The organism is Lysobacter yangpyeongensis (assembly GCF_042655745.1).
In the GTDB taxonomy this organism is placed as follows: domain Bacteria; phylum Pseudomonadota; class Gammaproteobacteria; order Xanthomonadales; family Xanthomonadaceae; genus Agrilutibacter; species Agrilutibacter yangpyeongensis.
This window is the reverse complement of record NZ_JBHSNM010000001.1, coordinates 1,144,678-1,200,253: the sequence shown is the minus strand read 5'-3', so window position 1 is coordinate 1,200,253 and position 55,576 is coordinate 1,144,678. Positions and strand designations below refer to the sequence as shown.

Annotated in this window: 56 protein-coding genes, 4 tRNA genes and 1 pseudogene (2 of these 61 running past the window's edge); 45 read left to right on the top strand and 16 right to left on the bottom strand. The window is 66.9% G+C overall.

The window, feature by feature from the left end:
• Positions 1-2,404: the 3' portion of a pilus assembly protein gene (locus ACFPN1_RS05090; protein WP_386753523.1), read on the top strand. It extends 854 nt beyond the left edge of the window; 2,404 of the gene's 3,258 nt are visible here — the last part of the coding sequence; the start codon falls outside the window, past its left edge; it ends in the stop codon at positions 2,402-2,404.
• Position 2,405: 1 nt separating this feature from the next.
• The gene (locus ACFPN1_RS05085) at positions 2,406-2,843 is read left to right on the top strand and encodes a type IV pilin protein (RefSeq protein WP_386753521.1); all 438 of its coding nucleotides are present in this window, start codon (positions 2,406-2,408) and stop codon (positions 2,841-2,843) included.
• A gap of 62 nt (positions 2,844-2,905) precedes the next feature.
• On the opposite strand, the gene ACFPN1_RS05080 is transcribed toward ACFPN1_RS05085, so the two are convergent.
• Both ACFPN1_RS05080 and ACFPN1_RS05075 read right to left on the bottom strand, forming a co-directional pair.
• The gene (locus ACFPN1_RS05080) at positions 2,906-3,364 is read right to left on the bottom strand and encodes a peptidoglycan-associated outer membrane lipoprotein precursor (protein WP_386753519.1); all 459 of its coding nucleotides are present in this window, start codon (positions 3,362-3,364) and stop codon (positions 2,906-2,908) included.
• 130 nt (positions 3,365-3,494) lie between these two features.
• On the bottom strand, positions 3,495-3,938 hold the full coding sequence (locus tag ACFPN1_RS05075) for a hypothetical protein (RefSeq protein ID WP_386753517.1): 444 nt from the start codon (positions 3,936-3,938) through the stop codon (positions 3,495-3,497).
• Positions 3,939-4,035: 97 nt separating this feature from the next.
• Between ACFPN1_RS05075 and tcdA the strand changes: the two genes are divergently transcribed.
• Positions 4,036-4,842 carry a tRNA cyclic N6-threonylcarbamoyladenosine(37) synthase TcdA gene (gene tcdA, locus ACFPN1_RS05070; protein ID WP_386753515.1) on the top strand — a complete coding sequence of 269 codons (807 nt, stop codon included), beginning with the start codon at positions 4,036-4,038 and terminating at the stop codon, positions 4,840-4,842.
• A 3-nt stretch (positions 4,843-4,845) separates the two neighbouring features.
• On the opposite strand, the gene ACFPN1_RS05065 is transcribed toward tcdA, so the two are convergent.
• Positions 4,846-5,625: a TatD family hydrolase gene (locus tag ACFPN1_RS05065; RefSeq protein ID WP_386753513.1), complete on the bottom strand. Its 780-nt coding sequence runs from the start codon at positions 5,623-5,625 to the stop codon at positions 4,846-4,848.
• A 4-nt stretch (positions 5,626-5,629) separates the two neighbouring features.
• Entirely contained in the window at positions 5,630-5,857 is a 228-nt protein-coding gene (locus ACFPN1_RS05060) for a DUF6116 family protein (protein WP_386753511.1), read from the bottom strand.
• A gap of 166 nt (positions 5,858-6,023) precedes the next feature.
• Here ACFPN1_RS05060 and ACFPN1_RS05055 point away from each other — a divergent pair, with 166 nt between their 5' ends.
• The 5 genes from ACFPN1_RS05055 (at position 6,024) to ACFPN1_RS05035 (ending at position 11,810) form a co-directional block, all read left to right on the top strand.
• On the top strand, positions 6,024-6,833 hold the full coding sequence (locus tag ACFPN1_RS05055; protein WP_386753509.1) for a glycine zipper 2TM domain-containing protein: 810 nt from the start codon (positions 6,024-6,026) through the stop codon (positions 6,831-6,833).
• Positions 6,834-7,054: 221 nt separating this feature from the next.
• Positions 7,055-8,218 carry an acyl-CoA dehydrogenase family protein gene (locus tag ACFPN1_RS05050; protein ID WP_386753507.1) on the top strand — a complete coding sequence of 388 codons (1,164 nt, stop codon included), beginning with the start codon at positions 7,055-7,057 and terminating at the stop codon, positions 8,216-8,218.
• 66 nt (positions 8,219-8,284) lie between these two features.
• Positions 8,285-8,836, top strand: a complete 552-nt coding sequence (locus ACFPN1_RS05045; protein WP_386753505.1) for a GNAT family N-acetyltransferase — start codon at positions 8,285-8,287, stop codon at positions 8,834-8,836.
• The gene (locus tag ACFPN1_RS05040; RefSeq protein ID WP_386753503.1) at positions 8,803-9,474 is read left to right on the top strand and encodes a glutathione S-transferase family protein; all 672 of its coding nucleotides are present in this window, start codon (positions 8,803-8,805) and stop codon (positions 9,472-9,474) included. The genes ACFPN1_RS05045 and ACFPN1_RS05040 overlap by 34 nt, the downstream gene beginning before the upstream one ends.
• 65 nt (positions 9,475-9,539) lie before the next feature.
• Complete coding sequence (locus ACFPN1_RS05035; RefSeq protein ID WP_386753501.1) at positions 9,540-11,810, top strand: thiamine pyrophosphate-dependent enzyme; 2,271 nt, start codon at positions 9,540-9,542, stop codon at positions 11,808-11,810.
• A 20-nt stretch (positions 11,811-11,830) separates the two neighbouring features.
• On the opposite strand, the gene ygfZ is transcribed toward ACFPN1_RS05035, so the two are convergent.
• Positions 11,831-12,703: a CAF17-like 4Fe-4S cluster assembly/insertion protein YgfZ gene (gene ygfZ, locus ACFPN1_RS05030; protein ID WP_386753500.1), complete on the bottom strand. Its 873-nt coding sequence runs from the start codon at positions 12,701-12,703 to the stop codon at positions 11,831-11,833.
• Between the two features lie 29 nt (positions 12,704-12,732).
• Between ygfZ and ACFPN1_RS05025 the strand changes: the two genes are divergently transcribed.
• The 25 genes from ACFPN1_RS05025 (at position 12,733) to ACFPN1_RS04905 (ending at position 34,194) form a co-directional block, all read left to right on the top strand.
• Positions 12,733-12,921 (top strand): DUF1674 domain-containing protein, encoded by a 189-nt coding sequence (locus ACFPN1_RS05025; protein WP_386753498.1) that lies wholly within the window; start codon positions 12,733-12,735, stop codon positions 12,919-12,921.
• 73 nt (positions 12,922-12,994) lie between these two features.
• Positions 12,995-13,402 (top strand): succinate dehydrogenase, cytochrome b556 subunit, encoded by a 408-nt coding sequence (sdhC, locus tag ACFPN1_RS05020; RefSeq protein ID WP_386753496.1) that lies wholly within the window; start codon positions 12,995-12,997, stop codon positions 13,400-13,402.
• Positions 13,399-13,794, top strand: coding sequence for a succinate dehydrogenase, hydrophobic membrane anchor protein (sdhD, locus tag ACFPN1_RS05015; protein WP_386753494.1), 396 nt, complete (start codon positions 13,399-13,401; stop codon positions 13,792-13,794). Before sdhC ends, sdhD begins: the two co-directional genes overlap by 4 nt.
• A gap of 55 nt (positions 13,795-13,849) precedes the next feature.
• Entirely contained in the window at positions 13,850-15,604 is a 1,755-nt protein-coding gene (sdhA, locus tag ACFPN1_RS05010) for a succinate dehydrogenase flavoprotein subunit (RefSeq protein ID WP_386754045.1), read from the top strand.
• A gap of 15 nt (positions 15,605-15,619) precedes the next feature.
• Complete coding sequence (locus tag ACFPN1_RS05005; protein WP_386753492.1) at positions 15,620-16,402, top strand: succinate dehydrogenase iron-sulfur subunit; 783 nt, start codon at positions 15,620-15,622, stop codon at positions 16,400-16,402.
• Positions 16,402-17,442, top strand: a complete 1,041-nt coding sequence (locus ACFPN1_RS05000; RefSeq protein ID WP_386753491.1) for an SRPBCC family protein — start codon at positions 16,402-16,404, stop codon at positions 17,440-17,442. The genes ACFPN1_RS05005 and ACFPN1_RS05000 overlap by 1 nt, the downstream gene beginning before the upstream one ends.
• A 32-nt stretch (positions 17,443-17,474) precedes the next feature.
• Complete coding sequence (locus ACFPN1_RS04995; RefSeq protein ID WP_386753488.1) at positions 17,475-17,861, top strand: MAPEG family protein; 387 nt, start codon at positions 17,475-17,477, stop codon at positions 17,859-17,861.
• Positions 17,858-18,112, top strand: coding sequence for an FAD assembly factor SdhE (locus tag ACFPN1_RS04990; protein ID WP_386753486.1), 255 nt, complete (start codon positions 17,858-17,860; stop codon positions 18,110-18,112). Before ACFPN1_RS04995 ends, ACFPN1_RS04990 begins: the two co-directional genes overlap by 4 nt.
• A 25-nt stretch (positions 18,113-18,137) precedes the next feature.
• Positions 18,138-18,515: a hypothetical protein gene (locus ACFPN1_RS04985; RefSeq protein ID WP_386753484.1), complete on the top strand. Its 378-nt coding sequence runs from the start codon at positions 18,138-18,140 to the stop codon at positions 18,513-18,515.
• A gap of 35 nt (positions 18,516-18,550) precedes the next feature.
• A complete protein-coding gene (locus tag ACFPN1_RS04980) occupies positions 18,551-19,795 on the top strand; it encodes a lipoprotein-releasing ABC transporter permease subunit (protein WP_386753482.1) in 1,245 nt (414 codons plus the stop codon).
• On the top strand, positions 19,788-20,495 hold the full coding sequence (gene lolD, locus ACFPN1_RS04975; RefSeq protein WP_386753480.1) for a lipoprotein-releasing ABC transporter ATP-binding protein LolD: 708 nt from the start codon (positions 19,788-19,790) through the stop codon (positions 20,493-20,495). Before ACFPN1_RS04980 ends, lolD begins: the two co-directional genes overlap by 8 nt.
• A gap of 5 nt (positions 20,496-20,500) precedes the next feature.
• Positions 20,501-22,879, top strand: a complete 2,379-nt coding sequence (locus ACFPN1_RS04970) for a DNA internalization-related competence protein ComEC/Rec2 (RefSeq protein WP_386753478.1) — start codon at positions 20,501-20,503, stop codon at positions 22,877-22,879.
• Between the two features lie 132 nt (positions 22,880-23,011).
• Positions 23,012-23,674: a MotA/TolQ/ExbB proton channel family protein gene (locus tag ACFPN1_RS04965; protein WP_386753476.1), complete on the top strand. Its 663-nt coding sequence runs from the start codon at positions 23,012-23,014 to the stop codon at positions 23,672-23,674.
• Between the two features lie 20 nt (positions 23,675-23,694).
• Positions 23,695-24,132 (top strand): ExbD/TolR family protein, encoded by a 438-nt coding sequence (locus tag ACFPN1_RS04960; protein WP_386753474.1) that lies wholly within the window; start codon positions 23,695-23,697, stop codon positions 24,130-24,132.
• The gene (msbA, locus tag ACFPN1_RS04955; RefSeq protein WP_386753472.1) at positions 24,129-25,877 is read left to right on the top strand and encodes a lipid A export permease/ATP-binding protein MsbA; all 1,749 of its coding nucleotides are present in this window, start codon (positions 24,129-24,131) and stop codon (positions 25,875-25,877) included. Before ACFPN1_RS04960 ends, msbA begins: the two co-directional genes overlap by 4 nt.
• Positions 25,874-26,887 carry a tetraacyldisaccharide 4'-kinase gene (gene lpxK / locus ACFPN1_RS04950; RefSeq protein ID WP_386754044.1) on the top strand — a complete coding sequence of 338 codons (1,014 nt, stop codon included), beginning with the start codon at positions 25,874-25,876 and terminating at the stop codon, positions 26,885-26,887. The genes msbA and lpxK overlap by 4 nt, the downstream gene beginning before the upstream one ends.
• 31 nt (positions 26,888-26,918) lie before the next feature.
• Positions 26,919-27,689 carry a 3-deoxy-manno-octulosonate cytidylyltransferase gene (gene kdsB / locus ACFPN1_RS04945; RefSeq protein ID WP_386753470.1) on the top strand — a complete coding sequence of 257 codons (771 nt, stop codon included), beginning with the start codon at positions 26,919-26,921 and terminating at the stop codon, positions 27,687-27,689.
• On the top strand, positions 27,682-28,185 hold the full coding sequence (locus tag ACFPN1_RS04940; protein ID WP_386753468.1) for a low molecular weight protein-tyrosine-phosphatase: 504 nt from the start codon (positions 27,682-27,684) through the stop codon (positions 28,183-28,185). Before kdsB ends, ACFPN1_RS04940 begins: the two co-directional genes overlap by 8 nt.
• A gap of 49 nt (positions 28,186-28,234) precedes the next feature.
• Positions 28,235-30,058: an excinuclease ABC subunit UvrC gene (uvrC, locus tag ACFPN1_RS04935; RefSeq protein ID WP_386753466.1), complete on the top strand. Its 1,824-nt coding sequence runs from the start codon at positions 28,235-28,237 to the stop codon at positions 30,056-30,058.
• Between the two features lie 66 nt (positions 30,059-30,124).
• Entirely contained in the window at positions 30,125-30,718 is a 594-nt protein-coding gene (gene pgsA / locus ACFPN1_RS04930; protein WP_386753464.1) for a CDP-diacylglycerol--glycerol-3-phosphate 3-phosphatidyltransferase, read from the top strand.
• A 91-nt stretch (positions 30,719-30,809) separates the two neighbouring features.
• Positions 30,810-30,885, top strand: a tRNA-Gly gene (locus ACFPN1_RS04925).
• 113 nt (positions 30,886-30,998) lie between these two features.
• Positions 30,999-31,072 (top strand) — tRNA-Cys (locus tag ACFPN1_RS04920).
• 60 nt (positions 31,073-31,132) lie between these two features.
• Positions 31,133-31,219: transfer RNA gene (locus ACFPN1_RS04915), tRNA-Leu, on the top strand.
• A gap of 56 nt (positions 31,220-31,275) precedes the next feature.
• Positions 31,276-32,556: a nucleotide sugar dehydrogenase gene (locus ACFPN1_RS04910; protein ID WP_386753462.1), complete on the top strand. Its 1,281-nt coding sequence runs from the start codon at positions 31,276-31,278 to the stop codon at positions 32,554-32,556.
• Positions 32,557-32,571: 15 nt separating this feature from the next.
• Entirely contained in the window at positions 32,572-34,194 is a 1,623-nt protein-coding gene (locus ACFPN1_RS04905; RefSeq protein ID WP_386753460.1) for an FMN-binding glutamate synthase family protein, read from the top strand.
• A 6-nt stretch (positions 34,195-34,200) separates the two neighbouring features.
• Here the strand turns inward: ACFPN1_RS04905 and arsC are convergent, their stop codons facing one another.
• The 5 genes from arsC to ACFPN1_RS04880 form a co-directional block, all read right to left on the bottom strand.
• Entirely contained in the window at positions 34,201-34,554 is a 354-nt protein-coding gene (arsC, locus tag ACFPN1_RS04900; RefSeq protein WP_386753458.1) for an arsenate reductase (glutaredoxin), read from the bottom strand.
• Positions 34,555-34,648: 94 nt separating this feature from the next.
• Positions 34,649-34,723 (bottom strand) — tRNA-Val (locus tag ACFPN1_RS04895).
• Between the two features lie 126 nt (positions 34,724-34,849).
• Entirely contained in the window at positions 34,850-35,698 is an 849-nt protein-coding gene (locus tag ACFPN1_RS04890) for a hypothetical protein (RefSeq protein WP_386753456.1), read from the bottom strand.
• Positions 35,699-35,819: 121 nt separating this feature from the next.
• Positions 35,820-36,446, bottom strand: a complete 627-nt coding sequence (locus ACFPN1_RS04885) for a TetR/AcrR family transcriptional regulator (RefSeq protein WP_386753454.1) — start codon at positions 36,444-36,446, stop codon at positions 35,820-35,822.
• A 22-nt stretch (positions 36,447-36,468) separates the two neighbouring features.
• A complete protein-coding gene (locus ACFPN1_RS04880; protein WP_386753452.1) occupies positions 36,469-36,726 on the bottom strand; it encodes an acyl-CoA-binding protein in 258 nt (85 codons plus the stop codon).
• A gap of 159 nt (positions 36,727-36,885) precedes the next feature.
• Between ACFPN1_RS04880 and ACFPN1_RS04875 the strand changes: the two genes are divergently transcribed.
• Positions 36,886-38,877 (top strand): SDR family oxidoreductase, encoded by a 1,992-nt coding sequence (locus tag ACFPN1_RS04875; protein WP_386753450.1) that lies wholly within the window; start codon positions 36,886-36,888, stop codon positions 38,875-38,877.
• A 321-nt stretch (positions 38,878-39,198) separates the two neighbouring features.
• On the opposite strand, the gene ACFPN1_RS04870 is transcribed toward ACFPN1_RS04875, so the two are convergent.
• The 3 genes from ACFPN1_RS04870 to ACFPN1_RS04860 form a co-directional block, all read right to left on the bottom strand.
• Entirely contained in the window at positions 39,199-40,137 is a 939-nt protein-coding gene (locus tag ACFPN1_RS04870) for a restriction endonuclease (protein ID WP_386753448.1), read from the bottom strand.
• A gap of 175 nt (positions 40,138-40,312) precedes the next feature.
• A complete protein-coding gene (locus ACFPN1_RS04865; protein ID WP_386753446.1) occupies positions 40,313-40,852 on the bottom strand; it encodes a phasin family protein in 540 nt (179 codons plus the stop codon).
• 88 nt (positions 40,853-40,940) lie between these two features.
• Entirely contained in the window at positions 40,941-42,203 is a 1,263-nt protein-coding gene (locus ACFPN1_RS04860) for a patatin-like phospholipase family protein (protein ID WP_386753444.1), read from the bottom strand.
• Positions 42,204-42,316: 113 nt separating this feature from the next.
• Between ACFPN1_RS04860 and ACFPN1_RS04855 the strand changes: the two genes are divergently transcribed.
• Entirely contained in the window at positions 42,317-43,042 is a 726-nt protein-coding gene (locus ACFPN1_RS04855; protein ID WP_386753443.1) for a DUF8198 family protein, read from the top strand.
• A gap of 47 nt (positions 43,043-43,089) precedes the next feature.
• Here the strand turns inward: ACFPN1_RS04855 and ACFPN1_RS04850 are convergent, their stop codons facing one another.
• Positions 43,090-44,874 carry a M14 family zinc carboxypeptidase gene (locus ACFPN1_RS04850; protein WP_386753441.1) on the bottom strand — a complete coding sequence of 595 codons (1,785 nt, stop codon included), beginning with the start codon at positions 44,872-44,874 and terminating at the stop codon, positions 43,090-43,092.
• A gap of 161 nt (positions 44,875-45,035) precedes the next feature.
• Here ACFPN1_RS04850 and ACFPN1_RS04845 point away from each other — a divergent pair, with 161 nt between their 5' ends.
• The 3 genes from ACFPN1_RS04845 to ACFPN1_RS04835 all read left to right on the top strand — a co-directional run bounded on the left by ACFPN1_RS04845 (position 45,036) and on the right by ACFPN1_RS04835 (position 47,960).
• The gene (locus ACFPN1_RS04845) at positions 45,036-45,668 is read left to right on the top strand and encodes a glutathione S-transferase family protein (RefSeq protein WP_386753440.1); all 633 of its coding nucleotides are present in this window, start codon (positions 45,036-45,038) and stop codon (positions 45,666-45,668) included.
• A gap of 102 nt (positions 45,669-45,770) precedes the next feature.
• The gene (locus ACFPN1_RS04840; protein WP_386753438.1) at positions 45,771-47,330 is read left to right on the top strand and encodes a POT-type proton-dependent oligopeptide transporter; all 1,560 of its coding nucleotides are present in this window, start codon (positions 45,771-45,773) and stop codon (positions 47,328-47,330) included.
• Positions 47,331-47,357: 27 nt separating this feature from the next.
• Positions 47,358-47,960, top strand: coding sequence for a rhomboid family intramembrane serine protease (locus ACFPN1_RS04835; RefSeq protein ID WP_386753436.1), 603 nt, complete (start codon positions 47,358-47,360; stop codon positions 47,958-47,960).
• A gap of 19 nt (positions 47,961-47,979) precedes the next feature.
• Here the strand turns inward: ACFPN1_RS04835 and ACFPN1_RS04830 are convergent, their stop codons facing one another.
• Positions 47,980-48,177 carry a hypothetical protein gene (locus tag ACFPN1_RS04830; RefSeq protein WP_386753435.1) on the bottom strand — a complete coding sequence of 66 codons (198 nt, stop codon included), beginning with the start codon at positions 48,175-48,177 and terminating at the stop codon, positions 47,980-47,982.
• Between the two features lie 336 nt (positions 48,178-48,513).
• Here ACFPN1_RS04830 and ACFPN1_RS04825 point away from each other — a divergent pair, with 336 nt between their 5' ends.
• From ACFPN1_RS04825 to cfa, 5 genes are all read left to right on the top strand, one after another.
• Positions 48,514-49,290 (top strand): hypothetical protein, encoded by a 777-nt coding sequence (locus tag ACFPN1_RS04825; protein ID WP_386753434.1) that lies wholly within the window; start codon positions 48,514-48,516, stop codon positions 49,288-49,290.
• Between the two features lie 51 nt (positions 49,291-49,341).
• The gene (locus ACFPN1_RS04820; RefSeq protein WP_386753433.1) at positions 49,342-49,620 is read left to right on the top strand and encodes a GNAT family N-acetyltransferase; all 279 of its coding nucleotides are present in this window, start codon (positions 49,342-49,344) and stop codon (positions 49,618-49,620) included.
• A 60-nt stretch (positions 49,621-49,680) separates the two neighbouring features.
• Entirely contained in the window at positions 49,681-50,394 is a 714-nt protein-coding gene (rluF, locus tag ACFPN1_RS04815) for a 23S rRNA pseudouridine(2604) synthase RluF (protein ID WP_386753432.1), read from the top strand.
• 109 nt (positions 50,395-50,503) lie between these two features.
• A complete protein-coding gene (locus ACFPN1_RS04810) occupies positions 50,504-51,346 on the top strand; it encodes a DUF3298 and DUF4163 domain-containing protein (protein ID WP_386753431.1) in 843 nt (280 codons plus the stop codon).
• A 30-nt stretch (positions 51,347-51,376) separates the two neighbouring features.
• Positions 51,377-52,522, top strand: a complete 1,146-nt coding sequence (gene cfa / locus ACFPN1_RS04805; protein ID WP_386753430.1) for a cyclopropane fatty acyl phospholipid synthase — start codon at positions 51,377-51,379, stop codon at positions 52,520-52,522.
• Between the two features lie 131 nt (positions 52,523-52,653).
• On the opposite strand, the gene ACFPN1_RS04800 is transcribed toward cfa, so the two are convergent.
• Positions 52,654-54,138, bottom strand: coding sequence for an amino acid permease (locus ACFPN1_RS04800; protein WP_386753429.1), 1,485 nt, complete (start codon positions 54,136-54,138; stop codon positions 52,654-52,656).
• Positions 54,139-54,359: 221 nt separating this feature from the next.
• Between ACFPN1_RS04800 and ACFPN1_RS04795 the strand changes: the two are divergent.
• Positions 54,360-55,010 (top strand): annotated as a pseudogene (locus ACFPN1_RS04795) (UdgX family uracil-DNA binding protein); the annotation flags it as partial.
• Positions 55,011-55,195: 185 nt separating this feature from the next.
• Positions 55,196-55,576, top strand: partial view of a glycerophosphodiester phosphodiesterase family protein gene (locus ACFPN1_RS04790; RefSeq protein ID WP_386753428.1) — the 5' end (the start) only. Its footprint extends 789 nt past the window's final position; the window shows 381 of its 1,170 coding nt (coding positions 1-381); the start codon lies at positions 55,196-55,198; its stop codon lies beyond the right edge, outside the window.

Below are 55,576 nucleotides of genomic sequence, written 5' to 3'. Positions count from 1 at the left end.
GCACCGCGCGCTGCAGCGCGCAGGCGAGTACTTCTCGCAATCCGGAGCCAGTGGTCCCTGGGGGCCGGAAACCGGTGCCAACCAGATCAGTTGCCGCCAGAACTTCACCATCCTGACCACCGACGGATTCTGGAACGACAAGGCCGGCTACGCCGCCATCGGCGATGCCGACGGCACCGCGGGCCCGACCATTGAGCAACGCGACGCCGACGGAAATCTCAAGCAGAGCTACACCTACGAGGTGAAGAATCCGTATCGCGACAACTTCGTCGAGACGGGTTCTCGCTCCCGCCCCGATACCCTGGCCGACGTGGCGATGCACTACTGGAAGAACGACCTGCGCGCCAAGACGCAGTTCGAAGCCGGATTGGAGAACAACGTTCCCAAGTCCTTTGCCGACCCGGCGTTCTGGCAACACATGGTCACCTTCGGCGTTTCCATCGGCCTGAAGGGCACGCTCGATCCCAAGACCGACCTTTCCTCCATTACCAATGGCACCAAGCACTGGCCCGATCCGATCAACGGCGGCGAGAACGCTGATCGCATCGACGATCTGTGGCACGCGGGCGTGAATGGTCACGGTGGATTTCTGGTCGCGAGCAACACCAAGGAATTCACCGAAGGACTGCTGCAGGCTTTCGCCTCCGTTGCCGAGCGTCTGGGGTCCGCGTCGAACGTGACGGCGAACAGCACCTCGTTCATCACCAACACGCGCGTTTACCAGGCCAGTTATGTGTCCGGCAAATGGAGCGGCGAACTCGCCGCCTACGACGCGTCGGAGGCCGGCGTTTCCGATACGGCGACCTGGAAGGCTTCGCAGCTGATTCCCTCCAGCGGGCGTACCTTCCTGACCTGGAACGGCTCGGGTGGCGCGACGTTCCCGACTGCGACGCAATCGAGCCTGCTCGACCAGTCCAGCCGGGCGATTGCCCCGGTGAGCGCCGCCGACAACGTCGCCTATATCAAGGGCAGTCGCGATCGCGAGCGTCAGAACGGCGGCGAACTGCGCGACCGCGAGACGGTGCTGGGTGACATCGTCAATTCGTCGCCGATGTACGTGAAGGACACGGAAACGATCTTCGTCGGTGCCAACGACGGCATGATGCATGCCTTCAACGCGCTGACCGGCATCGAGCGGTTCGCCTACGTGCCCGGCGGCATCGATTTCACGAAGCTGGCGACCCTGAGCAGCCCGCAGTACTCGCACGAGTACTTCGTGGATGGGCCCATCGTGGTGTCGCCGCGTTCGGTCACGCCCGGCAAGAACTACCTGGTGGGCACGCTGGGACGTGGTGGCAAGGGGGTCTACGCCCTCGATGTCAGCAATCCGGATTCGTTCTCCACGGGCGACGTGCTATGGGAGCGAACCAGCGGCGGCAACATGGGCTACGTCCTGGGCGAGCCGATGATCACCACGCTGAACGGTGGAACCAAGGTCGCGATCTTCGGCAACGGCATCAACAGCACCAATGGCAAGGCCGTCCTGTACGTGGTCAATCTGCTGAGCGGTGCGGTGATGCAGGAAATCGACACCGGGAGCGCAGGCGACAACGGCCTCTCGTCGCCGCGCGGCTGGGATGAGGACGGAAATGGGACCGTCGACTACGTATTCGCCGGCGACCTCAAGGGCAATGTCTGGAAGTTCGATTTCACCAACAGCGCCGGCACGGGCAAGGTGGCGTTCAACGGCAGCCCGTTGTTCCGCACGCCATCCGGCCAGCCGATCACGGCCGACCTGGCGTTGGCCCGCGATCCGCTGACTGGAAAACGCTGGGTGTTCGTCGGCACCGGCAGCCTGCTCACCACGGCAGACCTCACCGACACCACCATCCAGTCGATGTACGGACTCATCGACGACAGCACCGACACGATTTCGAAGTCCGACCTCGAGCATCGGACGATCGCGGTCGTCGATACCGCCACTGGCAACCGCGCATTTGAAGCGCCGGCGCTGCTGCCTTCGGATAAACGTGGCTGGTACATCGATCTTTCCAAGCCCGTCGAAGGCGAGCGTGTCATCAATCGACCGCTGGTGGATGGTTCGGCGCTCTTCTTCGCCAGCATCATTCCGCCCACCAGCAACGCGTGCGATGCGGGTGGCAAGGGTTATCTCAACGCGCTGGATGCGTTCACGGGCACGAGCCTCAAAAACCCGTTCTTCGACGCCAATGGCGATGGCGTGTTCAACAACCAGGACACGCTCACCGACAGCGCTGGCAACAAGATCGCTGTCGGCTCCCTGGATCCGGGCATCGGCATGCTCACCAAGCCGATCATCATCCGCGGCCCGGGCAGCGCCATCGCCGTCGTCGGTGGTTCGCTGGGCGGCAAGGCGGATCCGCCGATCAACCCGCCGGGGACGGCGCCGCAGCGCGTTTCCTGGCGCGAAATCCTGAGGGACTGACATGGGCGCACTGCAACGATCGCGGCTCATGGAGCGTCGTCGGCGCGGCAGCTCCGTCAGCGCGGGATTCACGCTGATGGAGCTGATGATCACGGTGGCGGTGGTTGCAATCCTGGCGGCCATTGCGCTGCCCAGCTACGAGTTCGCCATGGTCAGGTCGCGTCGGACCGCCGCTCAGGGTTGCCTGACGGAGCAGGCGCAGTTCATGGAGCGCTTCTACACGACCAACATGACGTACACCGGCGCACCCGCACCGAGCTGCAGCAGCGACCTCAACCCTCACTACGCGATCGGATTCGTCGGCACCCCGAACGGCACGGGCTACGTCCTGCAGATCGTTCCTCAGGGACGCCAGGCAGTCGCCGAGACGAAGTGCGGGACTATGACGATCGACCAGACCGGATTGAAAACCGGCGCGACCACCGACTGCTGGAAATAAACGGGACTCCAGACGCGGGAAGGGCCCGCATGGCGGGCCCTTTTTATTGCTGAAGGCAGGCTTCAGCGCAGTGTGGCGCGGCCGTTGGCTACCCGGACATAGGAGCCTTCGCGGACGCCATTGAGGTCATTCTGCGTGACGGTAACCACACGACCATCATCCATGCGCACGTACACGTTGTAGCGCGCACCGCGCACATTGCGCTCGATCGCGCTGCCGGCGACGGCACCTGCGACCGCGCCGGCCGCGGTAGCGGTATTGCGGCGGCCCTTGCTCTTGTCGTCGGCAATCTCCCGACCGGCCGCGGCCCCTACGATGCCGCCCAGGACGGCGCCGGTTACACCGCTCGTTGGCTGGCCGACCTGTTCGATGCGCGTCACCGTGCCGCAGTCGTAGCAGCTGGCTTGGCCATAGCCGCCGCCGTAATAACCGCTGTCGCTGTAGCCGGGCGACGAAGCGCAACCTGCGAGCGCAAGCGAGGCCGCAGCGGCACAGATCAGAAGGGGGTTGCGGGTAGTCATGCGACGCTCCTTGGGGACAGTGGTCTGCCTCGACCAGGTGTCGCCAAACTAGGCGCGCTCGCGTGAACCGGCAATCAACTCGGGAGCCGAGCCGCTGCCGCGTTCAGCGCGCAGCGGGACACATGATGTGTCAGCGGAAATCCTGGTGGCAGGCCTTGCAGCCGGCACCGATGTCCTTGTTCAAGCGCGCCACGCCTTCGCAATTCAGCGGTGGCGAGGCCAATGCGGCGTCGAGCGTGCCTCGCAGGTTGCTGGCCGCCTGGGTGAAGCGCTGGTCGTCCGCCAGTCCGGGGAATGCGCGCTCGAGGTCGTCGGCCGTGGTACGCAGTGCCTTGAAGTGGGGCAGGGTATCGGTCGCCGCGCAGCGGTTCTGTTCGACGGCCTTGGCCAGCTGCCGCACGTGCCAGCCCTGCACATGCATGAGGCTTTCCGGGAAGTGGTCCTTGCGTGCATCCCAGGCGCGCAGCGCCATCACGATGGCGACGGCGCCGACGACCAGCCCGAGCAGGAACAGGAACAGATACCTGGAGCCATTGCCCCTACGGGCGACGGTGCCGGGATTCGGATCGCTCATGCTCAGTCCTCGCGTCAGGCCACCGGGGTGGCGAATTGCCGCGCACCATAGCAAGGCTGCGGCAGGCTTCGCCACCGGCGCCGCTTACAATGGCGGCATGACTTCGCAAGTACTGGATTCCCGCTGGCTCGAGCGGTTCGGCGGCATCGACCGTCTCTACGGCAAGGGTGCGCTGCAACAGTTCGCGCAGGCGCGGATCGCCGTGATCGGCATGGGCGGCGTGGGCTCATGGGCCGTCGAAGCGCTGGCGCGCAGCGGCATCGGCCACCTGTGCCTCATCGACGCCGACGATCTGTGCGTATCCAACACCAACCGGCAATTGCCGGCATTGCAGGGGCAGTACGGTCGCAACAAGGTCGAAGCGATGGCCGAGCGTTGCCGGGCCATCAATCCGGCCATCGAGGTCGAGGCCATCCCGAGCTTCCTGACGGCAGGCAACGTCGAGGCGCTGCTCGATCGCGGCTTCGATCTCGTACTGGACGCGTGCGACAGCTTCCGCAGCAAGGTCGAGCTCATTGCCTGGTGCCGCCGCCGCAAGCTGCCGCTGATCGTGTGCGGATCTGCCGGTGGCCGCACCGATCCGACGCTGGTGCGGGTGCGCGACCTGTCGCGTACCGAGCACGACGCCATGCTTGCGCTGGTACGCAAGAAGTTGCGCAGCGAATTCAACTTCCCGAAGAACCGCGATCGCTATTTCGGCATTTCGGCGATCTATTCGCTGGAGAACGTGCAATACCCGCAGCCGGACGGAAGCGTGTGCGGCATCCGGCCCCAGGTCAGCGGCGATGCCGCGCTCAAGCTGGATTGCGGAGCCGGACTCGGCGCCGCGACGCACATTACCGGCACGTTCGCCTTCGCCGCCGCGGGGCGTGCGTTGGAGTTGCTGCTGAAACCCAGGAAGTAGGCGTTACTGCGACTGCGACGGGAGGCGGAACAGCCGCTCCGCGTTGGCCGTCGTCGCTGCCGCCACCTCGGCGGGAGCGACGCCGCGCAGTTCCGCGATCGTCGACAGCACGGTCGTCAGACGCGCCGGCTCGTTGCGTTCGCCGCGGATGCCGGCGTCGGGCTGATCCGGAGCATCCGTTTCCAGAAGGAGATGCTCCAAAGGCATCTGGCTGGCAAGCCGCCGCAGCCGGTTTGCACGATCGTAGGTGACAGGCCCGCCCAGGCCGATCATGAAGCCCAGATCCCACAGCTGCCTGGCCTGTTCCTCGCTACCCGAGTAGCTGTGCACCACGCCGCGAAGCTTGCCGACCTTGCGGATCATGGCAATCACCGCGTCGACCGCGCGACGGGCATGCACGATGACGGGCAGTTCGAAATCACGCGCCAGTCGTAGCTGCGCATCGAAATACTCTGCCTGTCGGTCGCGGTCGAGACCTTCGACGAAGTAGTCCAGCCCGCATTCGCCCACGGCCACGGGATGCTCGCGTTCGATCCAGTCGCGCAACTGGCACAGGTGTTCCTCGCGATGCGCCTCCAGGTACATGGGATGGAGGCCGTATGCGGGGTGAAGGCCGGCATTCTTCGTCGCGCAAATGTGGCGCAACTTTGGCCAGCCTGCGGCATCCACGGCGGGAATGATCTGACGGACGACGCCTTCGCCGCGCGCACGTGCAGTTACTGCATCGCGATCCGCATCGAACTCGGAAGCGTCGAGATGGCAGTGGGTGTCGACCAGCACCATCGGCTCAGCGACGAGGCTCGCCCTCGATCGCATCGCGGCCGACCGGTGCCTTGCGTCTCCTGAGATTCGCAAGCAGCAGACTGCCGAGGCCGAGCAGTATTTCGTCCGCCAGCGGAATGAAATCGGGCACGGCCAGGTCGATCAGGAACAGCGCCGCCGTAACTACGAACAGTCGCGGGTAGCTGAGCCTTCCCAGGAAGCCGAGGATGGGAGCCAGTAGGGGATTTGCCATGGCAGAACCCGATAACGTGGATATGTGCACGCTATCACGCTGTGAACAACGGGTTCACGCCCGTTAGGTTTTCGTTGTCGCGGCTACGCGCTTGTTCAGGTTCGCGGTGCTGGAATGCGGCCGTCCAAACCAACCCGCGGGCAACTCCCGCTGCAGGAGGCTCCAAATGAACAAGAACATGCTCGCCGTCGCGCTGGCGTCGCTGCTGGTGGGTGGCGTCGCAGTTGCGGCATACAACAGCTTCCGCAGCCACGACACGGTAGCGAACGATTTCGCTACGGCGAATCCCGCTGCCGAGGCCACCGGCGAAGACGTCGCCGCCGACAATGCGATCGAAGGCAGCAAGCTCGAATACGCCGACGTCGTCAACGTGAAGGAACTGACGGAGAAGAAGCCGCAGTACGCCACCGTGATCGGGTCCGAGCCCGTCAAGGAGACCAGCACCACCTCGACGCCGCGCGAAGTGTGCGAGGACGTCGTGGTGCAGGAGCGCGCCCCGGAACGCGACGGCAACGTCGGCGGCACCGTGGCCGGTGCGATCATCGGCGGCCTCGTCGGCAACCAGATCGGCAGCGGTAATGGCCGCAAGGCCGCGACCGTGGCGGGTGCCGCAGCGGGTGGCTACATCGGCAACCGGGTCGACAAGAATCATGTCGGCGGCAAGGTGGTCAATCGCACCGAGCGACAGTGCCATACCGTCTCGGATACCAGCACCTCGAGCAAGACCGTTGCCTGGAACGTCACCTACCGCAACCCGGACGGCACGACCGGCACCATGCGTACCGGCAGCAAGCCGGGCAGCCAGATCCGTCTGGGCAGCGAGAACGAGGTGGTCGGCTACGACGTGACCTACCGCTACGAAGGTCAGGAACACACCATCCGCATGGACGAGAAGCCGGGCGACAGGCTGCCTGTCGTCGACGGCGAAGTGGTCACCCAGACCGCCTCGGCCACTGCGGACAAGACGCAGGGTTGATACCCGACCAGCAGCTCGCCGCGAGGCAAACCGAACGGGGCCGGATTTCCGGCCCCGTTCCTTTTGGGCGTTCCAGCCGCACACCCGGAGCGTTTGAACATTCCGCAGGGGCCGTCGTCGCTTTGCGTCCAACGGCGGCCGATCGTCGGCCATTCCACGGGTGCCGCCCCGCAATAGCGGCCGATACAATGGGGATCTTTATTCGCGCCCGAGCACCCCCGATGGCCCTGAATCCCTACGATCTGTTCGACGTCCGCTCCCTCCTCAGCGAAGAAGAAAGGGCTGTCCAGGACACTGTCGCGCGCTTCACCAACGAGCGCGTGCTGCCGCTCATCGGCGACGCCTTCGACCAAGGGCGCTTTCCGAAGGAACTCGTCCCGGAAATCGCCGAGCTGGGCCTGCTGGGTTCGTCGCTACCGGAGAAGTACGGTTGCGCCGGCCTCAACGGCGTCAGCTACGGCCTGATCTGCCAGGAGCTGGAGCGCGGCGACAGCGGCATCCGCAGCTTCGTCAGCGTGCAGTCCTCGCTGTGCATGTACCCCATCTACGCCTACGGTAGCGAAGAGCAGCGCGAACGCTGGCTGCCGGGCATGGCCCGCGGCGAAATCATCGGCTGCTTCGGCCTGACCGAACCGCATGGCGGTTCCGATCCGGCCAACATGAAGACGAACGCGCGCAAGGACGGCGGCGACTGGATCCTCAACGGCTCCAAGATGTGGATCACCAACGGCAACCTCGCCGACATCGCGATCGTCTGGGCGCAGACCGACGAAGGCATCCAGGGCTTCGTGGTCGAGAAGGGCATGGCCGGCTTCGCGGCGCAGGAGATCAAGCACAAGATGTCGCTGCGCGCTTCGGTCACCAGCGCGCTGTACTTCGACAATGTGCGCGTCCCCGAAGCGAACCGTCTGCCCAACGTGAAGGGCCTCAAGGGTCCCCTGGGCTGCCTTACGCAGGCCCGCTACGGCATCACCTGGGGGCCGATCGGTGCCGCCATCGCCTGTCTGGATGAGGCGCTGAACTACTCCAAGGAGCGCATCCTGTTCGACCGTCCGGTGGCGGCCACGCAGAGCGCCCAGATCAAGATGGCCGAAATGGCCCGCCGCATCACCCTGGCCCAGCTCCTGGTGCTGCAGCTGGGCCGTCTCAAGGACGCGGGCCAGATGCAGCCGCAGCAGGTATCGCTGGCGAAGTGGAACAACTGCCGCATGGCCATCGACATCGCGCGCGAATGCCGCGACCTGCTGGGCGGCGCCGGCATCACCACCGAGCATGCGGCGATTCGTCACGCATTGAACCTCGAATCCGTGATCACGTACGAAGGTACCGAGACGGTCCACCAGCTCGTGATCGGTCGTGAACTGACCGGCATCAGCGCGTTCTGATGTTTTCCTTGCTTGCGCCTGCGACAGCAGGCGCAAGCGATGTCGCTCCGTCCGGAGGATCCGCTCTTGGCCGCTCCCGCTGTCCAGCTCGAAACCCCGCGACTGATCCTCCGCCTGCCGCGGATCGGGGATTTCGAGCGTTATGCGGAAATGCTCGCGGACGAAAGCTCGCATCACATCGGCGGCCCGTTGCAGCGCCATGAGGCGTGGCGCCGCTTCCTGCAGATGCCGGGCGCGTGGATGCTGCAGGGGTTCGCGATGTTTTCCGTGATCGAGAAGGCGAGCGGTCGCTGGATGGGACAGGCCGGTCCCTGGCAACCCGACGGCTGGCCCGGTACCGAGATCGGCTATTCGTTCCACATGGATGCGCGCGGCATGGGTTACGCGACCGAAGCGTGCATCGCTGCGATGGATTACGCCTTCGATGTGCTGGGCTGGAGCGAGGTGATCCATTCCATCGCACCGACCAATACGGCCTCGCAGGCAGTGGCGCGGCGCCTGGGCTCGCGCAACCGCGGACCGGGCCGGTTGCCTCCGCCTCTCGACGTGCATCCCATCGAGATCTGGGGGCAGTCGCGCGAGGAATGGCGCGCCCGGCGCAAGGAGATCGCGGCGTGATCACCGTCTATGGATTCTCGCCATCGGGCAACTGCCACAAGGTGCGCCTGTTGCTGGAGCAGCTGGGCCGCGATTACCGCTGGATCGAGAAGCGCAGCGACGACGGGTCCACGCGCACGCCGGAAATGCTGGCCCGGAATCCCAACGGCAAGGTGCCTTTCATCGAACTCGATGACGGACGCGTGCTCACCGAGTCGAACGCGATCCTGCACTGGCTGGCCGAAGGCACGCCGTTCCTGCCGGTGGATCCGTGGCAGAAAGCCCAGGCGCTGAGCTGGATGTTCTTCGAGCAGTACAGCCACGAGCCGTACATCGCGGTCGCGCGCTTCATCTGCGGCTGGACACCGATCGATTCGCCCCGCCGCGCCGACCTGCCGAGATTGCGCGAGCGCGGCCACCAGGCGCTCGCCGTAATGGAACGGCACCTTTCTTCGCAGCAGTGGTTCACGGGCGACTTCTACGGAATCGCCGATATCGCGCTGCATGCCTACACCTGCGTCGCCGGTCACGGCGGGATCGATCTGGCTGCCTACCCGGCGATCCGCGGATGGCTGGAGCGCGTCGAAGCGACGCCCGGCTTCGTGCCGATGCCCGCGCCCGACGCCGACGCACAGGCGTTGATCGACCAGTCCACCTGAGGCGCTGCTGCCGCCTTCGTCAATCTCAAACGGCGGACACGTTCCGCCCCATACGAAATCAGTCCATGTTCGCGACCATTCCCAATCCCATTCCCGCACGCATGAAGGGCCTCAACCGGGCCGAGATCTGCGACGTCAACTTCAGCGACTTCGTGAAGGCCTGGAATGGACAAAGCGATGCGAAGCCGGCCGCCCATGAGTCGATCCTCGAAGGCAGTGCGCTCGACGCGCAGGGCTTCCGCGACCTGTTCGAGTCGCAGCTGATCAGCCGACACCTCGATCTGATGGCGCGCGTCCTGCGCGTGCAGAACAAGGTCTTCTACACCATCGGTTCCAGTGGCCACGAAGGCAATGCGATGGTCGCGCGCCTCACCCGCCATACCGATCCCGCATTCCTGCACTACCGCTCCGGCGGCTTCATGGCCGAGCGTTTCCGCAAGTTGCCGGGCATGGATCCGATCATGGATTCGGCGCTGTCCTTCGCTGCGAGCAAGGACGATCCGGCCTCGGGCGGGCGCCACAAGGTGTGGGGCAGCAAGCCGTTGTGGGTGCTGCCGCAAACGTCGACGATCGCCTCGCACCTGCCGAAGGCGCTGGGCACTGCCGTCGCCATCGAAACCGGCAAGCGCCTCGGTCATGCGTTGCCGATTCCCGACGACAGTATCGCGATCTGCTCGTTCGGCGACGCCTCCTCCAATCACGCCACCGCGCAGACCGCCTTCAACGCGGCGGCGTGGACCGCGTACCAGAAGCTGCCGGCGCCGGTGCTTTTTGTTTGCGAAGACAACGGCATCGGCATTTCGGTGAAGACGCCATCGGGCTGGATCGCCAACCGCTTCCGCAACATGGATGGCCTCGACTACTTCTTCGCCGACGGCCTCGACCTGGCATCGGGCTACGGCGACGTGCAGAAGGCAGTCGAGCATTGCCGTCGCACGCGTCGCCCGACCTTCCTGCACCTGAAGACCAACCGCATCATGGGTCATGCGGGCACCGACTTCGAAATCGAGTGGCGTTCGGTCGAAGAGCTGTGTGCGGTGGAAGCGGCCGATCCGTTGCTGCGTTCGGCTGCCATTGCGCTCGAATCGGGCCTGATGTCGAAGGACGAGGTGCTCGATCTGTACGAAGCCACGCGCAGGAAGTGCTTCGCCGCGGCCGAAGAGGCCGACCGCCGCTCCAAGCTGGACAGGCTGGAGGACGTGATCGCGCCGCTTGCGCCGTACACGCCGGCGAAGGTGAAGCAGGAAGCCGAACGCGCGGACTATGCGCAGCGCCGTCTCGACGTCTTCGGTGGCGAAGCCAAGCTGCCCGAAAACCAGGCGCCTCGCCATCTCGCCATCCAGATCAACAACGCGCTGCACGACATCTTCGCCAAGTATCCCGACACGCTGCTGTTCGGTGAGGACGTGGCGCAGAAGGGCGGCGTGTACACGGTGACCAAGGGCTTGCAGAAGGCCTTCGGCCCGCGTCGTGTGTTCAACACGCTGCTGGACGAAACGATGATCCTGGGCATGGCCCAGGGCTTCGCCAACATGGGCATGCTGCCCATCCCCGAGATCCAGTACCTCGCGTACTTCCACAACGCGTGCGACCAGATCCGCGGCGAAGCGGCGTCGCTGCAGTTCTTCAGCAACAACCAGTACGCCAATCCGATGGTGGTGCGCATCGCGGGCCTCGGTTACCAGCGCGGTTTCGGCGGCCATTTCCACAACGACAATTCGATCACCGCGTTGCGCGACATTCCGGGCCTGGTCGTAGGCTGCCCGTCGCGCGGCGACGACGCGGCGACGATGCTGCGCACGCTGACGGCGCTGGCGAAGGTCGACGGCCGCGTCAGCGTGTTCCTCGAGCCGATCGCGCTGTACATGACCAAGGATCTGTACGAAGCCGGCGACGGCCAGTGGCTGACCATGTACCCCAAGCCCGAGGAAGCAATGCCGCTGGGCGAGGGCCGCGTTTACGGCGAAGGCAACGACGACCTGGTGATCTTCACCTACGGCAATGGCGTGCCGATGAGTCTGCGTGCGGCGCGCGCGATCGAGGCGAAGCACGGCTGGAAAGTGCGCGTGATCGACCTGCGCTGGCTGGTGCCGCTCAACGAGGCGTACATCGTCGAACAGGCGAAGTCGGCCAGGCGGATCGTCATCGTCGACGAAGGCCGCCACAGCGCGGGCGTAGGCGAGGGCGTGATCACGGCCATTGCCGAGGGCGGTTATGGCGCGCGTCCGTTCCAGCGCGTGGTCGGCGCGGATACCTACACGCCACTGGCCGGTGCCGCGTTCCTGGTGATCCCGGGGGACGAGGACATCGTCGCGGCGGCCGATCGCCTGGCCTGAAGCCCGTCGCCTGGCGCGTACTAGCGCGCCAGGCCTTCCATCAACGGCAGCTCGTGCACTTCGATGTCGCGCACGTGCAGTGGCGCGGCCGCGCGATCGAGCGGTACGACGGCGAGTCCGAGATGGCGCCCGTCGTGGTCGGCGCTGGCCACCAGATGCCCCAGCGGTTCGCCTGCCGCCTTGAGGTCTTCGCCCGGATGCAGTGCGGCGTTGGCTTCGACGAGCGCGACGCCGCGTTTCACCTTGCCGAGGAAATGCGTGCGCGCCACGATTTCCTGGCCGGGGTAACAGCCCTTCTTGACGCTGAAGGCATTGAGGCGATCCAGCGACAGCTGTTGTGGCGTCCAATGATCGGATTGCGTGCCCGGCAAGCGGGCCAGGCCATGTCTCAGGTCGAAGGCGGTCCAGCGCGCCATCCACATCGGGTCGTGGGATGCCGTGGATGCCGGCAGGATGCGCAAGGTGCGCGGCCCCTCGTCGGCGCTGAAGTCGAGCTCGATCCCCGTTTCCGGTTCTCCCGCGACTGCGTTGCCGCGCGCCAGCGCAGGCACGACGAAGGCGCCTTCCACCCGCAGGTCGTCGCGCGCGGCGATCGTCACCTTGCTGCGGAAGACGAAGCGCTGCAGTGCCGCGGCCAGCGTCACCGGCTCGGCGTCCGGCACCAGCAGCCACAGGTTCTCCTCGTCGAACTTGAGCAGTGCGAACAACGCGACCACGCGTCCCTTGGGCGTCAGCCAGCCGCTCCATTGCCAGCGTCCCGGCGCCAAGACCTTGAGATCGTTCATGAATTGCGCCTGCGCGAACGTCGCCGCGTCGCGTCCCCAGAGGGCGATCACGCGGTGGTCGGGGAGGCTGAAGGCCGAGGCGGAACCGGCCTGCGGGTTGTCATGCATGGGGGCGGGAATTAAGATTTTGCGCCGTGATGATAGGCCAATCCCCCCAGGAAGCCCCGCACGAGCGTGTCACGGACGCAGTGACCGAGGCAGGTCGCAAGCCCGCGCCGGCCGAATCGACCGACAGGCAGCCCCCAAGGGAATGGGGCGGACGCGAAGGCCCGGAACCGACCCGCTACGGCGACTGGGAAAAGAACGGCCGCTGCATCGACTTCTAGCTCGCGCTTCACGCTCTACGCTCTTTCCATCCGCCACGCGGCCCAGCCGCCCAGCCGAGACACCCGCACGCCCATGGCTGCTCCCGACCGCGTTCGCGAACGTCCCTTGTCGCCCCATCTGCAGGTGTATCGCTGGCAGGTACAGATGGTGACCTCGATCCTGCACCGGGGGACGGGCATCGTCCTCGCCCTGGGCGGCCTGCTCATGGTCTGCGCCTTCCTGTCCCTGGCGGCAGGGCCGGAGCAGTGGGCGCACTTCAGCGCATTCGCGCGTTCGCCGCTCGGCTTCATCATCCTCTTCGGATGGAGCTGGTCGCTGGCCTACCACCTGATCAACGGCATCCGCCATCTGGTGCAGGACGCGGGTTATGGCTACGCGATCGAATCGTTCGTTCGCAGCAGCTGGATTTCCGTGTTCGGCAGCCTGCTGCTGACCATGCTGATCTGGGTGCTGGCGATGATGCAGCGGGGTGGCGCATGAGCCTGTCCAACAATCGCCTGCGCACGCCGCTGAAGAATGCACGCGGTCTCGGTTCCGCCAAGGACGGTACGCACCATTTCGTCCTGCAGCGCATCACCGCCGTCGCGCTGGTGTTCCTGTCGATCTACGTCGTCTGGCTGATCCTTTCGCTGGTGGGCGACGACTACGCCACGGTTCGCGCTGCCGTGGCCAACCCGTGCAATGCCGTGCTGCTGATCGCATTCGTGATCGCCAGCTTCTGGCACGCCAAGCTTGGCCTGCAGGTCATCATCGAGGACTACGTGCATACGCCGTGGTCGGCGACGGTGCTGCACCTGGCCAACATCTTCATCTGCGTCCTCGCGGCACTCGCCAGCGTGCTCGCCATCATCCGCATCGCGCTGGGAGCGTAACAACGTGACGGCAGCTTCTACCAAGAGTTACCAGATCCAGGAACACAAGTTCGACATGGTGGTGGTCGGCGCCGGCGGCGCGGGCCTGCGTGCGACCTTCGGCCTCGCCCAGAAGGGCCTGAAGACCGCGTGCATCACCAAGGTCTTCCCGACGCGTTCGCACACCGTGGCGGCGCAGGGCGGCGTCGCCGCGGCGCTCGCCAACATGGGTGAGGACGACTGGCGTTACCACTTCTTCGACACCGTGAAGGGTTCGGACTGGCTGGGCGACCAGGACGCGATCGAGTACATGTGCAAGGAAGCGATTCCGGCCATCATCGAACTCGAGCATTACGGCGTGCCGTTCTCGCGCACCGACGACGGCAAGATCTACCAGCGTCCGTTCGGCGGCATGACCACGCGTTTCGGTGAAGGCCCGCCGGCGCAGCGCACCTGCGCCGCGGCCGACCGCACCGGCCACGCGATCCTGCACACGCTGTACCAGCAGTCGCTGGCGCACGACGCGCAGTTCTTCATCGAATACTTCGCGCTCGACCTGATCATGGACCAGCACGGCGCCTGCCGCGGCGTGCTCGCCCTCGACATGTCCGAAGGCACGCTGCATCTGTTCCGTGCGCAGGGCACGGTGCTCGCCACCGGCGGTTACGGCCGCGCGTATTTCAGCGCGACCTCGGCGCACACCTGCACCGGCGACGGCGGCGGCATGGCGCTGCGCGCCGGACTGGGCATGCAGGACATGGAATTCGTGCAGTTCCACCCGACGGGCATCTACGGCGCGGGCTGCCTGATCACCGAAGGCGTGCGCGGCGAAGGCGGCATCCTCCGCAACAGCAACGGCGAGCGCTTCATGGAGCGCTACGCGCCGAGCGTGAAGGACCTCGCCCCGCGCGACATGGTCAGCCGCTCGATGACCATCGAGATCCGCGAAGGCCGCGGCGTCGGCGAGCACAAGGACCACATCCTGCTCGACCTGACCCACCTGGGCCCCGAAGTGATCCACGAGAAGCTGCCGGGCATCGCCGAATCGGCGCGCATCTTCGCCGGCGTGGACGTGGAGAAGGAACCGATCCCGGTGATCCCGACCGTGCACTACAACATGGGTGGCATCCCGACCAACTACCACGGCGAAGTGGTGCAGCTGCGCGACGGCAATCCGGACGCGGTCGTGCCGGGCCTGTACGCGATCGGCGAAGCCGCCTGCGTGTCGGTGCACGGCGCCAACCGCCTGGGTTCGAACTCGCTGCTCGACCTGGTCGTGTTCGGCCGCGCCGTCGCCAACCGCGCCGCCGAGACCATCACCCCGAACGGCGCCCACGCCAAGCTCGAAGCCGACGCCTGCGACAAGTCGCTCGCCCGCCTGGACAAGCTGCGCAACGCCAACGGCGGCACCCCGACCGCGGTCATCCGCGACAAGATGCAGCGCACGATGCAGGCCGACGCCGCCGTGTTCCGCACCGGCGAGACGCTGGCCGAGGGCGTGGCGAAGATGCGCGAGATCCACGCCTCGTTCGCGGACGTCAAGGTCAGCGACCGTTCGCTGATCTGGAATTCGGACCTGATCGAGACGTTCGAGCTGTCGAACCTGCTCGACCAGGCGCTGGTGACCATCGTCTCGGCCGAAAACCGCAAGGAGTCGCGCGGCGCCCACGCCCGCGAGGACTTCCCGGAACGCGACGACGCCAACTGGCAGAAGCACACGCTGTGCTCGGTCGACGAAGCCGGCAACACCAAGATCGATTACCGCCCGGTGCACATGTACACGCTGACGGACGACGTCGCCGTGGTGCCGCCGAAAAAGCGTGTCTACTGATCCGGAGCGAGCAACGTGGCCGAATTCACTCTCCCCAAAAACTCGCAGATCCAGAAGGGCCGTCACTGGGCCTCGCCCGGCGCCAAGCAGCCGCGCGTGTTCAAGGTCTATCGCTGGAATCCGGACGACGGCATGAATCCCCGCGTCGACACCTACGAAGTCGACCTGGCGACCTGCGGCCCGATGGTTCTGGATGCGCTGATCAAGATCAAGAACGAGATCGATCCGACGCTGACCTTCCGTCGTTCCTGCCGCGAAGGCATCTGCGGTTCGTGCGCGATGAACATCGACGGCACCAACACGCTGGCCTGCACCAAAGCGATCAGCGATTGCAGCGGCAAGGGCGAACTGCCGATCTACCCGCTGCCGCACATGCCGGTGGTGAAGGACCTCGTGCCGGACCTGACCCACTTCTACGCGCAGTACGCGTCGATCAAGCCGTGGCTGCGCACGCAGAGTTCGGCGCCGTCGCGCGAGCGCCTGCAGTCGCCAGGCGACCGCAAGAAGCTGGACGGCCTGTACGAATGCATCCTGTGCGCCTGCTGCTCGACCAGTTGCCCGAGCTACTGGTGGAACGGCGAGCGCTACCTCGGACCGGCGATCCTGCTGCAGGCCTACCGCTGGATCGTCGACTCGCGCGACGAAGACACCGGTGCGCGCCTGGACGACCTGGAAGATCCGTTCAAGCTGTATCGCTGCCACACGATCATGAACTGCGCGCGGACCTGCCCGAAGGGCCTGAACCCGGCGCTGGCGATCGCTGAAATCAAGAAACTGATGCTGGCGCGCCGCGTCTGATGAGTGTCGCGGCGCCGGGCAGGGACTCCGGTTTCGGCACAGCGCTGAAAAAGCGCTACGTCTTCGCCATCGGTGCCGTTTACGGGCTGCTGATGCGGCTCGCCTTCGGACTTCCGCTGTTCGCTGCCGGCGGACGCTCCAACGCGGCCAGCGAAGCGATGATGTGGTCGTTCGTCTGCCTGGTGCCGTTTCTCATCGGGTCCCTGACGGTCCACTTTTCCGGCGGACGCCGGCGAACGCTGGGATATGCCCTGGTGGCGCCATGGCTGCCGGTCCTTGCCTTCGTGGGCGGAACGGCGCTGCTGATGATCGAGGGCAGCATCTGCATTGCGATGGCGCTGCCGCTGTTCCTGGTTGTCAGTTCGCTCGGCGGCGTCGTGATGTGGGCGGTGCTGAAGCTGTATCGGCCCTCGGCTTCGGCCATGAGCCTGTTGTTGGTGTTGCCACTGCTGCTGGGACTTTGGGAGCGCGAACAGCCGCTTCAGGATCGCGTGCAATCCACCGATGCCTCGGTGCAGATCGACGCCGCTCCCGAGGTCATCTGGAAGCTGATCAACGACGCACAGGCGATCCGGCCTTCCGAAATGAGCCAAGGCCTCGCTTATCGCATCGGCGTGCCATATCCAGAGTCGGCCCGCACCGTGGCAACGCCGCAGGGCCGCGTGCGCAAGCTGCGCTGGGACAAGGGCGTGCGCTTCGACGAGCCGATCGAAGCCTGGCAGGAAAACCGCTACATCCGTTGGCGCTATTCCTTCCTCCCCGGTGCGATCCCGCCGGAAGCACTCGACGAACATGTGGTGATCGGTGGCAAGTACTTCGACCTTGTCGATACGTCCTATCGTCTGACGCCGGTTGGTTCCGCGACGCGCCTGGATATTCGCGTCACCTATCGCGTCAGCACCAACTTCAACTGGTATGCGAACGCGTGGGGCAGGCTGCTCGTGGACGATGCTGCGCGTACCATCCTGCAGTTCTACAAGCGTCGCGCCGAAGCGGACGGCGTCGCTCGGGGGCAGGGCATCGCAACGGTGGACTTATGACTTCGAATGCGATCTTCCTTCCGGCAGTGGCAATGGCGCTGCTGACCTTCGTGGTCTGGTGGCGCATGTACTTCCTGCGCATCGGCGAGATGAAGCGCGAGCGGATCCATCCCCAATCGGTCGCTACTTCGTCGCAAATCGCCTCGAAGCTGTCCGACACGCGTGCCGCGGACAACTTCCGCAACCTGTTCGAGCTGCCCGTCCTGTTCTACCTGGCGCTGGTGGTCGCGCACCAGGCGGGACTGGTGTCGCCGGTGGTCGTGGCGCTGGCTTGGATCTTCGTCGCCCTGCGTGTCGCCCACAGCTGGATCCAGTGCACCTACAACAAGGTCATGCATCGCTTCTATGTTTACGTGACGGGCGGCATGGTCCTGTGGGTGTTGTGGGCGGTGCTCGGTTACGGACTGCTGCCCGGATGAGCCAGGACGACGAAGCCGAACTGCGTCGCCTGCGCTGGAAATGCCGGCGTGGAATGCGGGAACTCGACCAGTTGCTGAGCCGTTACCTGGATCGCGAATGGCGGCAATCTTCCGGGGGCCAGCGCGGCGTTTTCCTACGCCTGCTGGAAACCGAGGACGATAGGCTGTGGCACTGGTTCATGGGCCACGAAACTGCCGACGATGCCGAAATCCAGACCCTGGTCGATCGCATCCGCACCTTGCCGCCTTGAGTGGGGCGCGTCCGGCGTACTCGCCGTGACGTTGCTTCTTCTGGGGCTTCTCGCTGCGATCGCCGCAATCGCCTCGGAATTGCCATGGTTCGCAGCCTGCCCGCTGGCCGTTGCGGCGTTGGCGCACGCCGGATTCCTTGCCTTGCGCGAATGGCGAGGCCGCACGCGCACCGTCGTCATCCCGCACAACGATGCTGCCGCTACCGTCGATGGCGAGGCCGTCGATGCACTGGAATTGCGGTGGCGTGGTTCCCTGGCCTTCCTGTGCTGGCGCGACGACGGGGGACGGCGGCATTACCTGCTGGGTTGGCCCGACAACCTGCGACCTGAGGCCCGGCGTGAACTGCGGCTGGCCGTGGCGGCGCGCGCTCCGGTGCGCGCGCCACGTTCGATGGCACCATAGCGGCCTCGCGGCCGCGCTCCCCGAACCGATCCGGCATGTTCAAACCCGTCCCCGTCGCCATCGGCCTGCGCTACCTGCGCGCCAAACGCCGCAATGGCTTCATCTCCTTCATTTCGTTCGCATCGATTGTCGGCATCGCGCTTGGCGTCGCGATCCTCATCACCACGATGTCGGTGATGGGCGGCTTCCAGCGCGAAATCCGCGACCGCATGCTGCAGATGACCGCGCACGCCACGGTCAGCGGCTACGGCGAGCCCGTGCAGGACTGGCCGCACGCGGTCGCCGTCGCCCTGGTCGACAAGCGCATCGCCGGTGCCGCGCCCTATGTCGAGAAGGAAGCGCTGATTTCGGGCACCCGCAACCAGCCGGCGCTGATTCGCGGTGTTCTGCCGGCGGAAGAAGGCAAGGTTTCGGTGCTGCCGGAAAAGGTGGTCGAAGGCAGGCTCGACCAGCTCACGCCGGGCAGCTTCAACATCGTGCTCGGCCGCGAACTCGCCCTGTGGCTGGGCGTCGGCGTCGGCGACAGCGTGATCGTGACCATGTCCGACTTCCGCAGCACGCCGATGGGCGCCATCGCGACACAGAAGCGCTTCCAGGTCAGCGGCATCTTCGAAGCGGGCTACAACGATTTCGACAAGGGCCTGGCCGTCGTCAACATGAAGGACCTGCAGCGGGTCCTGCGCATGGGCGATGGCGTCACCGGCGTGCGCCTGAAGCTGCACGACATGGACAAGGCATTCGAAGTTGCACGCGATCTGGCGCTCGAACTCAACGGTCCGTACAGCGTCAGCGACTGGAGCCGGGAGAACGCGAACCTGTTCCGCGCGCTGAAGATGGAAAAAACCATCATGGCTATCCTGCTCGCCTTCATCATCGGCATGGGCGCCTTCAACCTGGTCAACTCGCAGGTGATGCTGGTGACCGACAAGCAGGCGGACATCGCCATCCTGCGCACGTTGGGGCTGACCCCGCGCGGGGTCATGCAGGTATTCATGGTGCAGGGCACCCTGATCGGCGTGATAGGCACCACCATCGGCGTCATCGGCGGCATCCTGCTGACGCTCAACCTGGAGCACGTCCTGCACGGCATCGAATACCTCTTCGGCGTCCAGCTGCTCCCCGAAGACGTCTACTACATCACCGGGTTGCCGACCGATCTGCGCGCCAGCGAAGTGATCCTCACCGCGCTTACCGCGCTTGTCATGGCGTTCCTCGCGACGGTGTATCCCGCCTGGCGCGCAGCGCGCACCGCTCCGGCCGAGGCCCTGCGCTATGAATGAGTCCATCGCCTCCGCGGTCATCCACGCCGAACAGCTCGGCAAGACGTATTCCGAGGGCAAGCTGCGGACCCCTGTCTTCGACGGCCTGTCGCTGTCGGTAGCCAGGGGCGAGACCGTGGCGATCCTCGGCGCGTCCGGCGCCGGCAAGAGCACGCTGCTGCACCTGCTGGGCGGGCTCGATACGCCCACCGCGGGCGAGGTCTACGTCGCCGGGCAGAAGATGAGCGCGCTGTCCGACGCCGCGCGTGGCGCCTTGCGCAACAAGTCGCTGGGGTTCGTCTACCAGTTCCACCACCTGCTGCCCGAGTTCACCGCACTGGAGAACGTGATGCTTCCCGTGCTGCTCAACGGCACCGGCGTGGAGGACGCATCGCAACGGGCGAAGGCATTGCTCGAATCCGTCGGGCTGGGCCATCGCCTGGAGCACAAGCCCGGTGAACTGTCCGGTGGCGAACGCCAGCGCGCGGCGGTCGCGCGTGCGCTGGTGAATCGTCCGGCCTGCGTGCTCGGCGATGAGCCCACCGGCAACCTCGATGAGAAGACCGCGGCGACCGTCTTCGAACTGATGCTGGCGCTCAATCGCGAACACCACACCAGCCTGGTGCTGGTAACCCATGCCCGCGCGCTGGCCCGGCGCATGGACCGCGTGCTCGAGCTGCACGAAGGCAAGCTGCGCGAGCTGGCGCGCGACGAGGTGTAGCGCGCATGAGCAACGTGGCAAGGACGCCACCTTCCGTTCCGGTCATTGGAGTCTCCGTCGCGCTGGCGTTGCTGGCGGGTGTGGTGGCCTGCCTGTGGCTGCCCTGGCTGGCGCCGTGGTGGCTGTCGCTGCTGCTCCTGCTTGTGGGGTTGGCAGGCTGGATGTCGCGGACAGAGTGGGTGCCGCGGCGATCCATTCCAATGCTTGCGTGGTCGCGCATTTCCGGCGCGTTTCTGCTCGGGTTCGGGCTGGCCGGCCTGCATGGCGTGTACGCGCTGTCCGTGCAGCTGCCCCAACGCCTGGAGAAACAGGAAGCCGTCGTCCAGGGCTGCATCATCGACTTGCCGGTGCACGAACCAAGGCGCAGCCGCTTCATGTTCCGCGTGGACGACGGCGCGACATTGCCTGAACTGCGCGGTCGCACCCTCAGGCTGGCCTGGTACGACGACGAACACCGCGGCGACGTCCGCAGACCGCGCTTCGATTTGCACGCCGGCGAACGCTGGTCGCTGCCGGTGCGCGTGCGTGCGCCAAGAGGATTGCGCAATCCGGGCGGTGCCGATGCGGAAAAGTTCGCGATGGCCCAGCGCCTGGCGGCCACCGGCTACGTGTACGCCCCGGAAATGGCGCGTCGACTGGCGCCGGCACAGGGCATCGAGGCGTGGCGCGAACGCATGTCGTCGTCGATCGCGGCACAGGTGCGGGCACCGTCGGCCCGATTCGTGCAGGCGCTGGCTCTCGGCGATACCCGTGCGCTCGGCGATGACGATTGGGAAGTGCTACGCGCGAACGGCCTCACCCACCTGATCGCGATTTCGGGGTTCCACGTCGGCCTGGTGGCGGGCTTCTTCGCCCTGCTCGCACGCGGCGCGTGGTGGTTGCTGCCTATGCTCGCGCGGCGATGGCCAGCGCCGACCGCGGCCGCGGCCGCGTCGGTGGCAGGTGCGTCGCTCTATGCGGCCGTCGCGGGATTCGCCTTGCCCACGCTGCGCACGGTCTTGATGATCGCGGTGGTCGCCGCGGCACGAACCTGGCGCCGCCCGGCGCACGCGTCGCAATCGCTCGCCCAGGCCGCCATCGTCGTCATCCTGGTCGATCCCTTGTCGGTGATCGGGGCCGGCTTCTGGCTGAGCTTCTTCGGCGTGGCGTGGTTGCTTTGGTGCCTGCCCGGCCGCGAGAACAATCCCGTGCGCTCGTTCCTCTCGGCACAGGGAGTGGCGACCCTCGGCCTGCTGCCGCCGAGCGTGGCGCTGTTCGGGCAGGCGTCGCTCGCCGGTCCGCTGGCCAATCTGGTGGCCGTGCCATGGTGGAGTCTCGTGGTCGTGCCACTGGCGCTGCTGGGTTTGCTGCTCGAGGCACTGCATCCCGGTGCAGGTGGCTGGGCCTGGCGCTGGGCCGTGGGGTGTTTCGACCTGACCTGGCCGCTGTTCGAGCATCTGGCGCACAGCGGACTTGCCCTGGTGTGGCTGCCCGAAGCGCGCTGGTTCGCGTTGCCGCTGGCGCTGTGCGGCGCGTTCTGGTTGCTGCTTCCACGCGGCACGCCGGGCAAGGCGTTGGCGGCGCTGCTGTGGCTGCCCCTGCTGCTGCCTGATCGCGACATTCCGAAGCACGGCGAGGCCGAACTGCTCGTCGTCGATGTGGGGCAGGGGCTTTCCGTGCTGGTGCGAACCCACGGGCGCACGCTTCTCTACGACATGGGCCCGGCGGTGCGCGACGGTTTCGATGCCGGCGATCGTGCCGTCGCCCCGGCGCTGCACGCGCTGGGCGTGCGGCGCGTGGATCGGGCCGTGGTGAGCCATGGCGACAACGATCACGCAGGCGGGTTCGAGGCTGTGCACGCGGAATTTCCCATTGCCGTCACCTACGCCCCGGACGGGGTCGACCTGCCGTTCGCGACCACGCCCTGCCTGGCCGGACAACGCTGGGTGTGGGACGGCGTCGAGTTCGTGTTCCTGCACCCGCCGCGCTACTTTCCCTACCTCGCCAACGAATCCAGCTGCGTGCTGCGCATCCGCGGGGCGCACGGTTCGGCGCTGCTCACCGGCGATATCGGCGAAGTCATCGAGCGCGACCTCGTACGGCTCGATGCCGCCGCGCTTCGCACCGACGTCGTGCTGGTCGCGCATCACGGCAGTTCCGGTTCCTCCGATCCGGGCTTCGTCGAGGCCACGCATGCCCGCATCGCGCTGGTGTCGTCGGGACACGGCAACCGCTTCGGCCATCCGAAGCCGGAAGTCATGCAGCGCTGGCGCCACGCCGGTGCCCGGACCTTCGATACTTCAACCGGTGGGGCTCTCAGTGTGGGCCTGCGCGCCGGCGGTCTCGAGGTCGAAATGCGACGCGCCGCACAACCGCGCTGGTGGGATGCGGCCGGACGGCCCTGACGCGCCCGGAATGCCTTGATCAGCCCGGCCATTGCCCCGAAATATCGCCACCGTCCGGTCCGCTCCGTATGCTAGCGGCCTGATTGTCCCGGACGATTGTCCCCCCAGTGGCCGAAGGCCGGAGGTTTGCGAGTGCTGGAACTGGTCAAGGCCGGCGGTTGGCCGATGATTCCGCTGATCCTGCTGTCGGTGCTGGCGCTGACGATCATCGTCGAGCGTGCCTGGACGTTGCGTCGCCGTGCGGTGCTGCCGCCCGGCCTGGGCAAGGAAGTGCGGACCTGGGCGGCGGGGGGCAAACTCGATCCGGCCCACATCGAATCGTTGCGCGCGACCTCGCCGCTGGGCGCGCTGCTCGCCGCGGCGCTGGACGTCCGCAACCGCCCACGCGACCAGATCCGCGAACGCATCGAGGACGTGGGCCGCCATCTCGTGCACCGCATGGAGCGTTACCTCAACACGCTCGGCACGATTTCCGCCGCCGGTCCGCTGCTGGGCCTGTTCGGCACGGTAGTCGGCATGATCCAGATGTTCCTGGGCATCCTCGACCACGGCATCGGTGATGTGAACCAGCTGGCCGGCGGCATCGGCAAGGCGCTGGTGTGCACCGCGACCGGCATGATCGTCGCGATTCCGGCGCTGATCGCGCACCGCTGGTTCCGCGGTCGCATCGCCGAATACATCGTCGACATGGAGCACGAGGCGATCCAGTTGCTCGACACCATCGAGCCGCGCCAGGCTGCCGCGCGGATGGCCCCGGGCACCCACGGCATCACCCCGCCGGTGGGCACGCCCTGAGTGGCGCGACGAGCATTCCGATGAGAATCCGCGACCACCGCAAGGACGACGAGCCGGAGATCAACCTGATCCCGTTGATCGACGTCATCCTCACGCTGATCATCTTCTTCGTGGTCACCACCACCTTCGACGCCCGCTCGGTGTTGAAGCTGCAGCTGCCCAAGGCCACCGGCGAGGCCGCGACCGACACCACGCGCGCACTGAGCGTGCTGGTGAACGCCGATGGCCGTTATTTCGTCGACGACCGCGAGGTCCTGCGCGACGACGTCGAATCGCTGAAGGCCACGCTCGCCGAAGTGGCCGGGACGGACCGCAACCGCAAGGTGCTGCTGCGCGCCGACGCACGTACGCCGCACCAGGCGGTGGTGACCGCGTACGACGCGCTGGGCCAGCTCGGCTTCCGCCAGGTCATGATCGCGACGGCGCCCGAAACGCGCGCACAAGGAAAGCCGCAGTGACCTCAGCCATTTCGCCGTGGGCCACCTACCGGCGATTGTTGGGATTGGCCCGCCCATACCGGGTCGTCCTTTTCATCGCCTTCGTCGGCCTGATGCTCGAAGGCGCGGCGGCAGGCGCCTTCGGCCTGCTCACCAAGCCGATGGTCGACGAGACTTTCGTCGCCAGGAACCAGGAATTCAGCCTGCTGCTGCCGCTGGCGATCGTCGGCATCTTCGTCGTGCGCGGCGTCGCCGGCTATGTCACCGACCTGTACATGGCGAAGGCAGGCCGCGGCATCGCACGCGACATGCGCGTGAACGCACTGGGCAAGTACCTGCGGCTCCCCGGCCTGCGCTTCGACAGCGAGCCGGTTCCGTCGATGCTGATGCGGCTGGGTTCGGACAGTGATCAGGTCGCGCAGGCCGCGATCGATTCGGCGAAGGTGATGCTGCAGCAGTCGCTGCAGGTCATCTACATGCTGGCGGTGATGCTGTATGCCAGCTGGCGCGTCACCCTGGCCGTGCTGCTGCTCGGGCCGGTGATTGCCTGGATGATGGACAAGGTGGGCCGCCGCTACCGTCGCTTCGGGCACCGCGTGCAGGAAAGTGGTGCGCAGCTGATGCTTTCCGCCGACCAGGCGCTGTCCAACCAGCAGGAAGTGAAGGTCTATGGCGCGCAGCAGGCGGAATTGAAGCGTTATTCCGACCAGGCGAACCACCACCTCAAGCTCAGCCTCAAGATCGAAGCCACCCGCAGCATTTCCTCGGCGGTGGTGCAGCTCACCGGTGCGGTCGGCCTGGCACTGCTGCTGTTCTTCGCCGGGCGCGAGGCATCGGCCGGACGCCTGAGCGCCGGCGGTTTCGTCCAGCTGATGATTTCGATGCTGGCGATCATCCCCGCGCTGAAGCAGCTCACCAACGTGCAGGGGCTGCTCCAGCGCGGCATTGCATCGGCCGAGCGTCTGTTCTCGGTGCTCGACGCGCCCGACGAGCCGGATGCGGGAACGCTCCCCATCGAACGCGCCACCGGCTTGCTCGAATTCCAGCAGGTGCAGGCCCGCTACCCCGGCCAGCCGCGCCCCGCACTGACGGATGTCAGCTTCACCGCGCGGCCGGGCACGGTCACGGCGATCGTGGGCCGCTCCGGTAGCGGCAAGTCGTCGCTGATCAAGCTGATCCCGCGTTTCTACGAACCCGAGTCGGGCAGCATCCTGCTCGACGGCCATCCGCTGCATGAGTACCGCCTCGCCGACCTGCGCCGCCAGGTGGCCATGGTCGGGCAGCAAGTGATGCTGTTCGGCGGCACCATTGCCGAGAACGTCGCCTACGGCGAACTGCAAGTCGCGAGCGGCGAAGCCGTCGATCGCGCGGTGCGCGGTGCCAACGCGCTGGAGTTTGTCGAACAGCTGCCCGAAGGCATGGCGACGCATATCGGGGCCAAGGGCGGCAAGCTTTCCGGTGGCCAGCGCCAGCGTGTCGCCATCGCTCGCGCGATGTTGAAGGACGCGCCGATCCTGATCCTCGACGAGGCCACCGCGGCCCTCGATACGGAATCCGAGCGCCTGGTGCAGGAAGCGCTGAATCATCTGATGCCAAACCGGACCACGCTGGTGATCGCGCACCGCCTTTCGACGATCGAGCATGCCGACCAGGTGCTGGTGATGGACCAGGGCCGCATCGTCGAGCGCGGCACGCACACCGAACTGCTGGCGCAGGGCGGCCTCTACGCGCATCTGCACCGCATGCAGTTCCGCGAAGGCGAATAGCCATGGCCAACCGTCAGCGGCCCGCGTACTGGTACAGCGAAACGCGCGTGCCCATGGGGGCGCGCATGCTGTCGGCGGTGTACGCGGGCATCACCGGGTTGCGTCGCCGCTTCTACGAAAAAGGCGTGCTGCGCAGCCATCGCAGCGAAGTGCCGGTGATCGTCGTCGGCAACATCAGCGTCGGCGGCACCGGCAAGACGCCGCTCACCATTGCCGTTGTCCGCCGCCTGCAACAGGAAGGTTTCCGGCCGGGCATCGCCAGCCGTGGCTACGGCCGCGAGGATCCTTCGCAACCGCGCTGGGTCGACGGCGAAAGCAATCCGGCGAAAGTGGGCGACGAGCCCGCACTGATCGCACGCCATACCAACGCGAAGCTGCGCGTGGACCGCGACCGCGTGGCGGCCGCCAGGGCGCTGGTGAAGGCGGGCTGCGACGTAGTGGTCTGCGACGACGGCCTGCAGCATTACCGCCTGGATCGCGACATCGAGATCGAAGTCATCGACGGACGGCTGCGCTACGGCAATACCCGGCGCCTGCCGGCCGGGCCGTTGCGCGAACCGATCGGACGGGCGCAGCGCTGCGATTTCCGCATCGTGAACCTGGGCAGCAATTCGGCGCAGTCCAACGTCGGTGCGGGCTTCGGCGAGTGGCCGATGAAACTGCTCGCCCGGAACGCGGTGCCCCTCACCGGCGGCCGTTCGCGGCCGCTGGCGTCCTTCGGCGAACAGCGCGTACACGCCGTGGCCGGCATCGGCGATCCCGAACGCTTCTTTTCCATGCTGCGCGGTTACGGCATCGCCGTGGTGCCGCATGCGTTCGACGACCATCACCGTTACACCGAGGCGGACTTCGAGTTCGGCAGCCGCCTGCCGGTGCTGATGACGGAGAAGGACGCGGTGAAATGCGCCGACATCGCGCGCGACGACTGGTTCAGTGTGCCGGTCGACGCGGAATTGCCCGAAGCATTCTGGGTCGCGTTGCTCGACCGGCTGCGCGCCGCGCGTGACTGAATTGCCCGGGCCCGACCGCAGAAGATCCGCCATGACCGAATCCGATTTCGTCGTCGCCATTCCCGCCCGCTACGCCGCTTCGCGCCTGCCGGGCAAGCCGCTGCGTCTGCTTGCCGGCGAACCGCTGGTGCTGCACGTCGCGCGCCGCGCGCTGGCGGCGGGTGCGCGCGAGGTCTGGGTGGCGGCGGATGATCCGCGCATCGCCGATGCGCTGCGCGGTAGCGGGGTGCGCGTCGCGATGACCTCGACCGGGCACGTTTCCGGCACCGACCGCCTGGCCGAGTGCGCGCGCGTCGCCTGCTGGAGCGAAGACACCATCGTCGTGAACCTGCAGGGCGACGAACCCTTCGCACCGGCCGAAGGCATCCGCGCCGTCGCGGCGCTGCTGCGCGACAGTGGCGCGGAAATGGCGACGCTCGCCGCGCCGGTGACGGAGGTCGGAACGCTGTTCGATCCAAACACCGTGAAGCTCGTCCAGGCCGCCAGCGGCGACGCGCTGTACTTCAGCCGTGCGCCCTTGCCCTGGCCGCGCGACGCGTTCGCACGCGACCGCACCACGCTGCCCGACGGCGGCCATTGGCTGCGCCATATTGGCATCTATGCCTACCGTGCCGGCTTCCTGCGGCGCTTTGCCGCGATGCCACCGGGTCGGTTGGAGCAGGTCGAATCGCTGGAGCAGCTGCGGGTGCTCGAGGCCGGCTACCGCATCGCCGTTGCGGTGACTCCGGCGCCGTTTCCGCCGGGCATCGACACGCCCGAGGATCTGGCCCGCGCCGAAGCGCACCTCGCCGGCCATGGCTGAGGACGCGCCTGCCAGGCTGCTGGTCGTCTGTCTGGGCAACATCTGCCGTTCGCCGATGGCCGAGGGCGTGTTGCGCGCCCGCATCGCTGCCTCGCCGCTGGCAGGGCGGGTGACCGTGGATTCGGCGGGCACCGGCGCGTGGCACGTGGGCCGGCCACCGGATCCGCGTGCGATTGCTACCGCCGCGCGACACGGCGTCGACATATCGGCACTGCGCGCCCGACAGCTGTCGCGCGACGACTTTGCGCGGCACGACTGGCTGCTGTGCGCGGATCGCGACAACCTTCGGGACGTGAGCGCCCGTGGTCCATCGGACGCGCATTCACGTTGCGCGCTGCTGCTCGACTGGGCCGGCGCGAAGGACGTCGCCGAGATCCCCGATCCGTATACCGGCGGACCGACGGAATTCGACGCGGTCTGGGCCCTGCTCGAGCGCGCCGCGAACGGCGTCGTCGCCCGCCTGCAGACAACCCTCCGCGAACGCGCCGGCGCTTGAGCTCCCGCATAATCGGCCTTACTTCAGCGAGCCGATGCCAGCAGATCCGATGACATCCAAACCGCCGGCCTTCGACGGCAAGGCCTTCGTGAAGGGGCTCAACACGGCGCCCGGCGTGTACCGCATGATCGCCGCCGACGACGCAGTGCTGTACGTCGGCAAGGCCAGCGCGCTGAAGAACCGCGTCGCCAGCTACTTCAACGCGTCGCCGAAATCGCCGCGCATCGCCACGATGCTGGCCCAGGTCGCGCGCATGGAAGTGACCGTCACGCGCACCGAGGCCGAGGCGCTTCTGCTGGAAAACCAGCTGATCAAGTCGCTCAAGCCGCGCTACAACGTGCAGCTGCGCGACGACAAGAGTTATCCCTACGTCCTGCTGACGACCGAGAACTGGCCGCGCATCGGCCTGCACCGCGGCCCGCGCGCGGTGCACGGGCGTTATTTCGGTCCCTATGCCAGCGTCGGCGCGGTGCGCGAAACGCTCAACCTGATGCACAAGCTGTTCCGCCTGCGCAGTTGCGAGGACAGCGTGTTCCGCAACCGTTCGCGTCCGTGCCTGCAACACCAGATCGGCCGTTGCAGCGCGCCCTGCGTGGGTCTGGTGCCGGGCGAAGAGTACGCAGAGAGCGTGCGCCGCGCGTGCCTGTTCCTCGACGGACGCAGCGACGAATTGAGCAACGAGCTGGGCAAGGCCATGGAGGCGGCGAGCGAGCGCCTCGAGTTCGAGGAAGCCGCGCGCCTGCGCGACCTGATGCAGTCGATCCGCAGCCTGCAGGCGCGCCAGTACGTCGATGGTCGCGCGGCCGAGCTCGACGTGCTCGCCGTCGCCATGCAGGACGCTGCCGCCTGCGTGCTGCTGCTCGCGTTCCGCGACGGCCGCAACCTCGGCACGCGCGCCTTCTTCCCGAAGACCGGCGGCAGCACCGATCCCGCGGAAGTGCTAGCGGCCTTCGTGTCGCAGTACTACGCCGAGCAGGCACCGCCGCGCGAAATCGTGCTGGACCGCGATATTCCCGATCGCGAACTCATCGAGGAAGCGCTCTCGCTCACCGCCGATCGCAAGGTCCAGATCAAGGCCAGCGTGCGCGGCGAGCGCGCCGGCTACGTCGACCTGGCGCGGCGCAACGCCGAGCTGTCGCTGGCCAGCGAGCGCACCAGCCATGCCGCGCAGCGCGCACGCGCGGAAGGGTTGCGCGACCTGCTGGGCCTGCCGGCCTTGCCGGCGCGCATCGAATGCTTCGACATCAGTCACACGATGGGCGAGGCGACGGTGGCCTCGTGCGTCGTTTTCGACAGCGAAGGCCCGGTGCGCGGCCAATACCGCCGTTACAACATCGCCGGCATCGAGCCGGGCGACGACTACGCCGCCATGCACCAGGCCATCGAACGCCGCTTCCGCCGCGCCGTGGAAGAGCAGGGCGTGATGCCGGACGTGCTGCTGATCGACGGCGGCGCGGGGCAGGTGGCGCAGGCGAGGGCGGCGCTGGACGATCTCGGCGTGGAAGGCGTCGCGCTGGTCGGCGTCGCCAAGGGCCCCGCGCGTCGGCCAGGCGACGAGGAACTGCTGCTGCCGGACGGCCGCATCGTGCATCCCGGGGCCGAATCGCCAGCCCTGCAGCTGGTGCAGCAGGTGCGTGACGAAGCGCATCGTTTCGCCATCACCGGCCACCGGGGGCGGCGCCAGAAGGCGCGCAGCACGAGTCGCCTCGAGGACATTCCCGGCATCGGCCCGCGCCGGCGCGCGGCGCTGCTCAAGCATTTCGGCGGCCTTGGCGGGCTGCGCGCGGCCGGCGTCGAGGAAATCGCGCGGGTCGAGGGCGTGAATGCGGCGCTGGCCGAGCGCATTTACGCCGCGCTGCATGGCGTCGCGTGACCCGGGCGCCGTCATTGCCGCACGAATGCCCATAAACTCCCCCCAGGCCCGAACCCGTACGTCCTGATGAAGTTGACCGTACCGACCATCCTGACCCTGCTGCGGATCCTGCTGATTCCGGTACTGGTCCTGGTGTTCTATCTCCCCTACAACTGGACGAATTTCGCGGCCGCGTTCGTGTTCATCCTCGCCTCCGTGACCGACTGGCTGGACGGCTGGATCGCGCGCGCCTACAACCAGTCGTCGGCCTTCGGCGCGTTCCTGGATCCGGTGGCGGACAAGCTGATGGTCGCGGTCGCGCTGCTCCTGATCGTGCAGAAGCATCCGACGCCGTGGATGGCGTTGTGGGCGGCGGTGATCGTCGGGCGTGAGATCGCCGTCTCCGCGCTGCGCGAGTGGATGGCCGAGCTGGGCCAGCGCGCCCGGGTCAAGGTCGCCACGATCGGCAAGATCAAGACCATCGTGCAGATGGTGGCGTTGACCTTCCTGCTCTATTTCGAGCCGCTGCGCTTCGAACTGCCCGGACGCACCCTGGTGGTGCCGGTGTTCACCATCGGCGACTGGATGCTGGCCGTCGCGGCACTGCTGACCTTGTGGTCCGGGCTCGCCTACCTGCGTGCCGCCTGGCCGACCTTGCGCGAGGACGCCCGCAATTCCTGACGTGTCCCCGGGGTGCGAACCATCGGAACGCCACAAAGCGGCGTTCAGGTGTTGACACTGCCGTTTCCATGCCTAAAATGGCGCTTCCTCTGCGGGAATAGCTCAGTTGGTAGAGCACGACCTTGCCAAGGTCGGGGTCGCGAGTTCGAGTCTCGTTTCCCGCTCCAGTTTCTACGAAGCCCCGTTCGCGGGGCTTCGTCTTTTCCGGTCCGGCAATACCGCGGTTTGCGAAACACCTGCGGTGTGCCAGAATCCGAAGCGTCGTTTCAAAGCGTCATCCGGCCGGGTGGCAGAGTGGTTATGCAGCGGACTGCAAATCCGCGTACGCCGGTTCAATTCCGACCTCGGCCTCCAGTTTCACGCGCAAAAGCCCGGCACTGCCGGGCTTTTTCGTACAGGTAAGCTTGTCTCCATGCCTGGGTGGCGAAACCGGTATACGCAGCGGACTTAAAATCCGCCGGGGGCAACCCCATGCGGGTTCGAGTCCCGCCCCAGGCACCACCGCACCGTGGCCGCGTCGTCGCTTCGGCTTGGCCGCATGAACCAGGGCAGGTCGAATGCTGGACATCCGCGATGCGCGCATTGCCGTTATCGGGCTGGGCTATGTGGGGCTTCCTCTCGCGATCGAATTCGGCAAGCGCTACGAGACGCTCGGCTACGACATCGACGCGCGGCGCGTGGCCAGCCTGCGCGAAGGACGGGACGAAAACCACGAAAGCAGCCGCGACGAGATCGCTTCGGCGGAGCGCCTCCGTTTCAGTGCCGACGCCGCCGACCTTGCCGCGTGCAATGTCTACGTGGTCACCGTGCCTACGCCGGTGGACCTGCACAAGCGTCCCGATTTCACGCCGCTCATCGAGGCCAGCCGGCTGATCGGTACCGTCCTGCGCCACGGCGACACGGTGATCTACGAATCCACCGTATATCCGGGCGCGACCGAGGAAATCTGCGTGCCGCAGCTGGAGTCAGCGTCGGGGCTGCGCTTCAACGTCGATTTTTTCGTCGGCTACAGTCCCGAGCGCATCAATCCGGGCGATCGCCGGCGCCGCCTCGTCGACATCCCCAAGGTAACTTCCGGGTCCACGCCGGAAGTCGCGGATTTCGTCGATGCGCTCTATCGCAGCATCATCCCTGCCGGAACACACAAGACGTCGAGCCTGCGTGTGGCCGAAGCGGCCAAGGTCATCGAGAACACCCAGCGTGACGCCAACATCGCCTTCATCAACGAGTTCGCGCTGATCTGCCAGCGGATCGGATTGGACACCACCGAAGTCCTGGAGGCGGCGGGCACGAAATGGAATTTCCTGCCCTTCCGTCCCGGCCTTGTGGGCGGCCACTGCATCGGCGTCGATCCGTACTACCTGATCCAGAAGGCACAGGAGGCGGGCTACTATCCGGACATCCTGCTCGCCTGCCGCAGGATCAACGATGCGATGGGCGGCCACGTGGCCAATGAAGTGATCAAGTTGATGATCCAGCGCGACATTGCTGTAGCGGGGGCGCGCATCCTGATCCTGGGCATGGCCTTCAAGGAGAATTGCTCCGACCTGCGCAATACGCGTGTCGTGGAACTGGCCCGGCGGTTCGGGGAATACCGTGCGCATGTCGACATCCATGATCCGTGGGTCGATCCCGCGGTGGCCAGGCACGAGTACGGCGTCGACCTGCTGTCATCCGAGCCGGAGACCGGCCGGTACGATGCGATCGTGCTCGCGGTCGCGCACCATGAGTACCGTAAGCTGGGTGCAGACGGCGCGCGCCGCTATGGACGCCCCGGCGCGCTGCTGTACGACATCAAGAGCCTTTACCCGCGGGAGCAGGTCGACGCCAGGCTCTGACCGAGGAGGGACGCCATGCGCTACGCCGTCTACATAGCCTGCCTGCTGCTCACTGCACTGACGCTGGCGCTGGCAGTGCTGTATTCCGGGGCGTGGTGGATCGGCGTGGCGATCTTCGGCGCGCTGTCCCTGCTAGGAACCGTCGACCTGCTGCAGAAGCGCAGCACCCTGCGGCGCAACTATCCGCTGCTTGCGCATTTCCGCTACGGTCTGGAATCCATCGGGCCGGAAATGCGCCAGTACTTCATCGAATCCGACACCGCGGAAACGCCGTTTTCGCGCCAGCAGCGCGCGCTGGTGTACCAGCGCTCCAAGTCGGTCATGGACACGCGACCGTTCGGCACGCTGCAGGACGTCTACGGCGTCGACTACGAATGGATCAATCATTCGCTGGTCCCGACGCATCCGGGTTCGTTCGATTTCCGCTTCCTGATCGGCGAGAACAGCGCCGAGCCGTATTCGGCCAGCGTGTTCAACATTTCGGCGATGAGCTTCGGTTCCCTGTCGGCGAATGCGATCCGCGCCCTCAACCGCGGCGCGAAGCTGGGCAACTTCTACCACGACACCGGCGAAGGCTCGATTTCGCCCTATCACCGCGAGAACGGCGGCGACCTGGTGTGGGAGATCGGCTCGGGTTATTTCGGATGTCGCGACTCGAAGGGGAATTTCGATCTCGACCGCTTCATCGCCGCCGCGCGCGATCCGCAGGTCAGGATGATCGAGATCAAGCTGTCGCAGGGCGCGAAGCCCGGACACGGCGGCGTGCTGCCGGCCGCGAAGGTCAGCGCCGAGATCTCGGTGACGCGGGGCGTGCCCATGGGCATCGACTGCGTGTCGCCGTCCCAGCACAGCGCCTTCGACACGCCGGTGGGCCTGCTGCAGTTCGTCGCCCGCCTGCGCGAAGCCAGCGGCGGCAAGCCGACGGGATTCAAGCTGGCGATCGGGCATCCGTGGGAATGGTTCGGCATCGCCAAGGCGATGCGCGAGACGGGCCTGCTGCCCGACTTCATCGTCGTCGACGGTGCCGAGGGCGGCACGGGCGCCGCGCCCGCGGAATTCATCGACCACGTCGGCGTGCCCATGCACGAAGCGCTGATGCTCGTGCACAACACCCTGGTCGGGCTCAACCTGCGCGGCAGCATCCGCATCGGCGCAGCGGGGCGCATCACCAGCGCGTTCGACATCGCGCGCACCATGGCCCTGGGGGCCGACTGGTGCAATGCCGCGCGCGGGTTCATGTTCGCACTCGGCTGTATCCAGTCGCTCAGTTGCCACACCGACCGCTGCCCCACCGGCGTTGCGACGCAGGATCCCACGCGCTGGCATCACCTCGACGTGCCGGACAAGGCGACGCGCGTGTTCCATTTCCACCAGAACACGCTGAAGGCGCTGCGGGACCTGCTCGCGGCCGCCGGCCTGGAACACCCGGGCCAGCTCGGGCCGGAACACATCCTGCGGCGCGTATCACCGATCGAAGTGCGCTCCCTGGCCGCGCTGTACCACTTCCTCGAGCCCGGCGAGCTGCTGCTGCGCGTGCCCGATCACGCCGTCTTCAAGGCGTTCTGGGCGGAAGCGCGCAGCGACAGCTTCGCTCCGCCCGACCGGGTGCGGCGGATGCGCATCAGCAAATCGCTGTAAGCCTGCTCAGAGCAGGGCGAGGACCTGTTCGGGCGGGCGGCCGATCACCGCGCGGCCGTTGTGCACGAAGATCGGGCGCTCGATCAGGCGCGGATGCGACGCCATCGCCGCGATCAGCGCGTCCTCGGACAGCGAGGGATCGGCGAGTCCGAGGGCGGCGTATTCGTCTTCGCCGGTGCGCAGCAGGCTGCGGGCGGGGATCCCGAGCAACCGCAGCAATGCCCGCAGCTCGTCGGCGGTCGGCGGCGTGTCGAGATAGGCGACGACGTGCGGCTCGATGCCGCGTTCGTGCAGCAGTTCCAGTGCGCCGCGCGACTTGGAGCAACGCGGGTTGTGGTACAGGCGGGTGTCGTCGTGCATCGCGGGCTCCTGGCTGGACCGGCCTCCAGACGCAGAAAAGCCGGCTTGCGCCGGCTTTTCATGCATCCTGCCCTGAAGCCGGCAGTGATCGAAGTGGTGGGCGGTGCAGGGTTCGAACCTGCGACCCTTGCCGTGTGAAGGCAATGCTCTACCGCTGAGCTAACCGCCCGTGGCGGCGCTCGAAAGCGACGCTGGGCCGCGCATTTTAGGGGCATCGCCGTCCGGGATCAACCGGGCCGGCGCCGGAAATCGCAATTGCCGGATCCGTTGGCCGCGACGACCGCGCCGGACGGACTTATTCGATCTGTTCCCGCGCGTAGGCGGCATCCAGTGCCTCCATCGCATCGAGGGGCTTGGCCTTGGCGGCCTTCTCGTAGGCGGCCGCGGCCTCGTCTTCCTTCCTGTCGCCGTAGAGCAGCATCAGGACGTTGCCGTGCTCGATATGCGCGATCGGCGAGGCCGGGGTCAGCTTGAGCGCGGTCTTGATGTGCTTCTCCGCCTCCGCCGGCTTGGCGCCATAGGTCATGCCGCCGATCAGCGCGCCGATCTTGTTGACGATCTCGGCGTGATACACCGCCATCGCGGTGTGGGCTTCGGCGTGTTTGGGCGCCAGTTCGAGCGTGGTGTCCAGGGCGGTGTGGACCCGCGTGGCAATGCCTTCCTTCAATGCCTTCACGATCGACAGGCCCTGGCTGTAACGGCCCAGCGCGAAGGCGAGCCGGTAATGGCTGTTGGCTTCGTCCGGCAATGCCTTGACCGCCGCCTCGGCGAGCTTGGCCGCCTGCTCGAAACGCTTCAGCTTTTCGGCGTCGCCGGCGACCAGGTGGGTCGCGTGGATGCCGATCGCCTTGACCGCCACCGACGCGCCGATCGGGCCGAGCTTTTCGCCCGCATCGAAGGCCGTCTTGAAATCACCGCGATGGAAGGCGCGCCAGGCTTCCTGCAGCGCCGCCGCCAGCGCCTCGGCATCCAGCTTCGGTGCCGCCTTGCCGGCAGCCTTCATCAGGGAAGCGGCGTGCTTCGCATCCGGGAATGGCTCGCAGTCGCCCGCATGCAGCTGCGGCCAGGCCTTCTTCAGCGCGTCGCCGGCGTAGGCGAAGCCCTTGGCATCGAGTGGAAATGCAGCCCATTTGGCGGCGGCCATGGCGAACTCCTGGAGATGTGCGGTGGGTATTCGTGTGTCGCCGGCGGACCGCGCGGATCCGCCGGCCAGATCGCGTCTCGTACGACTTTCGCATCTGTCGGGATCGGTCCCGGCCCAAGCGTCAGTCGATGTAGGCCCGCGTGAGGTTGTTGAGATGCAGGCGCTCGGCATCGCGCAGGAACGGCGCCAGCAGCATCATCACCTGCACGATGCCCGCACGGATCGCCTGGTGCTCGTCCTTGTCCCCGCGCGCTGCGGCGTAGTTGAGCCAGAAGGTGGCGATCACGAGCACGTTGGTCGCGGTCGCGGCCAGTTCCGCGCTGGAGGCGCGCATCACGCCGCCCTGCGAAAGCCCACGCATCACCGCATGCGCCTGTTCGTCGGCACGCTTGAGGATGCGGGCAAACCGCAGGCGCAACCGGCGGTTGCGGCTGAGGATCTCGACCAGGTCGCGGTAGAGGAAGCGGTAGTCCCAGATCGCTTCGAATACCAGGTGCAGCTGCAGCCAGATGTCCTCGAGGCCGGGCAGGCGGCCTTCGGGCGCGGCCAGCGCAGCGTCCATGCGCTCCTCGAAGCGCGCGAACAGCTGCTCGATGATGTCGTCCTTGTTGCGGAAGTGGTAGTACAGGTTGCCGGGGCTGATCTCCAGCTCGTCGGCGATGTGGTTCGTGGTGACGTTGGGTTCGCCCTGCGCGTTGAACATGGCCAGGCTGGCATCGAGGATGCGCTGGCGGGTCTGCCGTGCCATTCGATCGCGAACCCTGCCGCGCTCAGCCGCGCAGCTTCTTGACCAGGTCGACGTACTTCTTCATCGCGTCGTCCTGGCTGGTGCCCTTGAGCTTGGCCCACGCCTCGTACTTGGCGGTTCCCACGAAATCGAAGAAGCCCGGCTTCGGTCCGGACACGTCGCCTTCCGATCCCTGCTTGAACAGTGCGTACAACCGCAGCAGCGTGTCGTTGTCGGGGCGCTCGGCCAGCGAGTGGACGTCCTTCGCGGCCTGCTCGAACTGGGTCTTGAGGTCGGCCATGGCGGCAGCTCCGTGCAGGTGAGGCGGCATCACAGCATGGGCCTATTGCATGGTCAATACGCCGGGGCATTGTCGGCCGGGGCGGCCTCTGGCAACGTTAGGGCAAGGCCGGCTTCGCAGTGCATTCCACCACGCCGGTGATCTCGGGAGAGCAGGGGCATGAGCTACTTCGTCACCGGCGCCACCGGCTTCGTCGGCCGGTATCTGGTCAGCAGGTTGCTGGAACGCAAGGGCACGGTGCACGTGCTGGTGCGCAAGGATTCGCAGAAGAAGTTCGACGCCATCGCGAAGAAGATGGGCTGGGATCCCAAGCGCGTGGTGGTCGTGCACGGCGACATGACCGCCGTGAAGTGCGGCGTCAGCGCGGCGCAGCTCAAGTCGCTCACGGGGAAGGTCAAGCACTTCTTCCATCTGGCCGCCATTTACGATCTCACCGCGGACGCCGCCTCGCAGCGCAGCGCCAACATCGACGGGACCCGCAACGCGCTCGATCTCGCCGCGGCGATCGGCGCGGGCTGCTTCCACCACACCAGCTCGATCGCAGCCGCCGGCCTGTACCCGGGCGTGTTCCGCGAGGACATGTTCGACGAGGCCGAGGGCCTGGACGATCCCTACCTCGCCACCAAGCACGAATCCGAAGGGCTCGTGCGCAAGGAAAAGCGGATCAAGTGGCGCATCTACCGCCCGGGCATGGTGGTCGGCCATTCGCAGACCGGCGAGATCGACAAGATCGACGGGCCGTACTACTTCTTCACCCTGATCAAGAAGCTGCGCGAGATGCTGCCGCAGTGGATGCCGACGCTGGGCATCGAGGGCGGCCGCATCAACATCGTGCCGGTCGATTACGTGGTCAATGCAATGGACCACATCGCGCACAAGCCGAAGCTCGATGGCCATTGCTTCCACCTGACCGACCCGGAACCCATGCGCGTCGGCGAAGTCCTCAACTGCTTCGCCAGGGCCGGACATGCGCCGGAGATGACCATGCGCATCGACGCGCGCATGTTCGCCTTCGTGCCGAGCGGCATCCGCGCCGCCGTCGGCAACCTGCCGCCGGTGAGGCGCTTCGTCGGCATGCTGCTGCGCGATTTCAAGATTCCGAAGGAAACGCTCAAGTTCATCACCTATCCCACGCGCTTCGACAACCGCGAGGCCGAACGCGCGCTGCGCGGCAGCGGCATCAGCGTGCCGCCGCTGGAAAGCTACGCATGGCGGCTGTGGGATTACTGGGAGCGGCACCTCGATCCGGACCTCTTCGTCGATCGGTCGCTGAAGGGCAAGGTCAAGGGCAAGGTCGTGGTGATTACCGGCGGGTCGTCCGGCATCGGTCTCTCCACTGCCCAGCGGGTGGCCGAAGCCGGCGCGATCACGATCATCGTGGCGCGCGGGCAGGAGGAACTGTTCAAGGCGCGCGACGAGATGAAGAAGGCGGGCGGCAAGGTGTTTGCCTATACCGCCGACCTGTCCGACATGGCCGATTGCGACCGGCTGATCGCCACGGTGCTGAAGGAACACGGGCACGTGGACGTGCTGATCAACAACGCGGGTCGCTCCATCCGTCGCTCGATCGAGCTGAGTTACGACCGCTTCCACGACTTCGAGCGTACGATGCAGCTGAACTACTTCGGCAGCCTGCGCCTGATCATGGGCTTCATGCCGAGCATGACCCACCGCCGCCGCGGCCACATCATCAACATCTCCTCGATCGGCGTCCTGGCCAATTCGCCGCGCTTCTCCGCCTACGTGGCATCGAAGGCGGCGCTGGACGCATTCAGTCGCTGCGCGCAGGGCGAACTGTCCGGCAAGGGCATCAGCTTCACCACGATCAACATGCCTCTGGTGAAGACGCCGATGATCGCGCCGACCAAGATGTACGAGAGCGTGCCGACGCTGACGCCGGAAGAAGCAGCGGACCTGGTCGTGAAGGGCATCATCGAGCGCCCCAGCCGGATCGCTACCCGCCTGGGCATCTTCGCGTCGGTGATCAATGCCGTGGCGCCGAAGGCCTATGAAGTCGTGATGAGCACGGCCTTCGAGCTCTTCCCGGATTCGGCTGCGGCCAAGGGCGACAAGGCGGCGCTGCGTGGCGAGTCGCAACCCAGCAATGAACAGATCGCGTTCGCCGCCCTGATGCGAGGGGTGCATTGGTAGAAAAATCCGCGCCTACAAGCCGCCCTATCGGCGGCTTGTGCGGATTTTTCTGGCGCGGCATGGATGCCGCGCGGCAGTGCGCCATGGATGGCACTCCGACGCGCTTCAGCGAAGCGGGAGCCCTATCGGCGGCTTGTGCGGATTTTTCTGGCGCGGCATGGATGCCGCGCGGCAATGCGCCATGAGGGAACTCCGAAATCATTGAACGAAGCTACCTGTCGGCAGTACGTGCGCTGCATTTTTTGGCGCGACATGGCTGCCGACAAGAAAGCAAAAACGCGGCATTCAAGCCGCGTTTTTTCATTTCGCCAGCGAATTTCGCTAGTACGTCGAACACTGCAGGAACCGCGCCGGCCGCGTCGCGCCGGCCGGCGGCTGGAGATGCAGACGCGAGGTTCGCAACGTCTCGTACTTGTTCATGATGTCGCAAATGCCGCTCACCGGATCGGCGGCCTCATCGGTGAGGTAGACCAGCAAGGTGGAACGCGTGCTCCACATTGCGCGCTCCACTCCAGGCAGCGTCGTCACCATGCGGATCACGTCGTCGCGTTGTTCATCCTCGCTCGTCGGTGCGGCAGCAGCGACCGTAGGGTTTCCGGCAGCCGGTGCCGCATCGCTCGCACCGGATGCGGGTGGCGAGGGAGTGACGGCCATGGTGTCGACCGGTTCGCCCCGCGGAGCGACCAGCGCCGTCACCAGGCCGAGCGTCAGTGCGGCCGCGCAGGCGATCGTTGCCTGGCGCATGGCCGCATTCCGGGCCTTGGCGGAGAGTTCATCCCGCACGCCCGGCGACAGTTGCGCATGCACGATCGGCCACAGGGTGCTGCCATCGAACAGTTCGACGCGGCCGACAGCCGCCCTGCGCGCCTCGGCATCGACTTCACCCAGCGTGGCCACCACGCCGCCGGCGGCGCCATGGAAGCGGACCGCATCGGTCATGTCCGCGACCATGGTTTCGGTGATGCGGTAGTTCAGGCCGTGTTTGCACGCGAGCAACCATTCGCGGTTGTCGCGACGGAGATGAAGCACCGAATCCTGGCCGCGCTCGGCGGTGTCTTCGGCCGCTTCGGGTTTGAAACCCCGGCTGCGCAGGCCGTCGACCACGAGCTTCGAGAATTCACGCCAGCGCATGGCTGCGAGCAGTCGCAGGCCTTCATCGCGTTCGGATCGGGGACGCAGTACGAGCCAGATCCATGCCGTGGCCGCGCCGCCCAGGATCACGGTCACCGCAAACGCGAGCAGAAGCGATGAAGCCGACATGGTGTCCTTCCGAAAATGCCGAGGCGAGACTATACGTCAGGCCCTCGAGCGCGAGAACGTGAAAGACGTCAGCGGATGGAAAAGAAACCCGCCAGTCCGGATCGCAAGGGGAGGGGAGCTGCGCTAGGGGACTGGCGGGCTGAAAACTGCGAAACGATCGCCGAGAGATGGGCGGTCAGGCGGCCGGCGTGGAGCGGGTCTTGCGAGCCGCGGTCTTTTTGGCCGCCCTGGTGGTGGCCGCCGGCTTGCCACTCTTGCGCAGTTCGGCGGTGAGCGTGTCCACCTTGCGGGTGAGTTCGGCGAGGTCGTCGCGTCCCGGGACGCCGAGTTTGGTCAACGCGCGCTGCACGCGGTCCTCGAAAACCTTTTCCAGCCGGTCCCAGGTATCGGTCGCGCGTTCGCGCGCCTGGCCGACCTTGTTTTCGACCGCGCCGCGCATCGCATCGGCCTGACCACCGGCGAAGCGGAGGGCGTTCTTTTCGAGCTTGAGGCCTTCTTTGATCAGCGCCTCGAACAGCTTGGTGCCTTCGGTCTGCGCGCGGCCGAAGGCGCCGACGCCCGCCAGCCACACCTGTTGGGCCGTTTCGCTCAGGGTCTTCGACAACTGTTCCGCCTGCGGCGTGCGGGACTTCGTGGATGCGCTCCTGGCGGAGGTGCCCCTGGTGGACGCGCTGGAGCGGGTGGTCTTCTTAGCGGTCTTCTTGAACTTGGCCATGAGGGCGATCCAGACGGTGGCGGATGGCCGCAAGATCGCGAGCTTGTCTAGAGCTTTCACACCAAGCCGAGGTGCGGCGATGCCGTGCTCAGTGCATCCGGCGGGGTGCGATCAACGCATCGACATCGTCGAGCGCCCGGTGCAGGCGCGCCGTCGTTTCGGTGCGGCGCGGTCGCGGGGCAAGGCCGTCGAGGATGGAGCGGCCGGCATCGCCAACCACCTCATCGCGCACGCGCAAGCCATGCGCGTCCAGCATCGGTGTCAGCGTATCCGCGCGCGAACGCAGGTCGGCCATCACGTTGCGATAGGCGATCTCCGCGATCCGCTGGCGGTTGGCGAAGCTGAAGGCATTGGTGAAGAACAGTTCGCTGTCCTGCGCATTCGGCTCGAAGATCAACTGATCGATGTCCGGGAACTGTTGCCGATGCTTGACCAGGCCGATCTGCATGCGCGACTGCAGCAGGGTGCGGAAGGTCTGCGACAGCACGGCCGGCAATCCGCCGGCGGCGAGGCGGCCGGGGCTGGTGGCCGCGACGCCGCTGTCGACGCCGGAATTGAACGCCACCAGCGGATTGACGCCCAGCATGAGGTCGATGCCGCGCTCGAGCACCACCGAGGCATGCATGGTCCGACGCAGGGCGCCGTCGACGAAGTGGCGGCCACGCACTTCGACCGGCGGGTACAGGCCGGGCAGGGCGGCGCTGGCCTGGATCGCCTGCGAGATCGGCACGTCCTCCCATTGCCCCGCGCCGAACCGCACGGCCTCGCCGCTGTCGAGGTCGACGGCGATGACGAACAGGCGCGAATCGAGTTCGCGGAAATCGTTGCTGCGTCCGCGGCGGGTGAAGACGTCGCGCAGGAAACGCTCGACTTCCGTGTTGTCGAACAGCCCGGTGGGCACCAGGCCGCCGAAGCGCGTGAGGAAGTCCGGCCAGCGCAGCTCACCGCGTGCCAGCAGGCCGGGTGAAAACAGCAGCTCGTGCCACCAGTCCGCCGCCAGTCGCGGCAGTGCGGCCGCGCGCCGCATGTACTCGAAAAAGGCCGGTCGCATGAACGCTTCGGGCCGGAAGTGGACATCGTCGCTGTCGCCGGTGAGGAAGATGCGGCACAGCTCTTCCGTTCCGATCCGGTTGGCCAGGCCGGCCGCCAGGAACGCGCCGCTGCTGACGCCCACGTAGCAGTCCAGGCGCGACAGGTCGAGGCCTTCGATTGCTTCGTCGAGGGCGCGCAGGGCGCCGAGTTCGTACATTCCGCCGATCGGGCCGCCGCCGGCGACGGCAAGGCCGATGCGCGGGGGCGTGGTGGCGGAAGCTTTGCGCGCCCTCTGGCGGGCGGTATGGAAGGACAGCATGCGCACGGGTACGGACAGGTTGGCCCGAGTGTAGCCGACCGCCCCCAGGCCGGGCGGGACGCACGCCGCGGATACGGTTGCCTCGATCGCGCCGTGTCCGGATGATCGCGGCGATGTCACGCACCCGCGACCTCTCCCAACGCCTGGGTTGCCTGCTGGCCCGCCATCAGGCCGTGCACGATCCGGCACGCGAACCGCGCAACCGGTTGCGATGGCTGCCCGAGCTGCGGCGTTGGCAGGCCGGGCGGCTGGAAGCCAGCTTCGACCGATTCCTGCGCGATCCGCGCCGGCGTCCGGCGGCGCAGTTCTTCCTCAGCGACGTCTACAACGACCGCGATTTCAGCCGGCGCGATGCCGACATCGCCCGCGTCCTGCCGATGATGCAGCGCCTGCTGCCATCGACGCTGCTGACGACCTTGTCGGACGCGATCGAACTGGGCCTGCTCACGCATGCCTTCGACCTGCGCCTGGCGAGCGTGCTGCAGTCGGCTGCACCGCGGCGTCGGCAGCTCGATGCAACGCTCTATGCGCAGGTCTATCGCAATGCCGGCCTGCCCCGGCTGCGCAACCATCAGATCGACCTGATCGCGCGCGTCGGCACCGGTCTGGCCGGCGCGTTGCGCACGCCTGGCATCGCCACGCTGCTGAAGCTGTCGCGCGGTCCCGCACGGGCAGCCGGGCTCGCCGAACTGCAGGGCTTCCTCGAGCGCGGCTTCTCCGCCTTTGTCCAACTCGGTGATGCGCGCGAGTTCATCGGCGAGATCGAACTGGACGAACGCGAGACATCGCGACGCCTGTTCGCCGGCGATCCCGATCCCTTCCGCGGGCGTATCGCCTAGCGCCGAAGCCGTCGCGGAGCGTCGGCGCTGCTAGTGTCGCGAGCGGGTCACGGCGCGCGATCCACGCGCAGCACCGGATACACGTTGTAGGCCTGATCCCAGGACGGATGCAGGCGTGCGAAAAACTCCAGGCGCGCCGCCGGATCCTTCGCGAACTCCGCATCGTCCTTCAGCCGCTGCTCGAATTTCGCCTTCAGCGCCGGATCCTTCGCCAGCATGGCGCGCGCCACTTCCTCGGCGACATAGTCCTCCATGTATTCCTTGCGCTCGAAGGCCGTGTTGAATTCGCCCCAGGCAATCAGCGAGTCCGCCGACTGCGGCTCGAACATCGTCATCACCAGCCGCGCCTTGGGCTGCGCGATCGGCACGAACAGGGCGCCGGCAGCGAGGTCGCGGTGTTCGCGTTTCCACGCGCCCGTGGCTTCCAGCGTCTGGTGGCCTTCGAAGGATTGCGCCGCGAACCTGGTCTTGTCGGCATGGAACGACTCGACCTCGAGCCCGGCGAACGCGTCATCGAGGCGGCGGAATTCGATGCCGTGCTGTTGCAGCTTCGCCGCGATCCGGGCGGCGTGGGCCGCCGGCACCACGTAACCTGCGCCGGGCGCCGCGACGACGTGACCCGGCACGATCTCGTCGCGGAGCGGAACGTTCCAGACCTGCGGCGTGTTCTCGTCGTAGTACGTCATCAGCGCCCCGGAAATCTCCGAGGGCGTGCGCGTGTAGGCGTAACCGAGGTAGGCGATGGTGCGCGCCTTGTCCGTGGCCTTGTAGTCGAGTGCGACCTGCTGTCCGCCGAGCTTCGCTGCGCGCGCGTCGGCTTCGTGCTCGCGTTGCAGCCACTCGCTGCCGTGGGCGGCGATCAGATCCGCGGCGGCCAGGACGGTGTCGTGGGTGATGCGGACGCGCGTGGGATAGTCCTTCCACGAATGCGTTTCCACCAGCATTCCCAGGCGGTTGCGCTGCGAGAAGTAACTCTGCGAGAAGCGGGGCGGGGCGACGCCATGCTCGAAGCCGGAGGCCGGATTGTCATTCTCCACGAACGAGGGATAGAACGGCAGCGGCAGTGATCCGCGTTTCTTCAGCCGTGCGATCACGCCGTCGCGCCAGGCCTTGCCGACCGCGCGCAGCGGTTGGTCGCCGCCTTCCGTCGGCTCGACCATGATCGAAACGTCGTGCTGGAACTTCGCGCCGTCGGTGACGTGCAGGTCCATCATCGCCAGCGGGTCCCATTCGTTGGCCAGGCGCAGCATCGCCTGCATCTCGGGCGCATCGGCCTTCACGTAGTCGCGATTGAGGTTGTAGTTCTGCGCGGTGGTGCGCCAGCCCATTTCCTCGGGGCCGCGCTGGTTGGGGCGGTTCCAGGCGGCGAAACGTTCGTGCCCGTCGACGTTGAAAACCGGCACGAACAGCAGCACCAGCCGGTTGAGTGGATTGTCCTTGCGCCGGTCGTCCAGCAGTTCGCGCAGCAACAAGAAGCCGGCGTCCTTCCCGTCGATTTCGCCGGCATGGATGCCGCCCTGCACCAGCAGTACCGGCAGTCCGGCTTCGCGCGCGTCCTGCGCCTGCAAGCGGCCCATCAGGCTGACGGCGAGCGCCTTCATCGGCCGGCCCTCCGGCGTGGTGCCGAAGTCGAAGCAGCGCACCGCGGCGGGATAACGCTGCTGGAAGGCATCGCACAGTGCGATCACCTCGTCGTAGCGCCCCGTCTTCACGAAGCCGCTGCGTTCGGACACGGTGCTCAGGTCCGGTGCGGCCGCCTGCGCGGCAGCGGCGAAGCCGAGGGCCAGGAGTGCGGCGGCGAGCGGCCGGAAGATCGGGAGGTCGTGGCGCATGCTTCGGATCCGGTCTGGGAAAAGTCGAATGGTAACGGCGCGCGGGTAACGGCCGCGGCCCCCGCGCCTGCGAAGACGCGGGCTGTTGCCAGCGTTGTGTCAGCGGGCAGGGGAGCCGCGTTGCGTGCGATCATCGGCCCCCTTCCATCAGGAGTCGACGCATGTACTCGCTCTACTACTCCCCCGGCGCCGCGAGCATGGTGGTGCATTGGCTCCTGATCGAACTTGGCGTGCCGCACGAACTGCGCCTGGTCGACACGGCGGCGGGGCAGCAGAAATCGCCGGAATACCTCGCGCTCAATCCGAATGGCGTGGTGCCGACGCTGGTCGACGACGGCGTGCCGCGCTTCGAATGCAGCGCGCTGACGATGCTGCTGGCGGAGCGGTATCCGCAGACGGGGCTCGCGCCCGCGGCGGAGAGTCCGCTGCGCGCGCAGTATCTGCAGTGGATGTTCCACCTTGCCAATGCAGTCCAGCCGCTGTTCCGGCAGTGGTGGTATCCGCACGAACCGGCCGGCGCGGCGAACGAGTCGCTGGTGCGCGAATCCGTCCGGCCGCGCATCGAAGCGGCCTGGGACCGGCTCGACGCGCACCTGGGCGCGCATGGTCCCTACCTGCTGGGCGATCACGTCAGCGCCGCGGACTTCTACCTCACGATGCTGATGCGCTGGTCGCGCAACATGCCGCAGCCGGCCACGACCTGGCCGCACCTGGCGGCGCTGGCGCAACGGATGCGGGCGCGGCCGTCGTTCGCGACGCTGTACGAGCGCGAAGGCCTCACCGAATGGGCCTGAAGTCCTGAACGGACGCTCCGGGGACAACCGGGCCGACGGGCAGTGTTACCCTGCCGGCGGCCCGCGGCGCGGGTCTCCGTTCCCGTCCAACGCCCGTACTGCATGACTGCCCCCATCGAAACCGCCACCGGCAAGCTGCCGCGACAGATCCCCTACATCATCGGCAACGAAGCCTGCGAGCGCTTCGGTTTCTATGGGATGCGCAACATCCTGACACCGTTCCTGGTGTCGTCGCTGCTGCTGTACATCGCCTCGCAGGCCGAGCGCGAGCACATGGCGAAGGACGTTTTCCACACCTTCGTCATCGGCGTGTACTTCTTCCCGCTGCTCGGCGGCTGGATCTCCGACCGCTTCTTCGGCAAGTACAACACCATCCTGTGGCTGTCGCTGGTGTACGTGCTGGGCTTCGTGTGCCTGTCGCTGTTCGTGCACAACCCCACGGGCTTCTACACCGGCATGTTCCTGATCGCGCTGGGATCGGGCGGGATCAAGCCGCTGGTCTCGGCCTTCGTCGGGGACCAGTTCGACCAGAGCAACAAGGCCAGGGCCAAGGTCGTCTACGACGCCTTCTACTGGACGATCAACTTCGGCAGCTTCTTCGCCTCGCTGCTGATGCCCATCTTCCTGCGCGGGTATGGCCCGGCCGTCGCCTTCGGCATTCCCGGTGCGCTGATGTTCCTGGCCGTGGTGATCTTCTGGGCCGGTCGCCGCCGCTACATCCACGTGCCGGCGGCGCCGCCGAATCCGGATTCCTTCCTCAACGTCGTGCGCACGGCGCTGCTCGCGAAGGCGCCGGGGCAGGGCCGGAACGGGCTGTGGATCGCCCTGCTCGGCGTGCTCCTGGCGATCGCCGCGCTGGGGCTGTGGCTGGCCGGTTCGCTCGAGTTCGTGCCCGCGTTCTGCCTTGCGCTGGTGCTGCTGATGGCGTTCGGCGGCGTCGGCGCTTCGCTGCAGCTCGAGCGTGCCCGCGGCGCCCATCCCGACATCGCGGTCGACGGCGTGCGCGCGGTGCTGCGCATCCTGATCGTGTTCGCGCTGGTGACGCCGTTCTGGTCGCTGTTCGACCAGAAGGCATCGACCTGGGTGATCCAGGGCGAACTGATGACCAAGCCGCACTGGTTCCAGGCCGCGCAGATGCAGGCCCTGAATCCGGCGCTGGTGATGCTGATCATCCCGTTCAACAACCTGGTGCTGTACCCGCTGCTGCGGCGTATCGGCATCGAGCCGACGCCGCTGCGGCGGATGGGCTCGGGCATCGCGTTTGCGGCGGTGGCGTGGATCGTTGCCGGCAGCCTGCAGTTGGCCATCGACGGCGGCAGTCCGGTGTCGATCGTGTGGCAGGTGCTTCCGTATGCGCTGCTGACGATGGGCGAGGTGCTCGTGTCGGCCACCGGCTTGGAGTTCGCCTACAGCCAGGCACCGTCGTCCATGAAGGGGACGATCATGAGCTTCTGGATGCTCTCGGTAACCATCGGCAACCTCTGGGTGCTGCTCAGCAATGCCGCCGTCCGCAACGAGGGCGTCACCTCGCGCATCGCGCAGACCGGCCTGAGCGAGACCGCGTTCCTGATGTTCTTCTTCGCGGGATTCGCGATGCTCGCGGCACTGGCCTTCGCCTGGTACGCGCGGCGCTACCCCATGCAGGATCATTACCGCGCCTGACGCGGCCTATCCGGAAACGACCGAGTAATGCTGACCCTTCTGCTGATTGCCGTAACCGTCGTGGTGTCGTGGCTGGCCTTCGAGCGCCCGTCGCTGCTGCAGCGCCTGATCCTGTGGCCGCCGGCCATCGACCGGAACCGGCAGTTCGACCGCCTGCTGACCCACGGCTTCATCCATGCCGACTGGTCGCACCTGATCTTCAACATGATCACGCTGTTCTTCTTCGGACGCGTGGTCGAAGCCGTGATGTCGCGCTACATCGGCCCGATCGGTTTCCTGCTGTTCTATCTGTCGGCGATTGTGGTCGCGATCCTGCCGACCTACATGCAGCATCGCCACGACGCGCGCTACAGCAGCCTGGGCGCGTCGGGTGGCGTGTCGGCGGTGCTGTTCGCGTCGATCCTGCTCGATCCGTGGATGTGGATCCTCGCGCCGCTGCCGGTGCCGGGCTTCCTCTACGGCATAGGCTACGTCGCGTATTCGTTCTGGAAGGACCGGCAGGGCGGCGGCAACGTGAACCACAGCGCGCACCTGTCCGGGGCGGCGTACGGCGTGATGTTCATGCTGCTGATGGAGCCCGGCGTGCTGCCGCACTTCATCCGGAGCCTGCAGAGCCCGCGGATGTTCTGAGCAGGGCTGGCGCCGTGTTTCAGGCGGCGTATCGGATCCGCGGCGAGGATCCCGGTTCGGCGGCACCGTAGGTGGCGAACAGCCTGGCCTGGATGGTGGCGTCGATCGCGGCCAGTTCGTCCGCGTGCTCCGCGGGCCGGTCGGCGAGCTCGAAATAGCGGTGCATCAGCGCTTCGTCGCTGAAGTGCTCGTAGGAGCCGAGGTTGGCGTGTGACATGGCGTTTTCCCCTGAGGCATAGGATGCGAAGCAGCTTCCATGCCAGTCGCAGGCGGGGGTGGCCCCGTTTCCGGGTGACGCCCGGTGTCGCCTGCAAGCGAACCAACGCAGCCGGGTGACGCGGGCGGTCAAACCGTCGCTCACCCGATGTGAATGCCGCGCGTGCTATCCGATGCCGCATACGGCGCAGCCAGCGCCGCGTGCGCCCATCGACCACGGAGGCGAGCAATGGCAACCCGCAAGACCAGCGGAACTGCCCGCAAGGCGGTGAAGAAGGCGGCATCCCGCAAGACCACGGGACGCAAGGCGCCGGCCAGGAAGGCGGCGAAGAAGACCGTGAAGAAGGCGGCGAAGAAGGCCGCTTCGAAGCGCGCCGCCCGGAAAACCCCGGCCAGAACCGCCGCGAAGAGCGTGAAGAAGGTCGCGAAGAAGACCGCAAAGAAGGCCGTCAGGAAAGCGGCGAAGAAGGCCCCGGCCCGCAAGGCTGCCTCCACGGCGCCGCGCAAGGCCGCAGGCAAGGTCGCGAAGAAGGCCGTCAAGACGACAAAGGCGACCAGGACGACCCAGGCGACGAAGGCGCCCAGGAAGGCCGCCCCGGCGCGCAGGACCACCGCCAGCCAGTCGGGCGGGACTGCCGTACGCAACGCCGTCCAAGCCAGGGCCGTCGGCGCGGCCGGCATCACGCCGGCGGAGAAGGCGCAGCGCCGCCGCGCGGCGCGTACCGACGCCCGTGCGACGATCGAACCCGCGGACGGCGTCACGACCAACTTCGCCACCGCCCGCTCGGCGACGCCGCGCGATTCCGACCGCGGGACCTCGCGTACCCGCCAACCGCACCGCATCACACCGGAAGAGGCCCTAGCGAACACCCGCGAACTCCTGGAGGCAAAGCACGCACGCGACCGTGAACCGCCGCCGTGGCGCCAGTTCGACGCGGACCATGGCCAGCCCGCCTCGCAGCAGGCCACGCCCGCCCGCGATGCAGGGCAGGCCGCCGAGGCCGACGCGCACGCCGAGGAACTGCACGAAGCCGAAAGCCGCCTCGACGCGATCCACGGCAGCGTGAGCGAGCAGGACCGGCACCAGCAGGGGCGTCGCGATGCAGGGGAATAAACTGTCGCTTCCCCTCCGACGCTCCCCCAACGGGCCCGCTCCCTGAACGCCATGCAGTCGTACGAAATCCACCATGACCCCGTCGCCCGCCGCTTCACCACCGTCGTCGAAGGCGTCGAGGCCGAAGTCACCTACCACTACGACGGCGACATCCTGGTGATCAACCACACCGGCGTTCCCCGCCCGATCGAAGGGCGGGGCATCGCCTCCGAACTGGTGCGCGCCGCGTTCGAATTCGCGCGCGGCGCAGGCATCCGGGTCCGCCCGGCCTGTTCGTACGCGGCGGTGTGGGTGCAGCGGCACAAGCAATACGCGGACCTGCTGGCCTAGACGGGTCGGTCCGGCGGAGCGGACGGCGTATCATTCCCCGCCGCTCCAGCCGCCACCTCCATGCGTCTCAACAAGCACATCAGCGATACCGGCTACTGCTCGCGTCGCGAAGCCGACCGCCTGATCGCCGAAGGACGCGTCACCGTCAACGGACTGCGCGCGCGTGTCGGCGCCGAGGTGGGCGAGGGCGACCAGGTCCTCGTCGACGGCCAGAAGCTGCAGGTCCGCACGGTTGCGAAAGGCCAGCGACGGCATGTCTACATCGCCCTGAACAAGCCGGTCGGCATCACTTCGACCACCGAATCCTCGGTCAAGGACAACATCGTCGACTTCGTCGGCCACGAGAAGCGCATCTTCCCGATCGGGCGCCTCGACAAGGACTCCGAGGGCCTGATCCTGCTCACCAGCAACGGCGACATCGTCAACGAGATCCTGCGTGCCGAGAACAAGCTGGAGAAGGAATACCTCGTCGCGGTGAATCATCCGGTGACCGACGAATTCCTGCGCGGCATGAGTCGCGGCGTCCCCGTGCACGGCCAGATCACGCTGCCCTGCAAGACCGGCAAGCTGGGCAAGTTCGGCTTCCGCATCGTGCTGGTGCAGGGGCTCAACCGGCAGATCCGCCTGATGGCGGCGCACTTCGGCTTCCGCGTGAAGCAGCTGCTGCGCGTGCGCATCGGCAACGTCAAGCTCGGCCACCTCAAGCCGGGCCAGTGGCGCAACCTCACCGATGCGGAACTGCGCGGGTTGCTGCCCCAGCGCACGGAGTGGTGAGGCGGCGGTGAGCCCGCGCGCGATGCCGGTTCCTGCGGCGTTCCGCGTCAACGTGAATACGGAAATCACGTTTTCGGCGATACTGTCGCGGGATCACAAGGACTTGCCCATGCGCATGAATTCCACGCGCGTTTCGTTCGCGATGGCGATGTTCGTCGCCGCCGCGCTGGCCGGCTGCCGGCGGGAGCAGCCCGCGCAGCCCTCGGCGCCGGCGCCCGCGAGTTCCACGGCACCCGCGCCTGCGACGCAGGCCGCGACCGCAGCCACGCCGCTGCAGGACGTCACCGAACACACCGCCGACTACGTGATCGGCATCAGCTATCCGCCGATCGCGAACGAATATCCGGCGCTCGCCGCCGAGTTGCGCGCCTATGCGGACAATGCGCGCCGCGAACTCCTGGAGGCGGCGAAGGGACGCGAGAAGGGCGAAGGCAGCGCGCCCTACGAACTGGTCCTGCCGTTCACCGAGCTGCATGTGTCGCCGACGCTGGTCGCGGTCGGGGTGGACGGCAGCAGTTACACCGGTGGTGCCCACGGCGCCCCGTTGATCGCCCGCTGGGTCTGGCTGCCGAAACAGAACCGGCTGCTGCGCGCCAGCGATCTCGTCGCCGACGCGAAGGGATGGGCCGCGATCTCGGCCCTGGTGCGCGAACAGCTGCACACCGCGCTGTCGCAGCGCATCGATGCCGACGCCTTGCCCGCGGCCGAGCGCGTGGAAGTGCTCAAGAGCGCCAGCCGCATGATCGAGGACGGCACCGAGCCCGATCCGGAACATTTCAGCCAGTTCGAGCCCATCGTCGGCGGCGACGGGCGCATCCGCGCGCTGCGCTTCGTGTTCGCGCCGTATCAGGTGGGGCCGTATTCGGACGGCACGCAGACGGTGGAAGTCCCGTCCGCGTTGCTGCTTCCCTACATCGCTCCTGCATACCGGAGTCTGTTCGAAGGCGGGTAATGCCATGCACGCAGGCCACGTGAGCTGATCATGTCCGCGACGTCGTCGTCCCCGACCGCAACGCGGATCCAGCCTTTCCGGCAGCGGCTGGAACGGCTGCTGGCGCTGGCCGACGTGCGCATCGACGGCGACCGCGACTGGGACCTGCGGATGCACGATCCGCGCCTGCCCACGCGGCTGCTGGCGCAGGGATCGCTCGGCCTGGGCGAGTCGTACATGGACGGCTGGTGGGATGCGCGTTCGCTCGACGGGCTGCTGTACCGCCTGCTGGATGCGCGCATCGACGAACGCGTGCGCGGTTTTGCCGCCGTCCTGGATGGCCTGCGAGCGCAACTGTTCAACCTGCAATCGCGCAGCCGCAGCTTCGTCGTCGGCGAGCGCCACTACGACCTGGGCAACGACCTGTATGCCGCCATGCTCGGCGAACGCCTGGTCTACAGCTGCGGTTACTGGCGCCATGCGCACACGCTGGATGAAGCGCAGGAAGCCAAGCTCGACCTGGTGTGCCGCAAGCTCGGGCTGAAGCCGGGCATGCGCGTGCTCGACATCGGCTGCGGCTGGGGCGAAGCGCTGAAGTTCGCGGCCGAACGCTACGGCGTCAGCGGCGTGGGGGTGACGGTCTCCGGCGAGCAGGCCGCGTTCGCGCGCAGCCTCTGCGCCGGCCTGCCCATCGAAATCCGCGTGCAGGATTACCGGGAACTCGACGAACGATTCGATCGCATCTTCTCGATCGGCATGTTCGAGCACGTCGGCGTGAAGAACTACCGCCGCTACTTCGATGTCGCGCGGAAGTGCCTGGCGGACGACGGCCTGTTCCTGCTGCACAGCATCGGCAACAACGTGTCGCAGCGGCATACCGATCCGTGGATCGCGCGCTACATCTTCCCCAATTCGATGCTGCCGTCGGCGGCGCAGATCGCGCGCGCCGTCGAAGGCCTGTTCGTGATCGAGGACTGGCACGGCTTCGGCCCGGACTACGACCGCACCCTGCAGGCGTGGCGCGCCAACATCGAAGCGGCCTGGCAGGACCTGCCCGCATACGACGAGCGTTTCCGCCGGATGTGGCGCTTCTATCTGTCGGGCTCGATGGCCAGCTTCCGCGCGCGGCGCATCCAGCTCTGGCAAGCGGTGTTGTCGCCACGCGGATTGCGCGGCGGCTACGACGCGCCGCGTTGATCAATCCGCGGGGTGATCGGGATCCGTAGCCCGGGCGCAGCGCACCCGGGAGCCGTTGCCATCGCGGGTGCACCTGTCCCGGATGCGCTTCGCTTATCCGGGCTACGACGTGATGCCTAAACGCCGGTGCGTCAGCCCTTCGCCAGCTTGCTATGGCGCATGCCATAGCCGAAATACACGACCAGGCCGACCGCCATCCAGATCAGGAAGCGCTCCCAGGTGATCCAGGGCAACTGGGACACCAGCCAGATCGAGAATGCGATGCCGATCAGCGGCACCAGCGGCACCCACGGCGTGCGGAAGGCCCGCGGAATGTCCGGACGACGGCGACGCAGCACGATGACCGACGTGCAGATCACCACGAAGGCCGACAGCGTGCCGATGTTGACCAGCTCGGCGACCTCGCCGATCGGCAACAAGCCAGCCACCACCGCGCTGACCACGCCCAGCAGCAGCGTCGGCCGGTGCGGCGTGCCGTAGCGCGGATGCACCTTGGCGAACCACGCCGGCAGCAGGCCGTCGCGGGCCAGCGAGAACCAGATGCGCGCCGCCGCGAGCAGGAAGGCGAACATCACGCTGATGATGCCGGTCACCGCCGCGACGGAAATGGCGACGCTGATCCACGGCATGCCCAGGTTGCGGAACGCGTCCGCGACCGGCGCGTCGGTGCCCAGCGTCGAGTAGTGGGCGATGCCGGTGAGCACCAGCGAGATCGCGATGTACAGCACCATCGATACGCCCAGCGACAGCAGCACCGCGCGCGGCAGGTCGCGTTGCGGGTTGCGGGATTCCTCCGCGGCGGTGGTCAGCGTGTCGTAACCGAACACGGCGAAGAACACGACCGCAGCGGCGGTGACCACGCCCGGGAAGCCGAAATGGCCCCGTCCGTCTTCGCCGATCACGCGTTCGGGAATGAACGGTGTCCAGTTGGCCGGATCGATGTGGAAGACGCCCACGCCGATCACCAGCACCACGGCGATGACCTTGATGCAGACGATCACGGTATTGAAGCGCGCGCCCCATTCGGTGCGGATCGTGAGCAGCCCCGCGATCAGCAGCGACACGGCGGCGGCGATCACGTTGAACATGCGGCCTTCGCCCGTGCCCATCGCGCCCTGCGCCCAGACGGGCAGGTGGATGCCCATCGCGTCGAGGATCGCCATGACATAACCCGACCAGCCGCTCGCCACGGCCGCCACGATCAGCGCGTATTCGAGCAGCAGATCCCAGCCGATCAGCCAGGCGGCGAATTCGCCGAGCACCGCGTAGCCGTAGGTGTAGGCGCTGCCGGTCACCGGGATCATGCCGGCGAACTCGGCATAGCACAGCGCGGCGGCGGCGCTGGCGATGCCCGCGATGATGAAGGCGAGGGCGACCGCGGGCCCGGCATTGGCCGCGGCCTGTTGTCCGGCGAGCACGAAGATGCCCACGCCGATGATGCCGCCCAGTCCGATGCCGGTCAGTTGCCACAGGCCCAGCACGCGACGGAAATCGCGGCGCGTGCCCACTTCGGCCTGCAGCTGTTCGATGGACTTGTGCCGGGTGAGCGCGGCGGCGAACGAACCGGAAGTCGGGCCCGAAGTCGCGCCTGAAGTCGAGCCGGAAGGATTGCTCATCGAAGTCTTTCCCCTGGACGGTCGCGCGATCATAGCGAAAGCGCCGTCCGCCACGGCCCGCGTTGCGGAACGGAGCGGTGCGGCGCACTGCGGCCCCGCGTTCTGCGGGCCACGCCCCGTCCACGCGCTGCCCGGGACAATGGGGCATGGCGACGAAGCGACCACGCAAGCCCGCTGCGCCACCGGCTTCGGAGCGGAATCAGGGCAAGACCGGCACCGCGGCAAAGCGCGCTCCGAGGAAGGCTGCGCGCACCGGCAACGTCCCCGAAGGCAGCGCGCCCGAGCCCGTCGACGGCAGCCTGGCCGCGCTGCGCGATGCCGCGGCCGGCTGCAAGCGCTGCGAACTGTGGAAGCCGGCGACCCAGACCGTGTTCGGCGAAGGGCCGGCACGCGCCCGCATCGTTGTCATCGGCGAGCAGCCGGGCGATCAGGAAGACCTGAGCGGCCGGCCTTTCGTCGGCCCCGCGGGCAAGCTGTTCGACCGCGCGCTCGCGGAACTCGGCATCGACCGCGGCGCGATCTACGTGACCAATGCGGTGAAGCATTTCCGCTTCGAGATCCGCGGCAAGGTGCGGCTGCACCGCAGTCCCGATCCGGTGCACCGGAAGGCCTGCAGTGTCTGGCTGGAAGGGGAACTGGAGCGGATCCGCCCGGACGTGATCGTGTGCCTGGGAGCGATCGCCGCCAAGGCAGTGCTGGGCAGCAAGTTCGCGCTGATGCGCCAGCGTGGGCATTGGCAGGAACTGGCGAGCGGTGTCCGGGTGCTCGCGACCGTACATCCGTCCTACGTTCTGCGGCAGCGCGACAGCGACGCGCGCCATGCCGCGTACGCGGACTTCGTGCGCGACCTGCAGCCTCTGCTCGATCGGTGAAGGCGGCGACATGCGTCGCGAAGTCTGGTCTGTCGGGTCGGATCGCGTGCGTGGCCCTGAAGGTCAGCACCGCGTGCCGGCATTCCCGGAAGATCGCCGCCGGGTCATGATGCGGCATGTCGCTTCCAGCCGTCGTGGCGTGCGCGTCCCGCGCTCCTGCCGCGGTCGCCACAGGGGAACCCGCCGTGAACTGCACTACCCGCGACGACGACCAGCGCCCCATCGTGATCGCCCATCGCGGCGCCAGCGGCTATCGCCCCGAACACACGCTGGAGTCGTATCGACTGGCCATCCGCCAGGGCGCCGATTTCATCGAGCCCGACCTCGTCGCGACGCGCGACGGCGTGCTGGTCGCGCGCCACGAGAACGAGATCTCCGGCACCACCGATGTCGCCCGGCACCCGGAGTTCGCCAGCCGCCGCACCACCAAGGTGATCGACGGCCGCACGCAGACCGGCTGGTTCACCGAGGACTTCACCCTCGCCGAACTGAAGACACTGCGCGCCCGCGAGCGCATTCCCGATGTGCGCCCGGCCAGCGCGCGCTTCGATGGCCGGTACGAGATC

Coding starts and splice junctions, on each gene's coding strand:
- ACFPN1_RS04850 (WP_386753441.1), bottom strand. CDS start 44,874: ATGCGCCACGACCTCCCGATCTTCCGGCCGCTCGCCGCCGCACTCCTG.
- sdhC (WP_386753496.1), top strand. CDS start 12,995: ATGGCTGCTCCCGACCGCGTTCGCGAACGTCCCTTGTCGCCCCATCTG.
- ACFPN1_RS04910 (WP_386753462.1), top strand. CDS start 31,276: ATGCTGGACATCCGCGATGCGCGCATTGCCGTTATCGGGCTGGGCTAT.
- ACFPN1_RS04905 (WP_386753460.1), top strand. CDS start 32,572: ATGCGCTACGCCGTCTACATAGCCTGCCTGCTGCTCACTGCACTGACG.
- ACFPN1_RS04890 (WP_386753456.1), bottom strand. CDS start 35,698: ATGGCCGCCGCCAAATGGGCTGCATTTCCACTCGATGCCAAGGGCTTC.
- lolD (WP_386753480.1), top strand. CDS start 19,788: ATGAATGAGTCCATCGCCTCCGCGGTCATCCACGCCGAACAGCTCGGC.
- ACFPN1_RS05055 (WP_386753509.1), top strand. CDS start 6,024: ATGAACAAGAACATGCTCGCCGTCGCGCTGGCGTCGCTGCTGGTGGGT.
- rluF (WP_386753432.1), top strand. CDS start 49,681: ATGCGTCTCAACAAGCACATCAGCGATACCGGCTACTGCTCGCGTCGC.
- ACFPN1_RS04860 (WP_386753444.1), bottom strand. CDS start 42,203: ATGCTGTCCTTCCATACCGCCCGCCAGAGGGCGCGCAAAGCTTCCGCC.
- ACFPN1_RS04940 (WP_386753468.1), top strand. CDS start 27,682: ATGGCTGAGGACGCGCCTGCCAGGCTGCTGGTCGTCTGTCTGGGCAAC.
- ACFPN1_RS05050 (WP_386753507.1), top strand. CDS start 7,055: ATGGCCCTGAATCCCTACGATCTGTTCGACGTCCGCTCCCTCCTCAGC.
- ACFPN1_RS05040 (WP_386753503.1), top strand. CDS start 8,803: ATGGCGCGCCCGGCGCAAGGAGATCGCGGCGTGATCACCGTCTATGGA.
- pgsA (WP_386753464.1), top strand. CDS start 30,125: ATGAAGTTGACCGTACCGACCATCCTGACCCTGCTGCGGATCCTGCTG.
- cfa (WP_386753430.1), top strand. CDS start 51,377: ATGTCCGCGACGTCGTCGTCCCCGACCGCAACGCGGATCCAGCCTTTC.
- ACFPN1_RS04830 (WP_386753435.1), bottom strand. CDS start 48,177: ATGTCACACGCCAACCTCGGCTCCTACGAGCACTTCAGCGACGAAGCG.
- sdhA (WP_386754045.1), top strand. CDS start 13,850: ATGGTGGTGGTCGGCGCCGGCGGCGCGGGCCTGCGTGCGACCTTCGGC.
- ACFPN1_RS04970 (WP_386753478.1), top strand. CDS start 20,501: ATGAGCAACGTGGCAAGGACGCCACCTTCCGTTCCGGTCATTGGAGTC.
- ACFPN1_RS05060 (WP_386753511.1), bottom strand. CDS start 5,857: ATGGCAAATCCCCTACTGGCTCCCATCCTCGGCTTCCTGGGAAGGCTC.
- ACFPN1_RS04855 (WP_386753443.1), top strand. CDS start 42,317: ATGTCACGCACCCGCGACCTCTCCCAACGCCTGGGTTGCCTGCTGGCC.
- ACFPN1_RS05065 (WP_386753513.1), bottom strand. CDS start 5,625: ATGGTGCTGGTCGACACCCACTGCCATCTCGACGCTTCCGAGTTCGAT.
- ACFPN1_RS05075 (WP_386753517.1), bottom strand. CDS start 3,938: ATGAGCGATCCGAATCCCGGCACCGTCGCCCGTAGGGGCAATGGCTCC.
- ACFPN1_RS05080 (WP_386753519.1), bottom strand. CDS start 3,364: ATGACTACCCGCAACCCCCTTCTGATCTGTGCCGCTGCGGCCTCGCTT.
- ygfZ (WP_386753500.1), bottom strand. CDS start 12,703: ATGCATGACAACCCGCAGGCCGGTTCCGCCTCGGCCTTCAGCCTCCCC.
- ACFPN1_RS04870 (WP_386753448.1), bottom strand. CDS start 40,137: ATGTCGGCTTCATCGCTTCTGCTCGCGTTTGCGGTGACCGTGATCCTG.
- tcdA (WP_386753515.1), top strand. CDS start 4,036: ATGACTTCGCAAGTACTGGATTCCCGCTGGCTCGAGCGGTTCGGCGGC.
- ACFPN1_RS04995 (WP_386753488.1), top strand. CDS start 17,475: ATGGCGCTGCTGACCTTCGTGGTCTGGTGGCGCATGTACTTCCTGCGC.
- sdhD (WP_386753494.1), top strand. CDS start 13,399: ATGAGCCTGTCCAACAATCGCCTGCGCACGCCGCTGAAGAATGCACGC.
- ACFPN1_RS05000 (WP_386753491.1), top strand. CDS start 16,402: ATGAGTGTCGCGGCGCCGGGCAGGGACTCCGGTTTCGGCACAGCGCTG.
- ACFPN1_RS04980 (WP_386753482.1), top strand. CDS start 18,551: ATGTTCAAACCCGTCCCCGTCGCCATCGGCCTGCGCTACCTGCGCGCC.
- ACFPN1_RS04845 (WP_386753440.1), top strand. CDS start 45,036: ATGTACTCGCTCTACTACTCCCCCGGCGCCGCGAGCATGGTGGTGCAT.
- ACFPN1_RS04880 (WP_386753452.1), bottom strand. CDS start 36,726: ATGGCCGACCTCAAGACCCAGTTCGAGCAGGCCGCGAAGGACGTCCAC.
- ACFPN1_RS05035 (WP_386753501.1), top strand. CDS start 9,540: ATGTTCGCGACCATTCCCAATCCCATTCCCGCACGCATGAAGGGCCTC.
- ACFPN1_RS04865 (WP_386753446.1), bottom strand. CDS start 40,852: ATGGCCAAGTTCAAGAAGACCGCTAAGAAGACCACCCGCTCCAGCGCG.
- ACFPN1_RS04840 (WP_386753438.1), top strand. CDS start 45,771: ATGACTGCCCCCATCGAAACCGCCACCGGCAAGCTGCCGCGACAGATC.
- ACFPN1_RS04800 (WP_386753429.1), bottom strand. CDS start 54,138: ATGAGCAATCCTTCCGGCTCGACTTCAGGCGCGACTTCGGGCCCGACT.
- ACFPN1_RS05085 (WP_386753521.1), top strand. CDS start 2,406: ATGGGCGCACTGCAACGATCGCGGCTCATGGAGCGTCGTCGGCGCGGC.
- ACFPN1_RS04960 (WP_386753474.1), top strand. CDS start 23,695: ATGAGAATCCGCGACCACCGCAAGGACGACGAGCCGGAGATCAACCTG.
- ACFPN1_RS04875 (WP_386753450.1), top strand. CDS start 36,886: ATGAGCTACTTCGTCACCGGCGCCACCGGCTTCGTCGGCCGGTATCTG.
- ACFPN1_RS04885 (WP_386753454.1), bottom strand. CDS start 36,446: ATGGCACGGCAGACCCGCCAGCGCATCCTCGATGCCAGCCTGGCCATG.
- kdsB (WP_386753470.1), top strand. CDS start 26,919: ATGACCGAATCCGATTTCGTCGTCGCCATTCCCGCCCGCTACGCCGCT.
- ACFPN1_RS04810 (WP_386753431.1), top strand. CDS start 50,504: ATGCGCATGAATTCCACGCGCGTTTCGTTCGCGATGGCGATGTTCGTC.
- ACFPN1_RS04820 (WP_386753433.1), top strand. CDS start 49,342: ATGCAGTCGTACGAAATCCACCATGACCCCGTCGCCCGCCGCTTCACC.
- uvrC (WP_386753466.1), top strand. CDS start 28,235: ATGACATCCAAACCGCCGGCCTTCGACGGCAAGGCCTTCGTGAAGGGG.
- ACFPN1_RS05025 (WP_386753498.1), top strand. CDS start 12,733: ATGATAGGCCAATCCCCCCAGGAAGCCCCGCACGAGCGTGTCACGGAC.
- ACFPN1_RS04990 (WP_386753486.1), top strand. CDS start 17,858: ATGAGCCAGGACGACGAAGCCGAACTGCGTCGCCTGCGCTGGAAATGC.
- arsC (WP_386753458.1), bottom strand. CDS start 34,554: ATGCACGACGACACCCGCCTGTACCACAACCCGCGTTGCTCCAAGTCG.
- ACFPN1_RS04835 (WP_386753436.1), top strand. CDS start 47,358: ATGCTGACCCTTCTGCTGATTGCCGTAACCGTCGTGGTGTCGTGGCTG.